The organism is Bacillus sp. ISL-57 (assembly GCF_018613135.1).
Classification (GTDB): Bacteria; Bacillota; Bacilli; order Bacillales; family DSM-1321; genus Peribacillus; species Peribacillus frigoritolerans.
The window spans coordinates 829,954-887,624 of the sequence record NZ_JAGGQV010000002.1; the positions used below are offsets into that span (position 1 = coordinate 829,954).

General features: G+C 40.2%; 59 protein-coding genes and 1 pseudogene (2 of these 60 only partly in view). 23 read left to right on the forward strand and 37 right to left on the reverse strand.

The window, feature by feature from the left end:
• From J7I90_RS07290 to J7I90_RS07335, 10 genes are all read right to left on the reverse strand, one after another.
• Positions 1 to 250, reverse strand: partial view of a PTS sugar transporter subunit IIA gene (locus J7I90_RS07290; RefSeq protein ID WP_214769865.1) — the 5' portion only. It extends 248 nt beyond the left edge of the window; only the first 250 of its 498 coding nucleotides appear in the window; it begins with the start codon at positions 248 to 250; its stop codon lies beyond the left edge, outside the window.
• 220 nt (positions 251 to 470) lie between these two features.
• The gene (locus J7I90_RS07295; RefSeq protein WP_214769868.1) at positions 471 to 1,445 is read right to left on the reverse strand and encodes a carbohydrate kinase family protein; all 975 of its coding nucleotides are present in this window, start codon (positions 1,443 to 1,445) and stop codon (positions 471 to 473) included.
• A gap of 16 nt (positions 1,446 to 1,461) precedes the next feature.
• Positions 1,462 to 2,934 carry a sucrose-6-phosphate hydrolase gene (locus tag J7I90_RS07300; protein ID WP_214769871.1) on the reverse strand — a complete coding sequence of 491 codons (1,473 nt, stop codon included), beginning with the start codon at positions 2,932 to 2,934 and terminating at the stop codon, positions 1,462 to 1,464.
• Positions 2,935 to 3,003: 69 nt separating this feature from the next.
• Complete coding sequence (locus J7I90_RS07305) at positions 3,004 to 4,449, reverse strand: sucrose-specific PTS transporter subunit IIBC (RefSeq protein WP_214769874.1); 1,446 nt, start codon at positions 4,447 to 4,449, stop codon at positions 3,004 to 3,006.
• 192 nt (positions 4,450 to 4,641) lie between these two features.
• Positions 4,642 to 5,637, reverse strand: coding sequence for a LacI family DNA-binding transcriptional regulator (locus tag J7I90_RS07310; protein ID WP_237752163.1), 996 nt, complete (start codon positions 5,635 to 5,637; stop codon positions 4,642 to 4,644).
• A 1,236-nt stretch (positions 5,638 to 6,873) separates the two neighbouring features.
• Complete coding sequence (locus J7I90_RS07315) at positions 6,874 to 7,344, reverse strand: UPF0158 family protein (RefSeq protein WP_214769876.1); 471 nt, start codon at positions 7,342 to 7,344, stop codon at positions 6,874 to 6,876.
• A gap of 358 nt (positions 7,345 to 7,702) precedes the next feature.
• Positions 7,703 to 8,155, reverse strand: coding sequence for a YoqH family protein (locus J7I90_RS07320; protein WP_214769879.1), 453 nt, complete (start codon positions 8,153 to 8,155; stop codon positions 7,703 to 7,705).
• A 233-nt stretch (positions 8,156 to 8,388) separates the two neighbouring features.
• On the reverse strand, positions 8,389 to 8,592 hold the full coding sequence (locus tag J7I90_RS07325) for an alpha/beta-type small acid-soluble spore protein (protein ID WP_034315006.1): 204 nt from the start codon (positions 8,590 to 8,592) through the stop codon (positions 8,389 to 8,391).
• Positions 8,593 to 8,993: 401 nt separating this feature from the next.
• A complete protein-coding gene (locus J7I90_RS07330; protein ID WP_214769882.1) occupies positions 8,994 to 9,254 on the reverse strand; it encodes a hypothetical protein in 261 nt (86 codons plus the stop codon).
• A gap of 135 nt (positions 9,255 to 9,389) precedes the next feature.
• Entirely contained in the window at positions 9,390 to 9,752 is a 363-nt protein-coding gene (locus J7I90_RS07335) for a group I truncated hemoglobin (RefSeq protein WP_098865002.1), read from the reverse strand.
• 375 nt (positions 9,753 to 10,127) lie between these two features.
• Between J7I90_RS07335 and J7I90_RS07340 the strand changes: the two genes are divergently transcribed.
• Both J7I90_RS07340 and J7I90_RS07345 read left to right on the forward strand, forming a co-directional pair.
• Entirely contained in the window at positions 10,128 to 10,874 is a 747-nt protein-coding gene (locus J7I90_RS07340) for an ABC transporter ATP-binding protein (RefSeq protein WP_251138045.1), read from the forward strand.
• Positions 10,871 to 12,835 (forward strand): ABC transporter permease, encoded by a 1,965-nt coding sequence (locus J7I90_RS07345; RefSeq protein WP_214769888.1) that lies wholly within the window; start codon positions 10,871 to 10,873, stop codon positions 12,833 to 12,835. The genes J7I90_RS07340 and J7I90_RS07345 overlap by 4 nt, the downstream gene beginning before the upstream one ends.
• 22 nt (positions 12,836 to 12,857) lie before the next feature.
• On the opposite strand, the gene J7I90_RS28250 is transcribed toward J7I90_RS07345, so the two are convergent.
• Together J7I90_RS28250 and J7I90_RS07355 are read right to left on the reverse strand one after the other, a co-directional pair.
• Complete coding sequence (locus J7I90_RS28250) at positions 12,858 to 13,856, reverse strand: sensor histidine kinase (RefSeq protein WP_214769891.1); 999 nt, start codon at positions 13,854 to 13,856, stop codon at positions 12,858 to 12,860.
• The gene (locus tag J7I90_RS07355) at positions 13,853 to 14,527 is read right to left on the reverse strand and encodes a response regulator transcription factor (RefSeq protein ID WP_214769894.1); all 675 of its coding nucleotides are present in this window, start codon (positions 14,525 to 14,527) and stop codon (positions 13,853 to 13,855) included. The genes J7I90_RS28250 and J7I90_RS07355 overlap by 4 nt, the downstream gene beginning before the upstream one ends.
• A gap of 484 nt (positions 14,528 to 15,011) precedes the next feature.
• Here J7I90_RS07355 and J7I90_RS07360 point away from each other — a divergent pair, with 484 nt between their 5' ends.
• The 4 genes from J7I90_RS07360 to chrA all read left to right on the forward strand — a co-directional run bounded on the left by J7I90_RS07360 (position 15,012) and on the right by chrA (position 18,213).
• Positions 15,012 to 15,221, forward strand: a complete 210-nt coding sequence (locus tag J7I90_RS07360) for a hypothetical protein (RefSeq protein WP_214769897.1) — start codon at positions 15,012 to 15,014, stop codon at positions 15,219 to 15,221.
• Between the two features lie 575 nt (positions 15,222 to 15,796).
• On the forward strand, positions 15,797 to 16,669 hold the full coding sequence (locus J7I90_RS07365) for a DMT family transporter (protein ID WP_214769900.1): 873 nt from the start codon (positions 15,797 to 15,799) through the stop codon (positions 16,667 to 16,669).
• Between the two features lie 405 nt (positions 16,670 to 17,074).
• Positions 17,075 to 17,662, forward strand: a complete 588-nt coding sequence (gene chrB / locus J7I90_RS07370; protein WP_214769903.1) for a chromate efflux transporter ChrB — start codon at positions 17,075 to 17,077, stop codon at positions 17,660 to 17,662.
• A gap of 8 nt (positions 17,663 to 17,670) precedes the next feature.
• Positions 17,671 to 18,213 carry a chromate efflux transporter ChrA gene (gene chrA, locus J7I90_RS07375; RefSeq protein WP_214770194.1) on the forward strand — a complete coding sequence of 181 codons (543 nt, stop codon included), beginning with the start codon at positions 17,671 to 17,673 and terminating at the stop codon, positions 18,211 to 18,213.
• Between the two features lie 33 nt (positions 18,214 to 18,246).
• On the opposite strand, the gene chrS is transcribed toward chrA, so the two are convergent.
• Positions 18,247 to 18,723: a chromate efflux transcriptional regulator ChrS gene (gene chrS, locus J7I90_RS07380; RefSeq protein ID WP_214769905.1), complete on the reverse strand. Its 477-nt coding sequence runs from the start codon at positions 18,721 to 18,723 to the stop codon at positions 18,247 to 18,249.
• 878 nt (positions 18,724 to 19,601) lie between these two features.
• Here chrS and J7I90_RS07385 point away from each other — a divergent pair.
• Genes J7I90_RS07385 through J7I90_RS07395 form a run of 3 tightly spaced genes read left to right on the forward strand, consistent with a single transcriptional unit; the run spans position 19,602 to position 22,138 of the window.
• Positions 19,602 to 20,927, forward strand: a complete 1,326-nt coding sequence (locus tag J7I90_RS07385) for a HAMP domain-containing sensor histidine kinase (protein WP_251025126.1) — start codon at positions 19,602 to 19,604, stop codon at positions 20,925 to 20,927.
• Positions 20,905 to 21,582, forward strand: coding sequence for a response regulator transcription factor (locus tag J7I90_RS07390; RefSeq protein WP_214769906.1), 678 nt, complete (start codon positions 20,905 to 20,907; stop codon positions 21,580 to 21,582). The genes J7I90_RS07385 and J7I90_RS07390 overlap by 23 nt, the downstream gene beginning before the upstream one ends.
• Before the next feature lies 1 nt (position 21,583).
• Entirely contained in the window at positions 21,584 to 22,138 is a 555-nt protein-coding gene (locus J7I90_RS07395) for a TVP38/TMEM64 family protein (protein ID WP_214769908.1), read from the forward strand.
• Between the two features lie 127 nt (positions 22,139 to 22,265).
• Here the strand turns inward: J7I90_RS07395 and J7I90_RS07400 are convergent, their stop codons facing one another.
• The 3 genes from J7I90_RS07400 to J7I90_RS07410 are packed head-to-tail and all read right to left on the reverse strand — an operon-like array spanning position 22,266 to position 22,962.
• Complete coding sequence (locus J7I90_RS07400; protein ID WP_396020053.1) at positions 22,266 to 22,514, reverse strand: HD-GYP domain-containing protein; 249 nt, start codon at positions 22,512 to 22,514, stop codon at positions 22,266 to 22,268.
• Positions 22,511 to 22,774, reverse strand: coding sequence for a hypothetical protein (locus tag J7I90_RS07405; RefSeq protein ID WP_214769910.1), 264 nt, complete (start codon positions 22,772 to 22,774; stop codon positions 22,511 to 22,513). Before J7I90_RS07405 ends, J7I90_RS07400 begins: the two co-directional genes overlap by 4 nt.
• Complete coding sequence (locus tag J7I90_RS07410) at positions 22,756 to 22,962, reverse strand: hypothetical protein (RefSeq protein WP_214769912.1); 207 nt, start codon at positions 22,960 to 22,962, stop codon at positions 22,756 to 22,758. The genes J7I90_RS07405 and J7I90_RS07410 overlap by 19 nt, the downstream gene beginning before the upstream one ends.
• Positions 22,963 to 23,300: 338 nt before the next feature.
• On the opposite strand from J7I90_RS07410, the gene J7I90_RS07415 reads away from it, so the two are divergent.
• A complete protein-coding gene (locus J7I90_RS07415) occupies positions 23,301 to 24,077 on the forward strand; it encodes a SurA N-terminal domain-containing protein (protein ID WP_048689699.1) in 777 nt (258 codons plus the stop codon).
• 83 nt (positions 24,078 to 24,160) lie between these two features.
• Here the strand turns inward: J7I90_RS07415 and arsC are convergent, their stop codons facing one another.
• The 13 genes and pseudogenes from arsC to J7I90_RS07475 form a co-directional block, all read right to left on the reverse strand.
• A complete protein-coding gene (gene arsC / locus J7I90_RS07420; RefSeq protein WP_095391033.1) occupies positions 24,161 to 24,580 on the reverse strand; it encodes an arsenate reductase (thioredoxin) in 420 nt (139 codons plus the stop codon).
• A gap of 33 nt (positions 24,581 to 24,613) precedes the next feature.
• Positions 24,614 to 25,912: an arsenic transporter gene (locus tag J7I90_RS07425; RefSeq protein ID WP_214769914.1), complete on the reverse strand. Its 1,299-nt coding sequence runs from the start codon at positions 25,910 to 25,912 to the stop codon at positions 24,614 to 24,616.
• Positions 25,913 to 25,930: 18 nt separating this feature from the next.
• A complete protein-coding gene (locus tag J7I90_RS07430; RefSeq protein WP_214769915.1) occupies positions 25,931 to 26,272 on the reverse strand; it encodes an ArsR/SmtB family transcription factor in 342 nt (113 codons plus the stop codon).
• A 191-nt stretch (positions 26,273 to 26,463) separates the two neighbouring features.
• Positions 26,464 to 26,701, reverse strand: a pseudogene (locus J7I90_RS27275) (flavoprotein); the annotation flags it as partial.
• A 50-nt stretch (positions 26,702 to 26,751) separates the two neighbouring features.
• On the reverse strand, positions 26,752 to 28,167 hold the full coding sequence (locus J7I90_RS07435) for a SpoVR family protein (protein ID WP_214769918.1): 1,416 nt from the start codon (positions 28,165 to 28,167) through the stop codon (positions 26,752 to 26,754).
• A 164-nt stretch (positions 28,168 to 28,331) separates the two neighbouring features.
• Positions 28,332 to 29,411, reverse strand: a complete 1,080-nt coding sequence (locus J7I90_RS07440) for a YkvI family membrane protein (RefSeq protein ID WP_214769921.1) — start codon at positions 29,409 to 29,411, stop codon at positions 28,332 to 28,334.
• 136 nt (positions 29,412 to 29,547) lie between these two features.
• Entirely contained in the window at positions 29,548 to 30,660 is a 1,113-nt protein-coding gene (gene menC, locus J7I90_RS07445) for an o-succinylbenzoate synthase (protein WP_214769924.1), read from the reverse strand.
• Positions 30,661 to 30,673: 13 nt separating this feature from the next.
• Entirely contained in the window at positions 30,674 to 31,468 is a 795-nt protein-coding gene (locus tag J7I90_RS07450) for a GNAT family N-acetyltransferase (RefSeq protein WP_214769925.1), read from the reverse strand.
• Positions 31,461 to 32,609 (reverse strand): M20 peptidase aminoacylase family protein, encoded by a 1,149-nt coding sequence (locus tag J7I90_RS07455; protein WP_214770200.1) that lies wholly within the window; start codon positions 32,607 to 32,609, stop codon positions 31,461 to 31,463. Before J7I90_RS07455 ends, J7I90_RS07450 begins: the two co-directional genes overlap by 8 nt.
• Before the next feature lie 57 nt (positions 32,610 to 32,666).
• A complete protein-coding gene (locus tag J7I90_RS07460) occupies positions 32,667 to 33,509 on the reverse strand; it encodes a MurR/RpiR family transcriptional regulator (protein WP_214769927.1) in 843 nt (280 codons plus the stop codon).
• A 773-nt stretch (positions 33,510 to 34,282) separates the two neighbouring features.
• Positions 34,283 to 35,164 (reverse strand): radical SAM/SPASM domain-containing protein, encoded by an 882-nt coding sequence (locus J7I90_RS07465; protein WP_034315057.1) that lies wholly within the window; start codon positions 35,162 to 35,164, stop codon positions 34,283 to 34,285.
• Positions 35,165 to 35,403: 239 nt separating this feature from the next.
• Positions 35,404 to 35,724: a DUF3889 domain-containing protein gene (locus J7I90_RS07470; RefSeq protein ID WP_214769928.1), complete on the reverse strand. Its 321-nt coding sequence runs from the start codon at positions 35,722 to 35,724 to the stop codon at positions 35,404 to 35,406.
• A 49-nt stretch (positions 35,725 to 35,773) separates the two neighbouring features.
• The gene (locus J7I90_RS07475; RefSeq protein WP_214769930.1) at positions 35,774 to 36,742 is read right to left on the reverse strand and encodes a M14 family zinc carboxypeptidase; all 969 of its coding nucleotides are present in this window, start codon (positions 36,740 to 36,742) and stop codon (positions 35,774 to 35,776) included.
• Between the two features lie 132 nt (positions 36,743 to 36,874).
• Between J7I90_RS07475 and J7I90_RS07480 the strand changes: the two genes are divergently transcribed.
• Positions 36,875 to 37,117 (forward strand): YhdB family protein, encoded by a 243-nt coding sequence (locus J7I90_RS07480; RefSeq protein WP_048689737.1) that lies wholly within the window; start codon positions 36,875 to 36,877, stop codon positions 37,115 to 37,117.
• A gap of 130 nt (positions 37,118 to 37,247) precedes the next feature.
• Here the strand turns inward: J7I90_RS07480 and J7I90_RS07485 are convergent, their stop codons facing one another.
• From J7I90_RS07485 to J7I90_RS07495, 3 genes are all read right to left on the reverse strand, one after another.
• Entirely contained in the window at positions 37,248 to 37,775 is a 528-nt protein-coding gene (locus tag J7I90_RS07485; protein WP_053533937.1) for an NADPH-dependent FMN reductase, read from the reverse strand.
• 157 nt (positions 37,776 to 37,932) lie between these two features.
• Positions 37,933 to 39,663 carry a phospho-sugar mutase gene (locus J7I90_RS07490; protein ID WP_214769932.1) on the reverse strand — a complete coding sequence of 577 codons (1,731 nt, stop codon included), beginning with the start codon at positions 39,661 to 39,663 and terminating at the stop codon, positions 37,933 to 37,935.
• Between the two features lie 156 nt (positions 39,664 to 39,819).
• Positions 39,820 to 41,367 (reverse strand): bifunctional GNAT family N-acetyltransferase/carbon-nitrogen hydrolase family protein, encoded by a 1,548-nt coding sequence (locus J7I90_RS07495; protein ID WP_214769934.1) that lies wholly within the window; start codon positions 41,365 to 41,367, stop codon positions 39,820 to 39,822.
• A 190-nt stretch (positions 41,368 to 41,557) separates the two neighbouring features.
• On the opposite strand from J7I90_RS07495, the gene J7I90_RS07500 reads away from it, so the two are divergent.
• Both J7I90_RS07500 and J7I90_RS07505 read left to right on the forward strand, forming a co-directional pair.
• On the forward strand, positions 41,558 to 41,857 hold the full coding sequence (locus J7I90_RS07500) for a disulfide oxidoreductase (RefSeq protein WP_251025129.1): 300 nt from the start codon (positions 41,558 to 41,560) through the stop codon (positions 41,855 to 41,857).
• Between the two features lie 124 nt (positions 41,858 to 41,981).
• On the forward strand, positions 41,982 to 42,452 hold the full coding sequence (locus J7I90_RS07505; protein WP_214769937.1) for a thioredoxin family protein: 471 nt from the start codon (positions 41,982 to 41,984) through the stop codon (positions 42,450 to 42,452).
• Between the two features lie 66 nt (positions 42,453 to 42,518).
• On the opposite strand, the gene J7I90_RS07510 is transcribed toward J7I90_RS07505, so the two are convergent.
• A complete protein-coding gene (locus tag J7I90_RS07510) occupies positions 42,519 to 42,926 on the reverse strand; it encodes a DUF5365 family protein (RefSeq protein WP_214769939.1) in 408 nt (135 codons plus the stop codon).
• Between the two features lie 232 nt (positions 42,927 to 43,158).
• Between J7I90_RS07510 and J7I90_RS07515 the strand changes: the two genes are divergently transcribed.
• Positions 43,159 to 44,070: an RluA family pseudouridine synthase gene (locus J7I90_RS07515; protein ID WP_251025130.1), complete on the forward strand. Its 912-nt coding sequence runs from the start codon at positions 43,159 to 43,161 to the stop codon at positions 44,068 to 44,070.
• A 53-nt stretch (positions 44,071 to 44,123) separates the two neighbouring features.
• Positions 44,124 to 44,279 (forward strand): hypothetical protein, encoded by a 156-nt coding sequence (locus tag J7I90_RS07520; RefSeq protein WP_214769942.1) that lies wholly within the window; start codon positions 44,124 to 44,126, stop codon positions 44,277 to 44,279.
• Between the two features lie 241 nt (positions 44,280 to 44,520).
• On the opposite strand, the gene J7I90_RS07525 is transcribed toward J7I90_RS07520, so the two are convergent.
• A complete protein-coding gene (locus tag J7I90_RS07525) occupies positions 44,521 to 44,775 on the reverse strand; it encodes a GlsB/YeaQ/YmgE family stress response membrane protein (protein ID WP_170946860.1) in 255 nt (84 codons plus the stop codon).
• Between the two features lie 472 nt (positions 44,776 to 45,247).
• Positions 45,248 to 46,078, reverse strand: coding sequence for an aldo/keto reductase (locus tag J7I90_RS07530; protein ID WP_214769945.1), 831 nt, complete (start codon positions 46,076 to 46,078; stop codon positions 45,248 to 45,250).
• Between the two features lie 393 nt (positions 46,079 to 46,471).
• On the opposite strand from J7I90_RS07530, the gene J7I90_RS07535 reads away from it, so the two are divergent.
• From J7I90_RS07535 to ald, 6 genes are all read left to right on the forward strand, one after another.
• Entirely contained in the window at positions 46,472 to 47,470 is a 999-nt protein-coding gene (locus J7I90_RS07535) for an inorganic phosphate transporter (protein WP_214769947.1), read from the forward strand.
• Positions 47,471 to 47,706: 236 nt separating this feature from the next.
• Positions 47,707 to 48,327: a DUF47 domain-containing protein gene (locus J7I90_RS07540; RefSeq protein ID WP_034315087.1), complete on the forward strand. Its 621-nt coding sequence runs from the start codon at positions 47,707 to 47,709 to the stop codon at positions 48,325 to 48,327.
• Between the two features lie 15 nt (positions 48,328 to 48,342).
• The gene (locus J7I90_RS07545; RefSeq protein WP_214769949.1) at positions 48,343 to 49,341 is read left to right on the forward strand and encodes an inorganic phosphate transporter; all 999 of its coding nucleotides are present in this window, start codon (positions 48,343 to 48,345) and stop codon (positions 49,339 to 49,341) included.
• A gap of 128 nt (positions 49,342 to 49,469) precedes the next feature.
• Positions 49,470 to 50,726 (forward strand): PucR family transcriptional regulator, encoded by a 1,257-nt coding sequence (locus J7I90_RS07550; RefSeq protein ID WP_214769951.1) that lies wholly within the window; start codon positions 49,470 to 49,472, stop codon positions 50,724 to 50,726.
• Positions 50,727 to 50,778: 52 nt separating this feature from the next.
• The gene (locus tag J7I90_RS07555) at positions 50,779 to 51,600 is read left to right on the forward strand and encodes an EcsC family protein (RefSeq protein WP_214769953.1); all 822 of its coding nucleotides are present in this window, start codon (positions 50,779 to 50,781) and stop codon (positions 51,598 to 51,600) included.
• A gap of 171 nt (positions 51,601 to 51,771) precedes the next feature.
• Positions 51,772 to 52,905, forward strand: coding sequence for an alanine dehydrogenase (ald, locus tag J7I90_RS07560; protein ID WP_053533925.1), 1,134 nt, complete (start codon positions 51,772 to 51,774; stop codon positions 52,903 to 52,905).
• A gap of 257 nt (positions 52,906 to 53,162) precedes the next feature.
• Here ald and J7I90_RS07565 read toward each other — a convergent pair whose 3' ends face one another.
• Together J7I90_RS07565 and proC are read right to left on the reverse strand one after the other, a co-directional pair.
• Positions 53,163 to 54,530, reverse strand: a complete 1,368-nt coding sequence (locus J7I90_RS07565) for an FAD-binding oxidoreductase (RefSeq protein WP_214769956.1) — start codon at positions 54,528 to 54,530, stop codon at positions 53,163 to 53,165.
• An 83-nt stretch (positions 54,531 to 54,613) separates the two neighbouring features.
• Positions 54,614 to 55,420 (reverse strand): pyrroline-5-carboxylate reductase, encoded by an 807-nt coding sequence (proC, locus tag J7I90_RS07570; RefSeq protein ID WP_214769959.1) that lies wholly within the window; start codon positions 55,418 to 55,420, stop codon positions 54,614 to 54,616.
• 285 nt (positions 55,421 to 55,705) lie between these two features.
• Here proC and J7I90_RS07575 point away from each other — a divergent pair, with 285 nt between their 5' ends.
• On the forward strand, positions 55,706 to 57,271 hold the full coding sequence (locus J7I90_RS07575) for an MDR family MFS transporter (RefSeq protein WP_214769962.1): 1,566 nt from the start codon (positions 55,706 to 55,708) through the stop codon (positions 57,269 to 57,271).
• A 115-nt stretch (positions 57,272 to 57,386) separates the two neighbouring features.
• Positions 57,387 to 57,671: the beginning of a DNA-3-methyladenine glycosylase gene (locus tag J7I90_RS07580; protein ID WP_214769965.1), read on the forward strand. Its footprint extends 339 nt past the window's final position; the window shows 285 of its 624 coding nt (coding positions 1-285); the start codon lies at positions 57,387 to 57,389; its stop codon lies off the right edge, out of view.

Below are 57,671 nucleotides of genomic sequence, written 5' to 3' on the forward strand. Positions count from 1 at the left end.
TCAATATTTCCAGCCCTTCTGCCGTTTCCAATGCAATGGCATGCTTCGTCGGGAAGACATTGATGACTTTTGCATCAGCCGGCGCCACTACCTTCCCTTCAGTAGGAAAGAAAGCAATACCATCTCCCATCATTTTCTGTGAAAAAACTGGATCCGGTACATCTTCAAGCTTTAAAATTTCTCCTTCAATTGGCGATACTAATTTTATTTCCGAAATTTTTGTCTTTTTTCCAAATAAGTTTTTTAACAAGGTAATACCTCCAATTATTTTTAATATTCTGGCTGAACAGCAAATTTCTTAAGCAATCACTTTTTTGATTTATTCTTTTAGCTAGTCTGATTTCGGTCTAAAAATTGCCTAGATGTTATTTCCTACCTCCAAAACGCCTGCATCTCCAAGGCCTTTTAATAGGTCCTTATCAACTTAGCAAGCCAATCGGTCGGTACTTTTCCGTTTAGGGCAGGCGCCATTATTGATCGATTTGCTGCAGTTGATAAATCGCTTCTTTGGCCGGAATGGAAGAGATTGCTCCTTTTCCAGTCGTAGTAAGAGCGCCACTAGCGTTTGCAAAGCTTAGGATTTCTTGGTGATGAAGTTCAAGAACTTCTTCCAGATTTCCTTGCCGAACGTCTTTTTCTAACAACTGATACAGCAAGCCTCCGATAAATGCATCCCCAGCCCCTGTTGTATCCTGTACGCCTACGCGATACCCGGTTGATTCGTATTTTTTACCTCTTACATATAATTCGGCACCTTGAGCTCCTTTTGTATAAATTACTGCTTTAACAGCACCAGTAAATAACGAAGAAATTGCTTTTTCTTTGTCAGTAATCCCGGTAATAAACTCAAGCTCTTCATCAGAAATTTTCACAATATGAACCATTGGAACAAACTCTAAAATCGTTTTTCGGCATTCTTCAGGATCAGTCCAAAGCGGAAGGCGGACATTTGGGTCAAAGCTGATGATTCCGCCTTTTGCTTTTACGGAAGTAATGGCTTTCACATGAGCATGCTTCATAGGACTTTCCACTAAATCGACTGAACAGAAGTTGAGGAGGTCTCCGTTTGCAAACCAGCTATCGTTAATTTCAGTCTCATGAAGCAGCAAATCTGCAGAAGGATTGCGGTAGAAAGAGAAATCACGTTCACCATTTTCAAGCAAAGATACAAAAGCAAGGCCTGTGTTGGCTTCATTCGTTCTCGTAATTTTATCTATTTTCACGCCGGCTTGCTGCAATTGTTCTAAAAGAAAGTCCCCAAATGAATCCATTCCGAGCTTAGTAATTATCGATGCATTGCCGCCATTTCTGGCAACTGATACAGCAACATTCGCTGGAGCGCCTCCTGGAGCACGCTCGAATTCCATTACATCTTTTAGTGCGATTCCTTTTTGAAGGGGGATAAAATCAATTAATACTTCACCGATTGCATATAAATTTTTCATACCTTACCTCTCGCTTTCATACATAACTCCATTTTTTTGCTTGAAAAGTGGTGCTTCCAGATAATGCAAAGAAACGAATTTCATTTCTGTTTTCACGAGGAAAGATCCGGCTCGTGAATACTTCTTCACCGTCATTGATGAAAATCTCAACAGAAGAGGTATCTACAAATAAATGAAACTTAATTTTTTTGGTATTCACAAAGCATTTTCGGATTGTTCCATAAGCTTCTCCAACGGTCTCACCTGAAGAAGAACGGTCAAGAATGACTTTTTTCTCTACAGTATCATATTTAATGACCGTTTTTTCATTATCACCGGCCCTGAATTCAATACCAAATTCAACGGCATCGTTGTTTTCAAATTCACATACCATTTCATAGGATACTCCTTTGAATTCTTCATATATGTTCTTGGTGTTCTTCAAAACACCTTTTACTTCAGTTTCCTGCCTGCGTAGCGCTTGAAGTTCCTGCACTGGCCGCTGAATCAGCTTGCCGTTTCGAACAGATAATTCTCTTGGCAGTGTTAAACAATGCGCCCAGCCATTTTTGTCTGTGGGTAGGTCGATTTCAGGCAATCCCATCCATCCGACAAGGATACGCCTTCCGTCAGGATTAACCATTGTTTGCGGCGCATAAAAATCAAAGCCTCTGTCAAGCTCCTGAAAAGAGCCATGTGATAGTGAGTGGGTTATTGTATCTAGCTTGCTGCCAATAACATAACCGGATTGATAAATATTGTGGTAAAGGTCTCCCTTGGGCTCCAAACCTTGTGGAGAAAACATCAGTACACCATAGTTTTGCAGTTCAAAATAATCCGGACATTCCCACATATATCCAAAAGTTCCAAGGTCAGTTTGTAACTCTCCTTCAAAGGTCCAGTTTACTAGATTGGAGGAACGATAAAGGACGACACATCCTGTTTTGTCTTTCCGCTGTGCACCGATTACTGCATAAAAGGTATCATTTTCTCTCCAAACTTTCGGGTCGCGGAAATGATTAGTATATCCTTCTGGTACGTCCCGAATGAATGGATGGGTCAATTTTTCAATTTGTCCCGTTTTCTCCATGATGGCGATACATTGATAGGGATGTCTTTGCCAATTCTCATCACGGGTGTTGCCGGTATAAAATAAATATAGTTTTCCTTCATATTCAATAGCACTTCCCGAATAGGCTCCATGGCTGTCATAATAATCATCCGGTGCGATCCCGATGCCGGCATTTTCCCAAGAAACAAGATCTTTTGATTTCGTATGATACCAATACTTCAACCCATGTACAGGACCAAGTGGAAACCATTGGTAGAATAAATGGTACTCTCCATGATAAAAAGAGAAGCCATTAGGGTCATTAAGTAGGCCGGATAAAGGCTGTATATGAAAGGTTTGTCGCCATGTGCATTCATTTACTCTTGTTTGCAAATTTTGTAGCTCTACCTGATTAACATCTTCAACGCGTCGATAACGCTGTTCTTTTGTCCATCCCATGTGATCAGACTCCTTTAAAAAATCAGAGGGCTGTTCCTTGTTTCGGACAGCCCTTTTCATATTAATAAATTAGGCTGCTTTTCGAGAAAGTGCAGCAACTTTTTTATCTGTCCGTTTTGCTAAACTGAATGTTGCGATAAAGGCAACAGCAAATGAAATGGCCATACCAATTATATAAAAGATAATTGTATCTGTTTTGATTGAAATAATCCCTGGTAAACCTGCAGCGCCAAGTGCAATCGCCTTTACTTTGAAGAAGGTGACGAAAGCAGAAGCCACTCCTGAACCTATAATTGCTCCAATAAATGGATACTTCAGTTTTAAGTTAACACCGAACATTGCAGGTTCTGAAATCCCTAAAAGAGCCGAAATACCCGCTGCAGATGCCGTACCTTTTGTTTTTTTATCTTTCGTAATGAAAGTAACTGCAAGGGTTGCTGCACCTTGAGCAATATTGGACATTGCTGCAATTGCGAAAATAAAAGAGCCCCCAGTTTTTGAAATATCAGAAAGTAATTGTGTTTCTACAGCAATAAAGCTATGATGCATACCTGTGATAACGATTGGTGCGTAAAGAAGTCCAAATATAGCTCCTCCGATAAAACCAGTTCCATCATATAAGAAAATGAGACCGTCTGTTAATAAGTTCCCTGTAGCACGAGTAATCGGTCCTACTACTGTGAACGTTAAGATACCAGTAATAAAAATTGTCAATAATGGTGTTAGAATATTGTCTAGTGCGGAAGGAATTACTTTTCGCAAATACGTTTCTATTTTTGCTAAAATAAAGGAAGCAACAAGTACCGGCAACACAGTGCCTTGATATCCGATTTTTTCAATTTGAAATCCGAGAATATTCCAGACCTGAATCTCACCGCTTACTAAGGCTCCTCCGTATCCCCAACCATTCAATAAGTCAGGGTGAACCATTAGCATTCCAAGTGTAGCACCCAGATAAGGATTTCCGCCAAACCGCTGTGTGGCAGAGAAACCGATTAAGATGGGAAGGAATACAAATGCTGCGTTGGCAAATGTATTAATCAGAGCTGCTAAATCTGCGAATCCCGGGTTAGCTTCGACAATGGATTGCCCTGCGATAAATAAGTCAGGTGCTGTGAGCAAGTTGTTAATCCCCATCAATAGACCGCCGGCAACAATTGCAGGAATAATAGGAACAAAAATATCAGAAAGCATTTTTACAAAGCGCTGAAGCGGATTCATTTTCTTCGAACCAGCATCTTTTACATCTTTCGTCGACATTTCAGTAAGTCCAGTTAGCTTTGAAAACTCTTTGTATACTTCATTAACAGTTCCCGCACCGATAATAATCTGGTATTGTCCTCCAGTTGAATATGTTCCCTTTACTGCATCCATCTCATCTAGTTTTGCTTGATCGACTTTATCTTCATCATGTAAAGCTAAGCGGAGCCGAGTCGCACAGTGTGCTGCAGCTGCCACATTTTCTTTCCCGCCGATTGCCTCCAATATTTCCTGGGATACTTCTTTATAATTCATAATGATCCTCCTTTTAAACGTTTATAAACGCTGGCTTGGAACCGGTTCCGTTTGAATCCAAAAAAACATATGAATATATCAAGCAGTGGAACCGGTTCCAACGTAAACCAAAAAAATATAATATCAACAAGTTGATTCACAGAAACCGGTTACATTTTAGAGAGAAATATTTGGTAACCGATTTCATTTTGATTATAATCGGTGTAGTAAACGATTGTCAACGCTTTCTCTTTCAATAATTTTATATTTTGATAGAGATAATTTTGGTAATTCTTCCCCGTTAACAAGCTTTACGATACTTTTAGCTGCCATTTGTCCTGCTTCTTTGTAGTAAAATTTCGCTGTAGTTATGCCTGGGTGTATCATCTCTGTTACTTCATAACCTCCAAATCCAGTGATCGACAAGTCTTCTGGAACTTTTAAACCTCTTAAATAAGCTGCTTTCAAAGCACCAATCGCTATATTATCAGTTGCACATACGATAATAGAGGGAGTGAATTCCTCAATAATAGAGGGGACATTGATTAATGCATCTGTTATGCTGAAGCTTGTTTCATAATACCTTACTTCACAGTCTGATTTTTCATCTATCGCCCGCTGAAATCCTTTTTTTCGCATGACTCCTACAGCAATATCTTTTCCTGTTACGCCCAAATAAGCAATCTTACGGTGACCTTTTTCCAGCACATGTTTTCCGAGATCATATGCTGCTTCATAATCATTGTGTATGATGCTGTGAATAGTTTCATGCTGCTGACCAACCAGTAAAACGGGCAAGTGCAGCTCTTTGAAGGCCTCTAAATGGGCGTCTGTAACTTGGGATGGAAGCAAAATCATTCCCGCAACCTTTTGCTTAGCCAGTGTGTAAATATTTTCAATTTCCCGATCTAAATCCTGACCGGTATTTGAGATCAGCATTTGATAATTTAGTTCTCTTAATTGTTCATCAATGCCAATTAACGTATGAGAAGAAGCATACGAATCAAGTCTCGGTACGATGGTACCGATTATATTAGTTTTCTTTGCTTTTAAACTTTGAGCGAAGGCATTAGGAGCATAGCTGGTTTCATTTATCACACGTTCGATTTTATTTTTCGTTGCCTCACTAACAGAACCATTATTTAGATAACGTGAAACTGTACTCTTAGCAACTCCGGCAAGCTTCGCGATATCAGTAATTGTAACCAAAGCATTCATCTCCGTCTTTATATGGATTTATTTATTATACACCAATATGTTCAGTAAATTAAGCGGTGAATATAGTTGAATTTAAACAGGAAATTTTACAACGTTATCATTGCAAATTTAAATGTAAACACATTCACCTCCAAGCAGGATGTGTAAAATATGGAAATTAGTAAAGAGGGTACATTTATATAATGATAAATAGAACTAACCATTAAGAGAGAAAAAACCCTTTCTTTTCTATTTAGCTCTCTTCCTAAATGGGTATAGCACTCCATCAACCCAATTGAATCATTTCGTATACTTCCTGATTCGTTTTAACATTACCAAGGAATACACCCATAAGTTCATTATAATATTATTCTTTATCACTAAATAACGCTTGAAACTCCTTATCATCTGCGAAATCATTAAAAAACAAGTCCATTGAACTGTCTTTTCTTACCCAAGCAATTGCTTCTATTTATGGAGTGAACTCATATTTCCATTTATCTACATGAAGGTGATTACCAGTATAGTTTTCATCATTAAAATAATCATGATTATTCATTGACTTACCCCCGAAAACTCACTATTAGCAGAATTATACCATAGGACTTATTGTTCTAATTTGCTCCGATAGTTTTAATAAAATCAAGTAGGAGGAGGAGCCTAGCTATTTGTGCCTTTATCTGCTCCGCCCTTTTGAAGTTCCCCGTGTATTCACCACTTCTTCCTTCAAATAAGTTCCGTTAGGGATTGCTTGCTTCTTCGCAGATAACGAACGCCTAGTATTCATCCTCTTTAATCTGTTCGGTCCTTCCTTATCTTCTCGAGTAGACAAGTCCTATGACCTCTGCTGACTTCTGATGATTCAGCTGTCCATCACTGGACAGGTTACCAAGTGTACTTGGCTGTCATCAGACCTCCCCGGGTAAGAGAGGAATCTTTCCCTCCATCTATCTGCTTCATTTACTCTGTACAACCTTCGGCAGTAAGGACTTTGTTTTGTTTCGCAAACTCTTCCAATGATACCTAGCCTTATATGAAGTTCGTGTTCCTCAGACCGGAGGTTTGCCGCTTGCTTCCTTCAGATTCCACGTCACCGAGGACACCCTTGCATTAAGCTAACCACTACTACTGCCTTCATGGTTCGGGACTTTCACCCTATAGATTGCACCCATGCCGGGCGCACGAAAAAGCTGCCTTAAAGACAGCTCTTTGTTCAGCCATATGTCTCGTGCCATACATTTTTAAATGCTAATTATCAATAAAGTTTATGTTATTGTCTAGACACCATTTAATCGCAATTTGTTTATATCGTTCGTCACGATAAGAATACCATTGGTCCTCCATTTCAAAGTCAATAATTTTGTCCTTAAACCTTCTAAAGGCACCCTTCCCCTTAATTGAACTTAATAATTTATCTTGCTTTCTTTCATCACTAACAGTAAAGCAAAAGTCTTCTATAATCTCATATTCATTTACTTCATATTTTGTTGGGAGTTCCTTGTAATTCTCAAAGTTTTCAAATACATCACGAGCAACTTTTCTATCTTCTTGTTCCCACTCAGGTAAATGCCCAAATTCTTCTTCATCTTCAGCTGCTCTCAAGTCATCCAAAGTTACTGAAATGATTTCACCAGTTTTTACATTTAAAAATGTCCGAGACTCATCAAACTGCATTTCCAATTCTTCAATAATGGCCTGAATCTTTACTGGATTTCTCAATTATTGATCACCCTTCAATTTTTTATTAATGCATCCGTTAGCTTAACAAACGATTTAATTATCTGAATTATTTTTCCCAAGCGAAAACCTAGTAGCTAATAAGGATACCATCTAAACCAAATCCAATAATCATATAATAATTAAAAATATCTTAGTGCCATACCGGCTGCAATAGAAGCAGTAGATAAGCATAACAATGAAACAGTATTTTTATTCATCATAATTCTCGCCATCCCTTTATAGATATTACCAAAAAATCAAATGAATTATTGAACTAACCTGCCCCTTAGTTCCATAAAGAAAAAGCTGCCTTAAAGACAGCTCCGATCTTCAGCTAACGCACCCGTTAGTTCTATAGCTACTTACAGTATTTTATATTGCTTCTTAATATACTGGGTCCCAATTTTTCAGTCTTTAAATTAGAAAGACGCACCTGCACTTCTACATTTTCCATTTTTGCTGTAATTTCATCAAATTTCCCAGCCCAAGTTGGACTATCTTTTTCTGGAGAAGGATAAAGCCTGAAACGCCAACTAATTTCGTCTGGTATAAAAGCAAAACCTTCATAGCTATCATAATTCCCATAAGAAGATGGTTCTGGCAGGTGTACCCCCAGAATACTTACATTAGTTCGTACAAAACTTTGCGGGCGTAACTGCACTTTATAAACCAAGGCTGTTCCCTTTGCATTTGTAAGCTTTTTATCAATTGGTTCCAATACCATACTACAAGGCATAGTTGTTGCACTTGTTTGTAAAGGAGAAATAACAAAAGTTGAGATAATAAATATACCCAAAACAAATCGTTTCATATAACACCTCTTTTACCCTCATTATGTTCTAAATATAGATAGTCCTTCTACAACCAACTGCCCCTTTAGTTCTACAAGCTAATGAAAATGATTAAGCTTTTGTTTCCACGTAGTTTATTCGTACTGCGACATAGCAAAATAACAGCAACTGATGTTTCTGTTCCTTTTTTGATTTGGAGAATTATAAATAGGGATAGTACAATCACTATCCCTAACAATACATATGATTTCGATTAACGAGTTCTTCCGCCTAATTGTTGTTCAGCCATTTGCACTAAACGTTTTGTAATTTCTCCACCAACAGATCCGTTTGCACGAGATGTTGTATCAGCGCCTAGTGTAACACCGAATTCACTAGCGATTTCGTATTTCATTTGTTCTAGAGCTTGCTCTGCACCATTAACTACTAATTGATTATTGTTGTTATTTCTAGCCATGTTGTCAGCTCCTATGAATGTAATGTGTTGCTAGTCATAGGTTTTGATATTGTTAAGAGTTATATACATAGATTCCAAAATAAATTAAGGCAATGATTAAGTGAAATTAAAACTCATCGTGGCCCTAGAAGGGAGAGCATAGGAAAACATTGAAGCCACCGGTTCGCAAGGAAGGGTTTCAGAAAGAAAGGCAAATAATCTGAGGGAGAGACTTTCTCCTCCTTATATATAAAGAATTGCTACACCATATTTTTTCAATCTAAAGTCACCTCAAAAATATTATTCTCCCTAAAGCTAATTGTTTCCTTCCCTATCCTGCCCCGAAATTGCCATAAGAAAAAGGCTGCCTCAGCAACCTTCCTTATTGAAGTAAAGCACCCATTAGTTCGATTCATTTATTTCTAGTATATTCTGGGGTGATCTTCTTGATATTTCTTTTCCTTTGCTAGGATAAAGTAAACCCCAAGAATAAAAGTAATTATTAAAATGACACAAATTTCCCAATACATCAAAGGATATTGATATAGTACTGTTGTTGTTGTAACTACTGAATTCATATCTGTTGTTGTTATTTTATTCTTAACAGGATCATAAAGCATGTCGACAATTAAGAATGTTAGTAAAGATGAAAGGGTAAGAAATATTCCTATCGCACGTTTCATCTTTTTCACCTCCTAAATCCGTTAACTGTATAAAATTTAACGTAAAAACGAAATCCTTGTTGAACTCCCTATACATACAATAAGAAAAGGAGCTGCCAGAGCAACTCCTGGTAATGCATCTGTTAACTCATTATATCATTTATACAAAATATCATCTTTTAATGAACCAACTTTAGTTAAAGCTGTATCTATGTCAGCTTCATTCACTCCAAAATGAGCAAGTGCATCGTTAAGATGCTTTACAATGGCATTAAAGTGGGCAGGTTGCAGATTCAATCCTTGGTGCGCTTTTGCCATGGATTGTCCAGAATATTGTTTTGGGCCGCCTAATGCAAAGCTAATAAATTTTGTCTGATGACTTCGTTGCTTTTCCATATCCGTTTTTTCAAAAAAATGATTAACTGTCTCATCTTTAAGAACCAATTCGGAGTAAAAATAGTCCACCACTTTTGCTATCGCTTCTTCTCCGCCGACTTTTTCATAAAGTGTTTGTTCCATATCCACACTCCTAATTTTTAATTAATAGAAGTATTCTTTGTGGAAAATTTGATTTTATTCCTTATCTTTCAATAGTATCTCCTTCTGCTCTAGCACCCTTGCAACTAACCTGTCCCCTTAAATTCCGAAAGTGAAGTAAAGAACCGGTTAGTTCATTAGAAAATGATCGATATCCATTTAAACCCCATTATTTCAACTTGTTGCCACTAAGTTGTTGAAAATGCATAATTGATATAGGTAATTTCATTTTATGTTCAAGCTGTTATTTTCATTTTCAAATTGTAATGTGACAAAATTGTAATCTTACTTCCTGTTACATCTATGGTGGGGAAAGGGATGAATTTTATAGTATGTAACATGAGGAGGAGATTTACGTTGAAAAAAGTATTACAAACTAAAAACTTATCTAAATCCTATGGAAAGTCACAGGTTTTAAAAAATATTGACCTGACCATAACATCGGGTGAATTTACAGCTATTATGGGGCCTTCCGGTTCTGGAAAAACAACACTGATGAATGTGTTATCGACAATTGATAAATTTTCTGGCGGGGAAGTCTGGCTTGAAGAGCAGGCCCTGTTGGATTTAAACAAAAAAGCATTGCGCACATTTCGCCAAGAACGAATGGGGTTCATCTTTCAAGATTACAACTTGCTTGATACTTTAACGATTAAGGAGAACATTCTTCTGCCCCTTTCATTAAGGAAATTCTCTTCGGATGAGATGGAAAGACGGCTGAAACCAGTCATTCAGGCATTGAATATTGAAGGAATTCAAGATAAATACCCTACAGAAGTTTCTGGCGGCCAGAAACAACGGGCCTCATCGGCACGCGCCATTATTACAAACCCTGCGATAGTTTTTGCAGATGAACCTACAGGCGCTCTTGATTCGAGATCAGCCACACAATTATTGGAACAGTTATCAGGCTTGAATGAAACATTTCAAACGACGATCCTTATGATTACACATGATTCCTATGCAGCAAGCTTCTGTAAACGAGTCATCTTCCTGCGTGATGGGGGAATCGTAAACGAGCTTTATAAAGGTGACCAAAGTCAAAGTGATTTCTTTGATCGGATCCTTCACATCCAGAGTGCCATGGGAGGGAATCAAAGGTGAGCTTACTGAATATGACGTTCCGGAACGTTCAGCGGAATTTCCGTGTTTATACGATTTATCTGTTTGCCATGATTACAGGTGTTATGGTCCATTTCACCTTCTCATCACTGATGTATAACGAGGATATATTGGATGTACTCAATAATAAGGAGAGTTTTCAAACGGGGGTGTCGATTGCCTCGGTGGTCATCTTCCTCTTTATCATTTTCTTTATTCTTTATGCTAACTCTTTCTTTATGAAGCAAAGAAAAAAGGAATTTGAACTCTATTTGCTGCTAGGTATGAATGAAAGCCAGATCACTCGAATGGTTTTCGTTGAAAATCTGCTCATTGGATCATTTTCACTTGTAATTGGAATACTCCTTGGCGGTCTGCTGTCCAAGTTTTTCGGTATGGCATTAATGAACTTAATGCAATACGACAATGTCATTACGCTGAATTTTCCTTATCAAGCGATCGGGTCGACAATCATCTTGTTTCTCTTGTTAGCCATCATTGCAAGTATCCAAAGTTTCTTCATGATCAATCGCGTACAACTCGTGGAGTTGTTTCATGCAAATGAAAAAATGGAAAAACCGATACCTTCTTCGTTCATTATGGCAGCTTTATCGTTAATGTTATTAGCAATGGAATTCTTTCTGATAAGCCGGGGCAAAGAATCAAGCATATGGCAAGAACACTTAACTTTTGCCATGATGGCCGTCACAGTCGGCATGATTGGCGGCACGTATTTGTTCTTCCGTCAGTTCTCCGGCTGGCTGCTGCAAAAGATCCGCCAGAAACATAACTTCCATGAAGGCAATCGGGTATTGTGGATCTCGTCATTACGCTTCCAAATAAGGTCGAATACGTTAAACCTTACCTTCATCTCTTTGTTCAGTGCCACCATCATTTTCTTGATTGGATTCGTTTCGATCAATTATGCTGTCCAGTTTGAAGCTGTCGGCAGGAATCTACCGAATGATATAGCGTTCCAGTCATTGGATAAGGAAACCAACGAGAAAATTGATGCTAAGATAAAAAATTCCGACCACTCAATTGAATATCATAAAACTTTGGAAGCCTTAGTAGGAAAGCCTAATACAAACATGAACCTTGCTTTTGAGAACCCTGAGTATTTTTCAAAGGACGTTTTTCTTTTTCCAGAAAAAGCATATAACGAAATCATCTCATTGCGTGGAAATCAGGAGGAAATCCATTTAGAAGATATGGAAGCTGTAACTCTGTCACAAGGAACAGATTTCCCAAAATCCTTCCCCTCCGATCAGCTGCCACGTTTTAAGGTGAATGTAAATGAAGATATCACTCTAAAACTAATAGAGAAGAAAGATTACGCATTATTAGGCTGGGCCAGCGACCCTGTTCGATCCATGATATTGAAGCCCGCAGTCCTGATTATTTCAGATGAGGCTTATCAAAACTTAAAAAGCAAAGCCAAAACGGTCCCTTTTGAAATTTATGAAATCGAAAATGAGAAGCAGGCTGAATCCTTATCAGCTGATATACATGCCATTGTTACGAAGAAGCCCGACACTTACTATTCTTCATTTGCTGATGTGTATTCAAAGCAAATAGAAGGTTCAGCTTTAATGTTATTTGCTGCTGCTTTCCTGGCTGTCATTGCCTTGTTTGCATTGGCCAGCGTCATTTACTTTAAACAATTGCGGGAAGCAACGGAAGAACAGAGACAGTATTCCATTCTGCGGAAGATAGGTACCGCAGACCGTGAATTGAAAAGCGTGATCCGTAAACAACTTCTCTTTGTTTTCTTCCCTCCGCTAGTTTTAGGCATTTTACACAGCTGGCTCATTTTAAAATACTATATCCTGGATTCTGTACAAGATTTCCCGCAGCTTACCTCCATGCTCTGGTTCATCTTTGCTATATACTTTGTGATCTATGTAATGTTTTATCTGTCTTCCGCGAATCTCTACTACAAAATCGTAAATCAGAAATATTAATAAAAAAACGCAATGGCCTTCATCAAGGTCTCATTGCGTTTTTTTGCATATTGAAATAGGGATCGACATTTTTGGGAAAGTGCATGACAAACTCGGTATACAAACCCGTTTCAGAGGTACAAGTGATATAGTGACCAAGTTTATTGGATAACTGCTGTGCTAAATATAACCCCATCCCTGTGGATTTTGTGTAGGTACGCCCGTTGGATCCTGTAAAACCCCTATTAAATATCCGAGGTAAATCAGTCTTTTCTATACCAATTCCATTATCTCTGATAATCAGCTGCTTTTCTTTTAAATCAGAACCTGTCTCAATCTTTATTTCCCCTTCTTCTTGCGTATACTTCAAGCAATTTGAAATTAACTGATTCAGGATGAATTGCAGCCACTTGGGGTCACTTTGGATGGTGATTGGTTCAATCTGTAGCCGAAGGCGGATTTTCTTGGAAATAAATGTTTTGGAATGAGTTTTTATAACCTCTTTCACCAATTGGTCCAAATCACAATTCTTGATGTCATAATCCTGATTGAAGTTATCCAACTTTGCGTAATAAAGTGCCTGATCCACATAATGCTCTATCCTTGATACCTCATCATGAAAAATCTTGGCATCGATTTCTGTTTGCTGCATCAATCGCAGCACTGAGATGGGTGTTTTAATTTCATGAAACCACGATACAATAAAATCATAATATTCGTTCTGCTTCTCATGAATCTGATTGAGAGACCTAATATGCTCCCTTTCCTTCTCTTCAAATAAATGCTGTAAAGAGGCTGCCTCTAAAGAAAGGTTCTCATGATCTTCGTCACCCCTTGCCCGGATTACACGTAAACTTTGCTGATACCGATACAAAAAGAAAATAATCAATACGAATAGGGTCAATGCCCCCGCATATAGAAAAGTGTTCCAGCTCCATGTCATATTGGGGTCCGTGTAAAACACGGCAGAAACCATGCAAAAGATAAAAACGAATAAAACGATATAAGGCTTCTCGTATTTTAAAAATTGGATAAACCTCATTCGATCAGATACCCCATTCCTTTACGTGTCACAATAAAGTCTTCTAATCCAATTCCAGTAATCTTACGCCTTACCCGATTTACATTAACAGTCAGTGTATTATCGTCGACAAACTGTTCATCATTCCAAAGAGCTTGCATCAAGTCCTCTCTGGGTACAATTTCCCCTATTCTGCGCATCATCAACTGCAAAATGATGAACTCATTACGTGAAAGCTCAATGGATTGTTCCTCAAATTGGATAGTTGAGTTTGTTACATGCAAAGACAAGTCCCGGTGCGTTAGTTTTAGGTTATGTCCATTTTGATAGGTATAATTCCTGCGCAGCAATGCACTGATTTTTGCTACAAGAACATCTAAATCAAATGGCTTCTGGATAAAATCATCCCCTCCCATATTAATGGCCATGATGATGTCCATGTTTTGATTTCTAGAGGAAAGGAACAGTATGGGCACACTTGAGATTGCACGGATCTGCTGACACCAATAAAAGCCATCAAAGGTTGGCAAGTTTATATCCAATAGTACCAAATCAGGCTGGAATTTCTCAAAATCATCTAAAATGTGGTCAAATTCCATTATCCCCACAACGTCGTATTTCCACTTTGTTAGCGTATCAGCCACAATCTTTCTAATTTTTTCATCATCTTCAACTATCATAATTTTAAACATAATAATCTCCTATTCATGAACTGAATCGCTAAATGTTTACATGTTCTTTACTATCATTATGCTAATTATTCCAAACTCCTGTCATTTGTACAAATACAACACTCAAGAATATGGCTCAATTAAAGTAACTGTAGAGAAGAAGTGAGATAGTGACACCCTGCCCCCTTTTAGGGATTGTACAATTTGAACGTTGCCTTCATGCACTCGTTTTCCGCGGGCGGTCCGCCATCCGTTCCAATCCACTTTTTTAACTTTTAGATAGAGCCCCTTTGTCTAAACACTGAGCGAAGCGTTTTTTTCAGCAATTAAATAACCGCTAATGGGTAATGAGTTCTCCTATTTTTCGTGTTTGCACTCAAACAGAAGGATACCCAAAAAAACTGAAGACATTAATTTTTTAGATAAAAAAGTTACCAGCTTGGCCAAAAAGTAAGTATAAGAATGTAATAGATTGGATAAACTAATAAAAAAGGAGTGGGAGATTATGGAGATTAAACTTAAAGAAGGAACGAAAGAAATGTGGAGCGAAATTAATGAATGTATAACTCGGAAAATCAATGAAAAACATGATTTATCTTTTCAAAAGAAGAGCAATGATAATTATATGAATCTATATATTCAAACAGCCGTCTTACACACGTTATTTGAACTATCAGATGAGTTCAGGAAAATCGAAAGAAAATATAACGGATAGTGATGCTTCCGGAAAGGACATGCACTGAATTCACTTTAACGGTGGATTAGGATTAAACTCTTTAAGGGAGGCTATTAATCCTAATCCACCTTTTGTTTCCAGCATTATACATTACGCTACCGGCAATTTGACGAGCATTATTACTGTACCATCTGTTTCCCTTCCCTATAAATCCCTCTTTCTATTCCAACTAGAATCCACCAAATAGAAACCCCACCAGTTTTTAAGGTTTGGGTTTTTCCTGTGTTTTAAGTTTTAGTATAATGCGAATAATCTTAATGGTACGCTAGGTTAAATACTATAATTTGTTGTTTTATTAATCTAAAATCTTGTATATTTAAATGAGTATGTTAATAACTTACTGACGTTTGAAACGATAATCAGTAGCAACTCCGAATAGCCTTTTAATTAGCTAACATCATTGAAAACAAATATTTTGGGAAGTGAGCTGAAAGCTGATGTTGTGGTCACCACTATTCGAAAATGATGTACCTGCAGTTTTTCTTCCTTAACGGCAGAAAAATTGCATCTCCGTTAAGGACTGGAAATGTTTGGTTAAAACGGAGGGTATAAAAATGAAAAACACTATATTAGGCTCTTTATATTTATCACTCGCTGCCAGCATTTGGGGCGGGATGTATGTTGTGGTAAAAGTTGTGGTAGAGGTTGTTCCGCCGCTTGAATTAGTATTTTTACGATATGTAATTGCGATTTTAGCTTTGCTGACAATTGGTTTAATAACAAAACAATCTTGGCGGATTGACAAACGGGACTGGCTTCTGGTTTTCATTATAGGACTTGTTGGGAACACCATTTCCATCGTAACCCAGGAAGTCGGTACGCTGCTATCCACCGCACAAATGGGGGCCATCATCACTTCAACAACACCTGCATTCATGGTGATATTTGCACGTATCGTTTTAAAAGAAAAGATCACTTTAAAAAAATCCATTTCTGTTATTTTAGCGACACTCGGTGTCGGTATCATTGTCGGAAATGCCCATATCGGCTCATCTCACCAACTTGGGGGCGTATCACTGCTTATTGCTGCGTTAACTTGGGCCCTTATGTCCGTTCTAATCAAACGGGTACCACGGCAATATTCACAAATTGTTATAACGACCTATGCCGTGCTTGTGGCAATTGTCTTTTTAACCCCTGTTACGATTAGTCGATTGGATGAGCTTGACTTTCAAGCCATCATGCATCCATCCATATGGGGCGGCCTTCTATACTTGGGCGTTATTTCAACAGCATGTGCCTTTTTACTTTGGAATCGTGGACTGCAAATGCTTACCGCTTCAAGTGGCGGACTATTTTTCTTTTTACAGCCTATAGTCGGTACTTTTTTAGGTTGGTTAATACTAGGTGAACAAATCGGCTTGTCCTTTTGGATCGGTACAATCTTAATTTTTATCGGTGTGCTATTAGTCATTCGGGAAGAATAACTCACATTAAAAAGTATTGGAGTTATATATTAAAAAGTACCCTATAGAGCAGTCACTTAAAAAAAGGCTGCCTATAGGGTACTTTTTGGTTTAGAAAAGGGAATTGGAGAAAAGTTGTTTTTTGTTTTTAATTTCTCTTTCTTATCGACCTTTAATAAGGCGGAATCCAATAAGGGAATAGCAGTTTACTTGCTTGTTTGTCTAATGTAATCCAAACTTCCTTCCTCAAGGCAAAAAGATACTTTCTTTTGTTTATTTCAACCCATTATATCAAAAATCCCCAGAAATACATTCATTACGTAATTATTATCATAATTTCATCTACATTTTGAAAGAATTTTTGTTATCATTAATTCATAATCTTGGAAATGAATGCTGAATTTTATAACAAAGGAGGAATCGTTTTTGAAAAATCCATATACGGAATTGACGATTGGAATGATGAGAACGGGGATATTAGGATTCGGCGGCGGGCCATCTGTCATCCCGCTCATCCGCCATGAAGCAGTATCCCGCTATCACTGGCTCGACGATGATGAATTCGGGGACACTTTGGCGATTGCCAATACACTCCCAGGACCGATTGCCACAAAGATGGCCGCATATCTGGGTTATAAATTAAAAGGCTGGCCGGGAGCCACCGTAAGTGTGGCCGCTCACGTGTTACCTTCATGCATTGCGATGGTTTTCTTGATCGCGTTCATTAATGTTCTAAGTAATTCGGCAATGATCAGTAATATGATCGCTGCTGTCATGCCGGTTGTCGCTGTCATGCTTGGTCAAATGGCTTATGAGTTTGGCGAAAAGGCGGTAAAAGGGTTAGGAAAGGTGCTCGGAATCACCTTTTTTGCGATTTCCTTTTTGCTCCTGCAGGTCATTTCCCTGCATCCGGGTATCGTCATTATGATGTTTCTTTTATATGGTGCGTTTCATTATAAATTAAAGGATAGACTGAAAAATAAAAAGACTGATAGGAAGGAGGAATCCGCTTAATGGGTATTATGATCCCAATGGGAGTTGCTGTTTTTCTAGCGTTCTTCATTGCCAATATTCTTGGTTATGGCGGAGGTCCAGCTTCGATTCCGGTTATGTATGACCAAATCGTCACCCGTTATGGCTGGCTAGATAATATCGAGTTCTCACAAATGCTTGCGTTAGGAAATTCACTCCCTGGACCCATCGCCACGAAAATAGCCGCATATGTCGGATATGATGTATATGGCTGGCCAGGATTTCTAGCTGCATTGGCAGGCACGATCATCCCTTCAGCCGTGGCTTTGATATATCTATTAAAAATCCTGCGAAAATACAAGCAATCGCCAATCGTAAAAGGCATGTCACTACTTGTACAGCCCGTGATCGCGATCATGATGTTATTGCTCACCTGGAATATGGCCGCGGACGCGGTCGGGTCCATCGGCTACATCCATTCAATCTTCATCGCTGGATTGGCCTTCTTGGCTTTAGGAAAATTCAAGATCCACCCTGCATTCGTAATCCTTCTTGCCTTTTTGTATGGCGGATTTATCATCCCGCTCACATAAATAAAAAATCCGCCTATTTAGGGGGATTTTTTATTAAAGCTTCATGCCCATTCGGCTTTTATAACGTTTAATGAGAATTTGGCAATCAACGCTGACAACACCGACGACCGCATACAGTTTCTCATTGAGAAAGCGTTCCATCTCTTGATTATCAGTAAAGATTCCGTGCATATGGAGTTTACTCGGACCGGTCATATGATATAAACTCGTAACAGCCGGTTCACTTTCTAATTGCTGCGCGACCGATTCCAGATATTTTGGCTCAACCTCAACGTTAAAGAATGCCGAAACATGGATGCCGACCTTAGCTGGATTTATGACTGCAGTGAACCTCTCGATCACACCGTTTTCAACAAGATGATTAATTCTCGCCTGAACCGCAACTCTGGAAAGCTCCACTTTCTTCGCTAAGTCGGTATACGAAATTCGTGCATCTTCATGTAAAACCGATATGATTTTCTTATCGATCTCATCAACTTTCAAGCTGGGAATGTTAAAGTCCTCTGCCATCCTACGTAACTCCTTTTCAATTTCTTTACTCCATTATCGCAGAGAACATCATCGGATCACAACAATCTTCCTTTTCACTTCTCATAACGCAAGAAATTTTTTTGGTATCCCTTTCAATGAACTCCCTCCTACTTGCCTAGAAATGTCCATCGTTTATGTAGTTTTGGTGCTTCATTTCATCCAGCGGAATGCAGCCGCCAAAAACATCGCCAACACTTCCTTTATTTCCCGATAGTCTGCAGTCCCCCTCCTCTTCTAAAATTAAGGCGGGGGTTTTACAGACCGTTTACTGCAGGATAAGAGTTTATGAAAATCCAAGGGACACTTCCTCAATCCTTTGATTGAAAGGTCTTTGCGATATTTTTGTATTCTTCATCATTGAGAATGCCCATTTTTTTGAATAATGCGGAATATGCCATAATTTTTTTCTGCGTACGGTTTGTACAATTCATATGGATCAGCTCCTTTTTTACATAGTATTCATTCAAGACAAAATGTTTCCTTAATACAAAATATTTTGTGTAAACTAAATAAAAAAACTGCCCATTTTCCCGGCAATTTCAATATAATAGTGTTCTTTTCATGTTATATATTTGGAGGAAATATCAAAAAACAACCTGATTCCCCCCACATGCCCTACACAGGAATAAAAAAAATGACAGGTTGGGCCCATTAAACATATTGTCTCTCTTGCAACAAGTCGTCATTCAGATTATCGTTGTTTAAAAGATGCGAATAAATTGAAAAAAACTGCATAGTTTCTTCATACTTTTTCGCTAAACTGATTTTATCCTATAAGAAGGTGAATACTCCTGAAAATCTCCTTTAAACTCGGACTATCTATATTTATTTGCATTTTTTTGATGGAAACCGTCTCCATGATTTACTTGCATAATAAAGTGATCCATTCCCGTATCAATCAAGAATTGGAATCACTGAAGGCCCGTGGCAATAGTCATCGTGATGTGTTGGAAATCACGTATTCCGACTCTACCCTTCAGCATATCGGCCTGATGGAATACCATACCGATACAGATGTCGTGATTACGAATACAAGAGGAGATATTCTGATATCTTCCTCAAAGGTAAATGGGGGAATGAACAAAATCTTGGCAAAAAACATCCCCCAAGTACCCCGAAAAGGCATTGTCCTCCAATCGAGTTGGAAGGATGAAAGATATATAGCCACCGTTACGCCATTTATCAGCGATAAAGAAAAAAAAGGCTATGTTTATATGTTCAAAGATACTAGAGATGTTGAGGATTTAATCGCACAATTGAATAGGCATTTCCTTTTTGCGACTGCATTGCTCCTTTTATTCATGCTTATCACCATTTATTTTCTATCAAAAGCTTTGACTAGACCGCTTATTTCGATGAAGGAAGCGACAACCAAACTCAGCAAAGGGAACTTTTCAGTGGCTGTGCCTGTACGATCAAATGATGAACTCGGGGAGCTTGCCCAATCCATTCAAAGCTTGGCTAATGAATTGAACTATTTAAAGAAGGAACGCAATGAATTTTTGGCAAGTATCTCCCATGAACTGCGCACGCCGCTAACTTATATCAAGGGATATGCTGATATAACCCTCCGGAAAGATTTGGATGCATCCGAACGAACAAGATACTTAGAGATCATCCATGATGAATCCGAACGATTAAACAGATTATTGGACGAACTATTCAATATGGCTAGAATGGATGTAAATACATTCACCATATCAAAAGAAACCATCCAGCTCTCTTCATTCCTGCAAAACATTCATGAAAAAGTGTTACCGGCTTTTGCAAATGAAAGAATTCAATTGAATCTGGAATGCAAGGATGAATTATTTATAGATATAGATCCCTCACGGTTTGAGCAAGTCATTCTTAACCTGTTGGATAATGCGCTGAAGTACTCGAACGAATATACAGTCACCACCATCAAAGCCATTGAATGCAATGGCTGGATTTCCATCTCCATAATCGATCAAGGAGTTGGCATTCCACCTGAAGATGTCCCCCATATCTTTGATCGTTTATATCGTGTCGAGAAATCACGCGCCAGAGTTACCGGCGGATTCGGATTGGGGCTCTCCATCGTCAAGCAATTAGTGGAGATACAAGGCGGAACCATTTCGGTTAAAAGCAACTTGGAACAAGGAACGTGCTTCACTATCACAATTAAGGAGATAACAAATGAAGACAGTAATTCTGGTTGATGATGAACAGAGAATGCTTGATCTATTAGAGCTATACATTAAACCTCACGGATATACATGCCTGAAGATGAAATCTGGACTTGAAGCCTTACAGTTCTTAGCGCGTGAACATGCGGACATAGTTCTTCTTGATGTAATGATGCCTGAGATGGATGGGTGGGAAACGTGCGAAAGGATCCGTGCGTTTTCCAGTATTCCCATAATCATGCTCACCGCCCGGGATGCTGCACAAGAAATGGTGAAAGGGTTGAAAAAGGGTGCAGATGATTATATTACGAAACCCTTTCATGAAGATGTTTTACTTGCCAGAATCGAAGCAGTGACGCGGCGGGTGCACAATCAGAATGATTTTTTGACCTTTAGGGGGCTAAAATTAAATGAATCCGCTTATGAAGCACATTATGATACCAAAACAATCCCGCTAACACCGAAAGAGTTCTCACTGCTGTGCCTGTTTTTAAAATCCCCAGATCAAGTGTATTCCAGAGACCACCTGCTTTCGACCATATGGGGATTTAAAACGGATACCGAAGATAGGACAATCGATTCCCATATTCGAAATATTAGAGAGAAATTGCGTCATGCCGGTTTTCCAGCAGATCAACATTTGAAAACGGTCTGGGGCATCGGGTATAAATGGAGTTCTGTGGATTGATATGAATTTCATTTCTGAGGCATTACTATCCAGCGGCCCTTTCTCCATTGCTGTAAGTTTAGTATTCAATATATTGATCAGCGTGCTTGGTTTTATTCCAAGTGTATTCATCACGGCCGCCAATATCAGCGTATTTGGATTTGAAAAGGGATTGATCCTTTCTTACATGGGGGAAATTGCCGGTGCAGCGGTCAGCTTTTGGTTATATCGAAAGGGCTTTCAAACATTCAAACCCAAGTTCATGAAGAACCGGTGGGTCAAGAAACTGCAAAAGTCACAAGGGTTCCATGCATTTTGGATGATCCTGATGCTTAGGCTCCTTCCCTTTATACCATCCGGTGTGATCAACCTTACAGCAGCATTAAGCAGGACGGGAATGATGATTTTCTTCCTCGCGACATCCATCGGAAAACTGCCTGCCCTCCTTGTCGAGGCCTATTCGGTAACACAGGTTTTGAAGGCATCGGACGATATAAGGATTGTTTTGATACTGTTGATTCTCGTAATCTCAGTCGTTTATTATTTTAATAGAAATACGAAAAAAGGAAGGGAGTAAAAATCTTCACTATTTTTTTTGTAAATTGAAACGATCCATTTACCATTTTACAAACTCCTTATTTTTTTCAAGAATCGTTAACCCTTTATCTCCAAGGGTTAACGACCAGATCCAGAAGGCGACGTGTTCACATTTTACTATATCCTTGTGCTGCGAAGCGTATCGCAGCTTTTTTCTGCGCCGCCTTTTCATCAAAACAGCAAAAGAAAGACATCACGCTGGCTGGGTCGAAATGCTTTCCTTTTTGTTCGTTTATGAAAGATAATGCCTGCTCCACTGACCAGGAATCTTTATACGGCCTTCTGCTGGTCAATGCATCAAACACATCCACAATGGCTACGATTCGATCTTCCAATGGGATTTCCTCCCCTTTCAAACGGTGGGGATATCCCGTTCCATCCCAATTTTCATGATGATGGAGGTGATGTGATCAGCCACTTCCAGGCTGCTGATCACATCATTGTTTATTTCCCTTGAAATCTTATTCAAAATATCGGATCCCATTAACGGATGCATCTCGATGATTTTTCGTTCATATGGGGATAACGGTTCAGGTTTGTATAAAATCCACTCAGGAATCTCCGCTTTCCCGATATCATGCACAACATATGATTCATTTATAGTTCCAGCTGGCATCTTCGATTATGAACGATAACAAGCTGCTCGGTCAGGTTTTGAACCCTCAATAAATGCGCTTCATTTTGAACCCAATGATGCTGTCCCTGGAATACCCTGCCAATTCGCATGACAGCCTTGATTTCCCTTTCAAAATCTTCTCCATAATCTGCTGGATTTCCAATTCTGTCTTTTGACATTTTTCTCATTGTCACAGCTCACTCTATTCATGATTTAAAAGATAGGCTAAATGGACTATATCCGGATGACGTTACAAGTTTTATATACAATAGTTACTAAGCATCGTTTTAGTGATAAAGAGATTGATTACAAGTTTCTGATTGCACCAGTTCCTTTTAAGCATATTGCATGACGAAGGGTAAATGGGTTCATTTCCGCGAATGTTACACTTATATAATGAGATGATGCCTATACTATCTTCCTGTTTTCTGGAAAAAAGAATGAATTTATTGTGTTTTAATGGGAAATTCCTTTATAATGCGCATTAGATGATTTTTTAGCATTGAATACGAGAGGAGACGGAAATATGAAGAAACTATTGTACCCAATCATCATTGGATTATTGGCGGTTGTTCTAACGGCTTGTGGTTCGAACGATGAAGCTGATAAGAAAAATGACGAGAAAGAGACTAAAACAACTGAGAAAGAAACGGCTAAAGCAACTGAGGAACAGCAAAAACAGATGGAAGAAATGCAAAAGAAACTAGACAAGCAGAAGGTGGATGAAAAGAAAACGGTAGCCATCGTCAATGACGAAAAAATTTCAGGTGCGGAATATAATACCGTGTTGTCCACCACACAAATGCAGATGCAGCAATTCGGACAAGACCCAACATCCAAGGAGGGCGCCAAACAAATTAAAGAGCAAACGCTCAACTCTTTAGTGGGGCAAACATTGCTGCTTCAAGCAGCTGATAAAAAGGGCTACACCGCTTCCAAGGCTGAAATTGAAAAGCAACTTGCCGAAATCAAGAAGCAATATGAGAGTGAAGAGAAATTCAAGGCGGCATTGAAACAAGCAGGTCTGAATTCGGAAATGCTGAATGCCCAGATCGCAGAGAACATCCCATATACGAAATACGTTGAAAAAGAGATTAAAGTGGAAGAAGCAACTGATGAAGAAATCCAAAAGTATTACGACCAGGTTGCGGAGCAAGCTAAAACAAGCGGACAGAAGGTACAGAAACTCGAAGAAATGAAGCCGCAGATCAAGGAACAACTAGAGCAGCAAAAGAAACAAGAAAAGCTTGTGAAGCATGTCGAAGAACTTCAGAAAAATGCTAAGGTCGATATTAAGATTTAATGATGAAAAGAGCTGCCGAATTTGGCAGCTCTTTCTTCATGGTCTTTGGTCCGCCTGCTAACACCCATGGCTTTCAATTTCATTTATTCACCGGTTTTAGAGAAACGTGCAATTCTTTCACCTATTTCATCACGAACGCGTTGGAAAGTTGCCCATTTCTCTTCATCTGTTCCTACCGCTTTTGCCGGGTCATCAAAGCCCCAATGTTCACGTTTAACATGCGGTGGCGTCATTGGACATTTGTCAGCCGCATCGCCACATAATGTAACGACAAAATCGGCATTATTCAATATATCAGGGTCAATGATATCCGATGTTTGATTGGAGATGTCCAATCCAACTTCATTCATTGCTTTTACAGCTTTGGGATTTAACCCATGTGCTTCGATTCCTGCGCTAAGTACTTGCCATTCATTTCCTAAATATTTCTTCCCCCATGCCTCTGCCATTTGGCTTCTGCAAGAATTACCAGTACATAAAAAGTATAGCGTTTTCTTAGCCATGCGGTTTCTCTCCTTTGTTTGTAAAGTAAGTGTTTAATGAATAATTTGCAGCCATATATATAAGCCGGCCAATGTGATGAACAATGTTGGGATGGTTAAGATGATTCCCGTTTTAAGGTAAGTTCCCCATGAGATTTTCACGCCTTTTAATGATAGGACATGCAGCCACAATAACGTAGCCAAAGAACCGATCGGTGTTATTTTTGGGCCCAAGTCCGAACCGATGACATTTGCATAAATAAGTGCCTCCCTGATTGCTCCAGTCGTATGGGTGTCGGAAATGGCAAGAGCGTCTATCATAACGGTTGGCAGATTATTCATAAGTGAAGACAGAATGGCGGCGATGAAGCCCATCCCAATCGTTGCGGCAAATAATCCTTGATCGGCGGTAACTTGGATTAAATCCGTTAATACATTCGTCAATCCAACATTTCGCAGGCTGTAAACCACTACATACATCCCGATCGAGAAAAAGACGATTGCCCATGGTGCTCCTTTGATAACGGTTTTCGTGTTGACCGCTGGGCTCCTTCTAGCCATCATGAGGAATAAGATGGCCACAATGCCTGCAATGATCGATACAGGAATCCCGATGAATTCACTCGCAAAATAACCAACCAGCAATATTCCTAATACGATCCAGGACAGCCTAAACACCCTTTGGTCTTTAATGGCTTCCGTTGGTTTTTTAAGCTGTGATACATCGTAATTTTTCGGTATGCTTTTTCGGAAAAATAAATATAAAACCAAGATGCTTGCTCCAAGTGCAAAGATGTCAGGTACGATCATTCTTGAAGCAAACTCGGCAAAACTGATATTGAAAAAGTCTGCGGATACAATGTTTACAAGATTACTTACCACTAATGGAAGTGAGGTTGTATCAGCAATGAACCCACTTGCGATGATAAACGGGAAAATCATTTTATCACTAAAATTCAAGGCTCGAACCATTGCTAATACAATTGGTGTAAGGATAAGAGCCGCTCCGTCATTCGCAAAAAAAGCTGCCACTAGAGCCCCAAGGATACTTACATAGACAAACATCCTTACTCCATTTCCCTTGGCGGCTCTCGCCATATGCAGTGCTGCCCATTCAAAAAAACCTATCTCATCCAAAATAAGCGAGATGATGATGATGGCGACGAAGGCGAGTGTCGCGTTCCAGACTATCGCTGTCACGTCCATGACATCAGTAAAGTCCACCACTCCAACAAGTAAGGCCAAAACCGCACCGCCACAGGCTGACCATCCGATCGACAATCCCTTTGGCTGCCAGATTACGAGAATGAGTGTTAATAAAAAGATGATAACTGCCAAAATAACTGATCCCACTGAAGTAGTCCCTCCTAGTTAGTCACAACAAATCCGTTTTCCTTGTGCTGTTAAGTTTTCTAATTTAAAGTTTTGACTTGGCAAATCCTTGATGACCGTCTGAATAAATGTGTAATGGGAAGAAGACGGATTTAACGAGTAAATAACCCATTGTCCCCTCCTCGCTTCATTAACGATCCCGCCATCTTTCAACTTTCGTAAATGCTGGCTGATAGCTGGCTGGCTCATCTCGAATAGATCCACAAATTCACAGACACAGCACTCATGCTCAGCCATGATCTTAATCATGGTCAAACGGGTTTTATCACCTAGTAACTTAAGAATGTTTGCCGTGGTTTCCAAATCCAACACCTCATTCATAGCTTTTCATCCCTCCTAGCACAAAGTAAATAAGTATATGCTTATGTGATTATTGAACATCATTGTATAAGCATATTCTTATTTAATCAAGCATTAAATATTCCGCATAATATTTCCTTACTTTAATATTCTTAATGGCGCTTCAAAGAAATTATAATAGACCAGCCTGGTTTCAGACTGGTCTTTCTATTTCATTCACAACAGGAATTATTTTTTATTTCCAACCTCACTGGAACAGGACTGCCACAGCAAGAACCATCCTTTGATTTAGTTGCTGGAGCATCAGAATCGCGGCAACTGGATGCGGGATTCACACTGCAAACTCCTGTTTCAGGGAGTTGCAAGCGCACTTCTTTTGCCACCTCGACATCCCCTGTCAGATAAGCCACCACGGAACGGAACGAATGAAGGAGCCCTTCCGTAAATCTTCATGAGACAAAAACAAGAAAACTGCCGAGTGACCGGCAGTTTTTTCAGCTTTATAGATATTTCCGGTGAAGGCCTTTTCCATCATAGGAAAACAGGACTTCTTTTCCTTCTATGACTGATTCCATATGCACGGAGCGGCCCCAAAGCTGATGGATATATGGCATGACTTTTTCTAGATATTTCAGATCCAGTTCAATATCTTCATACCAATGTTTTAGATAAAGTTCCCCATTACGCATGAAGTCCCCATCATTAACTGTGATATAAGGGAAACCTCCGTTAACCCTCATGCTCACGAGTTGATCACGAACATGTTCCCATGCCTTATCGACGATTTTATAATCCTTGCCCTGCTTTTGGAATAAGTACATATCCTCCCGCATGACCAGATCCTTCGTCAAATAATTTCGGAGAAAGGAAATATCCGATTCGATTTCCCTGACTTCGAACATCTTTTCCCGGCCAGATCCTGGCTTGACGCCCAGCCTGATCATTTCTTCGGTCGGATTATCATAGCGTTCTTCAATATCTTCAAGCACTTTCAATCCAAGATAATAAGGATTGATGCTGGTCCGTGATGGCTGCACGACACCTGCGTTCAGTTTCGCGAATTCAATGGCTTCCCCTGAGGATAGATCCAATTCACGGATAATGCGCTGATGCCAGTAGGATGCCCAGCCTTCGTTCATGATTTTCGTTTCCAGCTGCGGCCAGAAATAAAGCATCTCTTCCCTGATCATCGTCATGATATCCCGTTGCCAATCAGTTAAATCCCTGCTGTACTGTTCTATGAAAAGCATAATATCCTTTTCTGGTCTTGGCGGGAATTTTTTTCTTTTTTTAATGTTGGATTTCTGCGGTTTATCCTTATTATCAAGATTCCACAAATCATCGTATTGTGTGGCTGCCGGTTTTATTTCCTCTTCTTCTTCCTCATCTTCCATCGTCCAGGCAAGCTTCGGCCTCATCAGCGACGGATCGATATGTTCTTCAATGGCTAAAAGTGCATCCAGGAAGGTTTCCACTTCCTTTTTGCCATGCAGGATTTCATATTCACGGATTCTTTCTGCCGTTGCCGACATACTTTCTACCATATCCCTCTTGGTATTATTGAAACGTATATTATTCTTAAAGAAGTCACAATGCGCCAAAACGTGGGCAACAATCAATTTATTTTGTACAAGTGAATTGGAGTCCAGCAGAAAAGCGTAACAAGGATCAGAGTTAATGACCAGTTCATAGATTTTACTTAATCCAAAGTCGTACTGCAGCTTCATTTTATGAAATTGCTTTCCAAAGCTCCAATGAGAAAAACGGGTCGGCATCCCATAGGCTCCAAATGTATAAATGATTTCTGAAGGGCAAATTTCATATCGCATCGGGTAAAAATCCAACCCAAACCCCGTTGCTATTTCTGTAATTTCACTAATGGCATATTCCAGAGCCTTTTGCTCCGCTTCATTCATCCGATATCCCCCTTGTCTTCCGCCTTTAAACTAATGTATGAAAAAAAGGAGGAAAAATGCCGTGATCATGAGTAAAGGTCCTCGATAACAGAAAAAAAAACACCTCCATGAAGAAGATGTCAGGTCAAATGTTTCATGCAGTTATGCACTAAATCCCTTTGATATTAATATTTTGCTAATTCCGGATTCACAGCCTCTTTTTTCATTTTTGAACGGATCCAGGAAATGATGAGCGCTGCAATGATGACAAAACCTAAGTATCCTGTGATTGGGTATACCGTCCCAACCAATTTAATAAAGCCAACGAAACTTGCAAGGAATGCGAGAATCCCGACTATAATCACGGTTAATTTAAATCGTTTCGTTTCCGCAGGCACCAGCCTGGCGGTGAATGCATACAGCATCCCGACAGCTGTATTATAAATCATTCCTAAAAGGATGATTGATAGGATATAACCCAACCACGGAGAAATCTGATTCGCTAAATGAAGGGTAGGCATACCAGAGCCTTCTATGCCCTTCAAGTCGGACATCATCCCCAAATTGATCAAAAATAACAGGATCCCCAATCCGATCCCCCCAAGGATTCCTCCCATTCCAGCCTGTTTCTTATTCTTGAAGGTCCCGCCCATTACGGCCAGCATGGCAATTCCGGCAGTCATATTATATGAAACATATAGTAATGAACCCATCAACCAATTTCCAGTAGCAGCCGCTCCTTTACTTGAAGATGAAATGATTTGATTGAAACTTAGATCGGATGTAAAAAATGAATAACCTGAAATAATGATCATGACAACGAATAAGAACGGTGTGACGGCACTAATGATGGACATTATTTTATTAACATTAAGTAAAAGCGTACCAATCGTGAGCACCGTCATGACGATTGCACCGACCATGCTTGGAATCCCGAATTGTTCCTCAAAAATCGTTCCGGAGCCGGCAATCATGATGCCTGTAACCCCAAACAAGAAAAATGTGATGATAATATCGACCACCCTGCCTATAAAGCGGCCGCAAATATGATCGATGATGCTTTTATGGGAACGTGTCTGGAGGGTGCTTCCCAACTGGGTAACTTGCATGCCCAAAAACGCGAATAAAACTGTCGCCACCACAATTCCCAATACACTGTAGATTCCAAAACTCGTGAAGAACTGTAACACTTCTTGTCCAGAAGCGAAACCTGCTCCAATGATGATTCCAATATAGGCTCCTGCAAGATTTATACTGTTTTTCATATCAAAAACCACCCTAATTATATGATTATTCTGACAATTTAAAGTAAAAGAATATCTTTCCTTTCATCATTATCCTCCCAGCTTCAAGTTAACGGGCAATTGCCCATGAAGCCGGGAGGTCCTTTAATTCCAGCACTTATTTATTTGTATATCTTTTACTATAGGAGGTGAATTCATCGACCGCAGTGTAATCTACTTCATAGCCAATGCCTGCCGCTTTTGGAACGGTTATGACCCCATCATTCACTGTAACCTCTGGTTGGATGATGTCTTTATGCCAATAATTCGCGGATGCTGCCGTATCACCAGGCATCGTGAAGTTATCAAGTGTTGTCAATGCGATATTATGGGCACGCCCCACACCAGATTCCAACATTCCTCCGCACCAAACCGGTACATTCCTTTCTTTACATAATTCATGTATTTTCATTGCTTCCGTTAAACCGCCAACCCTGCCAATCTTAATATTAATGATTTTACAGCTTCCCAATTCAAGGGCTTTTCTAGCATCTTCGACGGAATGTATACTTTCATCCAAGCAAATCGGTGTTTTGATTTCCGCTTGTAGTGTGGCATGATCGACAATATCATCCGATGACAAAGGTTGCTCGATCATCATTAAATCAAATTGATCAAGTTGTTTGAGCAATTCAATGTCTTTCAGCCGGTAAGCGGAGTTTGCATCTGCCATGATCGGGATATCGGGATATCGATTGCGCACTTCCCTGATTACGTCTACATCCCAACCTGGTTGAATTTTCATTTTGATTCTTTTATACCCATCCTTCAATCCAGCTTCTATCTTTGCCAGTAATTCAGGTACCGTTTTTTGGATGCCGATACTGATCCCAACATCAATCTTTTCTTGCTCCCCGCCTAAAGCCATACTTAAAGGGATATTCTTTTCTTTTGCGTATAAATCCCAGATGGCTCCCTCGATTGCCGATTTTGCCATATTATTTTTACGAATATGCGAGAACATATCCGATACATCACGAGGATGCTCTATTTCTTTATCCAATACAAGCGGAATCAGGAAATCCTCCAGCATGGTCCAATTGGTTTTTATCGTTTCTTCGTTATACCAAGGTGCTGAAAATGCCACAGATTCAGCCCAGCCTGAAAGTCCCTCTCCATTTTTCACCTCCACAAGAATGAACTCCTTATCCACAAACGTTCCAAAGCTTGTTGTAAAGGGAGCTACCAAATCCATATTTAAATGACGTAAGCGCACTGCCGTTATTTTCATCCCGATTCCCCTCTTATTCTTGTTTTTTTAATAAATAGTTTTGAATGTTTTCACCTTGTTCCCGTTCGATCCCGGCTGCAACATATCCTTTGGCAAAAAGAACTTTGAATAATTCACCGGTTTTAAACCGCCAATCAATCGCAAGGCGAAGATCAGATTTTTTGATTTGTTGAATATCCGTCGGTATGGGGATGGCGATCACCTCGGCATTGGTTTCGAAATGATAATCCTTGATGTAAGGAAAGCCTTGGTCATTCATTCCTGTCGTTACGATGTGTATGGCCTTATCAGGAAGCGGAGTCTCGTCCTTTGCTTCCTGCCGTATATTCCATTCCACCATGAATCGATCAGTCGAAAGTCCTTCATTGAGGGTATCCTTCATATTCCCATAACAATCTTCCATATATGTAGAACATACAGCTTTTAGCTTACCGATATTCAAGTTTGCATTCACACTTTCCAATGGATCATATGTCCATGTGATCAAGTCGTAGCCCTTTTTGAGTGCTTCCTCTTTTTGTGCAAGTTTAAGTAATCTGCCGTAGCCCTTCTTTTGATGGGCCGGATGGATGGCTAACATATGTGAACAAAGATATCCCCTTCCGTCCTTGAATCCCGGGAAACTGTATTGAAACCCGACTAACTGGCCATTGATATAGCCGCCTAATACAAGCCCGCCGTTTTTGACCGCCGTAATCGTCTGATGGATGGGAACGCAATCCATGCCCCATACAAGGGCTTCCAACCGCTGCACTTCTTGTAAATCCTCTAGTGCGTTTAGGGATTTAATGATGAATTCATCAGTCATGTAAGTGACCCTCCCCTCCATACTTCTCGAAAGTGAGTATGATGGCTTTGGCCAGGATTTCAATTCCCGATAACAAAGCTTCTTTGTTGAATGTCATGTTCGGATGATGGAGCCCTGGTGCCAAATCACAGCCTAATCCAAGCATCGTCGCTTTGAGTTCAGGTCTTTTCAACGTATAAAAATGAAAATCCTCTCCTCCTGTTGTAATGACAGGCGCTACCAAATTTTCTTCCCCAAGCGTATCGGCTATCGCTTCAGACATTATTTCCTGGGCTTGATCGTTCACGGTTGCTGCAGCAACACAGGTTCCCGGTTCGAGTTTCACTTCGACTCCATGGACAATGGCCAAAGATTCTGCAACCTTTTCCACCTTTTTGGTGAGCTCTTTCATCACTGCATTATCCTGTGCCCGTAGATCCAATGAAAAAGTGGCTCTCCCCGGGATGATATTGGAACTTTCGCCGCCAGCAAAAAACTGCGTCATTTTCACGGAATAAGGGATGGACGGATTGAGATGGATTCCATTTAACAAAGTGATGAATGCCGCTCCTATCTCGATGGCATTCTGCCCTTGATGCGGTCTGGCTCCATGCGCATCAGTTCCCACTATTTCACCTTTAATGAACTGAGCCGCTCCATGCACAATGGCTGGCGCCGCTTGCCCATCCTTCACTTCCTCAACCGGTCTTAAGTGCACTCCATAAAGGAAATCGACATTATCCAATACTTTTTCTTCAATCATCTTCAAGGCGCCCGTACCTTTTTCTTCAGCAGGTTGGAAAATGAATTTCAGCTTGCCTCTTGGACGAAAGCCCATTTCCTTCAATACAAGGAATACTCCAAGTGCCAAGGTCATGTGACCATCGTGACCACAGGAATGATTGGCTTGAAACGTCCCTTGCACCTCCTGCCAAAGCGCATCGATATCCGATCGTAATCCGACCGTGAAATCCCCATCCCCGATTTCGCCAACCACACCTGTACAGTCCTCGAATGTTTTCACCGTACACTGATTCCCCATTAAAATATTCGAAATGAAAGCTGTCGTATTCACCTCATTCCAACTCGTTTCTGGATTTGCGTGTAAATGGTCAAAAATATCGAGTATACGCGGCCTTAATTTTTCGATCGTCTGTGTGATATCCATTTCTGTCTCCCCCTTTTTTCCCGGTTTAATCGGCTTCTATGGAAGTTTATCTCAAAAGAAATAATCGTCTTGATTGAACGCATCATATATAGCTTTTCTTTCTTTGAATCCTTGTTCATCCTTAATCGATACACCAGCTACTAAACTATTCAATAATGAGAATAACACTGGTGCCGTATCGATCGTGGAAGTCCTTGGTGTTGAAATGGGCAATAAAATGTCCGTGTATTCCGCAATCGGAGCCAGTTCTGAATCCGTAATCCCAATTACAAGTGCACCCGCTTTTTTGGCCATTTCAGTTATTTTCACAGTCTCTTTAACATAGCGGTGAAATGAAATGGCGACAAAAACGGAATTTTCAGTCATTTTATTCAACATTAAAAATATATCATCAGTATCAGGCCGATATAAATGAACCTCTTCCCTAACAAGCCTAAGCGTAAAGGTTAACCAATGTGCTGCCGAAAATGATAAACGGTGTCCGGAAATCAAAACATTGTCAGCTGCCGCCAATTTATCGACTGTTTTGGCGAAATCTTCATTTGATAAATTTTTCATGGTCTTTTCGATGCTGATGATATCCTGCCCCATCACTTGAGCCATGAAGTTTGGCTGATTCGCGGCTTCAAGTTTTGAAGAATGATATTCATTCAAACTGCTGCTCTCGTATATCAACTGATTTCGAATAAGGTTTTGAAGCTCTGCATATCCGCTTAACCCCAATGAATAGCAAAAGCGGATGATGGTCGTTTCACTCACCCCAATGTCTTTTCCGAGCTTTTGAGCTGAAGTGACTGCAAATGTATGTGAATGGACCAACAAGTATTTTGCTACCTTTTTTTGACCAGTAGATAAACCAGGGAATACTTCTTTAACTTTTTGCTGTAAATCCATAAAACATCCCCTCTGAAGCAAGATATGAATCCAATACTTTTTATATGACAATATGAAGTTTTAACTTCATTAATGATAGTGAGTATTTTATCACGGCCCTTTAAATAAAACAATAATATTCTGAATTTTTAATAAAAAGGAGGAAATGCTTCAAGCACAAAAAAACCAGAGATCGACTCCATGGTTTCAGTTCGGCGAAATAAGATGGGGTTCGGAGTACGAGGGTGGTTTTCAGTAGGCTAAAAGGGAGCGGATTTCTGAAAGAGGGTATGTGTAATGATTTCCACTCCAGGCACTCGCTTTCCGCGGGCGGTCCTTGCGACTGTGGGGTCTCCCTCGACACGCTTTCCCACAGGAGTCTCTTACCTTCCGTTCCAATCAACTGTAACTTTTTTAAAAGAAATATTGTAGGGAAACTGGCTCTTCTCCAACTCGTCTACAGTCTGGGGGTTCCATCAATTTTTCGACAAAAGGAGTTTCGGATTGTCTCGCCCTGATTCAAGATTTTTAAAAATAAACTTGATTATCTTTCATGTTTTATTACTGCCTAATCTCGTTGGATTGAAGAAATTTGCGACGCTCCTGCCGAATTTACCGGCTAGCCGAGACCCCACAGACGCTTGATTTGATGCGGCTTGGCAAACAATCGGCGGAAAGGGAGCGGATTTCTGCAAACACCTGAATTTTTCTAATAAAAAAACTGCAGACAAACTGATTCATCGAGTTTGTCTGCAGTCTGAAACCAAGAAATGAACTCCGTAGTTTTCCTTCATTTACTTTTTATGACGCTTTGCGTAGCCACATCTTTTACATAATTCTTCCACTGCACATCTTCTTGAGAAACCATCATACATATTTTTAGCGCGTTCACCATTTAAAATGTCTTCAAGTGATGTTTCGAATATATTTCCAAGCGGTATTTTCCCTTCACTATCCAAACAACAAGGTACGACTGTACCATCCACCAAGATACCTAACTGATCTCTAAGAGCATAGCAGAAAATATTTTCATCGATAATGTCACGGTCCAATTCCGGCCACTCGAATTTTTCGGCCATGTTTATATAAACCCGGTCCCTTAACTTAATATTATTCTTTTGCTGAAGAGCTTCACTTAAGCGAATGTCCAATGAAAGCTTCTCCTCCAGCATGCTCAGAATATCATCGTTCAGGCCATTACTCGCTTTTAATTCAGCCGTATCCATATTCCATAAACGAATGGCACAAATCACTTCACTTTTTTCATTTGCTTCATTTATGAAATCGGCAATATTACTGACATAAGAGTCAAGACTATTGGTCGTATCGTTTGCCTCAAAGCTATGAAGTGATATATTCACCTGCCGGAGGGCTTTTTTGGAGAGCAACTTGTCTTTGACCTTTTGAATCAAAGTACCGTTCGTTGTAATATTAACCTTCAGGTCATTTTCAGCACTGATGTCCAGGAATGTACCCAAATTTTTATTTAAAAACGGTTCACCCATCAGATGAAAATAAATATGATCGGTGTGTGGTTTAATTTTCTTGATAACATCCGTAAACCCTTCGGGATCCATGAATTTCAGGGTCCTTTGCAAGCTGGAACTTGGGCAAAAATTACACTTCAAATTACATATATTCGTAATTTCCACATAAACTTTCTTAAACTTTCTCATTTTCTACTACCCCTACAATCAAGCTTATTGTTTCAATCTGATACTAACTATACTGGTTAGCTGCTCATAAATGCAATGAAAACTTCATGGCAGCTGATGGTATTGAAATCACTTTCCTTTAACAACGAATCCGATAACCCCTTTTCCGGACAACTTTTAAAAGAAATCAGAAAAAAACATCTTCTCGAGGTGAAGATGTTCGGTAAGATGCCTACCTGGAATTCCGGTTTGTCATGATCTCACTTTCCTTTTTGCTCCGTGACCTTCAAACTAAGCAATTTTTCATTTTTCAAATCATGTTGTACGGTCACGATGACATTGAACTCCCGACCTTTATCCTCGACCAAAAATCTGAAAGCGTCTTCGACGAGATTTTTCGCTACAGTTTTTCTGCCCTTATATTCGTAGTCGGTAATCTCAACTTCAGGATAATCTGCCTGCACTACCGTAATCGCAATCTTTCCGTATTTCTCATAATCAGGTTTTTGGGCCTGTGCTGAAATGGATCCTGCTTGTATGATCAAAAAAATCCCCATTAGCATTACGATGACTTTTTTCAAAATCTTTTCCTCCTCATACTTTCCGCTTAGTCTTATTATGTAAAAATGTTCAGTTGTTATGCAGATGCTTCGCTTCTTTTACAAGCATGATTCCAACTAATCGATTCCTCTTCCATTCCTCAGGAAACACAGTCAACGGCGGATTGGTTTCATTCACTAAATAACTAAGTTCGATCGTCATTCCCGGGCGGCTGAATTCTGTTATGAACCAATCAGTAAATCCGCTTCCTACCGCTTCTTTCTCCGGAAAGGTCAATTCATACCCCGTCATTTCGGCAGTCCTTTTGGCAATCCCATAATCTCTCGCCATATTTTTCCGTTTATTTTTGTAATGCCAAAAGATTTCCCTTCCTGAGGTATGATAGGAAACAGCAATAAGGGGATCGATCTCCTTCGTGAAATCCGTAAGTGCTTTTACTTCGGCTGCTTCCAGCGGTTGTCCGCCTTTATAAAATTGATACGTCGGTTTTGTTTCATGACTCATGACTTCTTTCCATCCAGCCGGATATTGCCTATTCAAATCAATGCCTTTAGCATTGGCTTTCCACCGGGACCAATTCGTGCTATATTGGTTCATTTTCCATACTGCAGCCTTTTCAAGAACATTTAAATTGGATAAATCTCCTTGCTGGATGCTCACGCCATCTGGGTTCAGCATCGGGATGAACCAGATGCTCACTTCATCCAAAGATTCCGACGGAAATTCTCCAACAGGTTTGCCCGCTCGATAAGCGGCTGCATACTCTTCAAGCATGCGCATTAAAAGTATGGAACTGAGCCATTCCCGTCCATGATGTGATCCCACCAGCAAAATCGTTTTTTTTCCTTTCCCTAACCTGACTGCCTTTATATTTTTCCCCTTTTCAGTTTGTCCGATTATTTGAACGTCCAATTCATACTGCTTTTGGATTCTTTGCAAATCCATTTCCATCTGTTCAGGGGAATACACTTCTGCCGCCAGCGATGGTTCAGGGAAAAAAAGAAGCACCAATATTCCGATTACCATTATTTTTCTCATGTACTCACCTTTTATTTTTATTCAGGTAAAAAGCAACAACCGCGGTCCAAATACATCGCCACTTATTGTAAGGAAATGTTCTGTCAGATCTGAACAAAATACAAATAGCTCCTTATTAAGGGGGAGAAGAACATGAGGATTGCGGATTATGATCAAGCATTGTTTCACACACACCGTTCTGATTGGGACAGCTTGTTAGTATTGATGGTTCGAACGAAAGATCACTTTCTTTCGAAAAAAATAGAACATTTTTTGCACGCTTATAGGTTTGAGCATGATTATCAAATCGTTCAATCCCAGCTGTATGCACTGCTTCGTTATCTGGATCATGCGGCAGAAAAAACAAGTGATTATTTAAGTGAACTTCCAAGCTAAAATCAACTATAGTTTTTGCAAATCGGGAAAATTTATACAAGAGGATTAATTATCGGGGATATAACTTTGGCTGGTGAAACCCTATAAAAACAAGGAAGGGTCAGGTATTCAATACCTGACCCTCATTTCATCATTTTTTCATTGTAGCATATGCAGTTGCATACATTTTAAGCTCTTCGATCATACCTTCAACAAGTACCGCAGACTCTTCAAATAAACCATCATTTTCGTAATCGAAGCAATGCGGATCAAGAACCAATTGTTTTGCGATCACATTTGCATAAAGGCTTCGACCCACTGTCCTCATTGAATTCAAGGCATTGATTCCGCCTTTTCCTCCGCCGGAGACAGCCAATAGAGCGACAGGTTTATGCGTGAATTGTTCACTGCTTAAAAAATCCAAGGCATTTTTCAAGGCTCCGCTCATGGAACCATGATATTCCGGAGTGGTCAGAATTACGCCATCAGCTTCCTCGATGCTTTTCCGGAGACCTTGAATCACTTCCAATTGATATTGCTCACCTTCACCTGAATATAAAGGGATTTCGCTATTGCTTAAATCAATTAGTTCCGCTCCGTATTTCTTGGATATGTAGCGTGAGGCAATCCCCGTACGCCCTTGTTTACGTGGTGAACCATTAATGATTACTAATTTCATGAATTAAACCTCCATTATTCCCGTGTTTTCCGAGATCAGTCGCCAATACAGTATACCAAAACCGAAACGGAAATTCCTAGAATTTTGATTTTTCATTCTACAAAAATCATAAAAAAAACGAAAGACCGAAGAAGTCTTTCGTTTAGCTTTCATACATTTAAACCAATGCTTCAATCTTGCTCATGAAATCTTCCATGACTCCCGATAATTTGGACTCAGCTTCTTGCATTGATTTACCTTGGACACCAAAATAGAATTTAATTTTCGGTTCGGTGCCTGAAGGACGCAGGCAAACCCATGTACCATCCTCAAGGAAATATTTCAATACATTTGATTTCGGAAGCTCGATCAATTCTTCATGATTTGAAAGTAATGTACGCTTCTTGCCGCTTTGGTAATCTTCTTCAATGACTACCGGAATGCCAGCTATTCGGGAAGGAGGATTTTGACGGAATTGATTCAATATGCCTTGAATCTGTTTCGCTCCCTCAATGCCCTTTAAAGTCAATGAACGCAAACCTTCCAAGTAAAAGCCGTACTTTTCAAACACATTCAGCAACCCTTCATATAGTGTCAATCCCTGCTTTTTATAATGGGCACAGACCTCGACAGCAAGCACTGCAGCTTGAATGGCATCCTTATCACGTGCAAAGTCTTTAATCAGATAACCGTAGCTTTCTTCATATCCGAACAAGAAGCTACTTTCCCCGCTTTCATGATACTGATTTATTTTCTCGGCGATGAATTTAAAACCGGTAAGTACATCAACCGTCTTCAAGCCATATGACTCGGCAATCGTCCGCCCGATTTCCGAAGTGACGATGGTTTTTAAGACGACTCCATTTTGGGGAATCTTACCTTTCTCTTTTTTCTGGGACAGTAAATAGTCCAGGAAAAGTGCACCTGTTTGATTTCCAGTCAGGACAACATATTGACCCATCTCGTTTTTAACGGCAATTCCAAGCCGATCGGCATCTGGGTCCGTCGCTATCAATAAGTCCGCCTCCACCTTGTTTCCAAGCTCGATGGCCATTTCAAATGCAGCTGGTTCCTCTGGATTTGGAGACTGAACTGTCGAAAAATCCGGATCCGGCAATTCCTGCTCCTTAACGATATGCAAATTTTGATACCCTAAGCTTCGTAGTGCCCGCCTGACGGATTTATTTGCCGTTCCATGAAGCGGCGTAAAGACGATTGACACATCTATTTCCTCGGCAAGCTGCGGATTCTCAGGAACCGTCAGCAGCTCACGATTATAGGCAGTGTCCAATTCCTCCCCAATCATTTCGATGAGGCCCTGCCCTTTAAGGACTTCAGCTTCTTCAACCTGAATTTCAAGCTCACTTTCAATGGCATTCACATAGCCGATCACCTGATCCGCTGCTTCCGGCGGCAATTGTGCTCCATCTGACCCATAAACCTTGTAACCATTATATTCAGGCGGATTGTGGCTCGCCGTGATGACGATTCCAGCAAAAGCATTCAGCTCGCGAACCGCAAATGACAATTCTGGAGTTGGACGCAATTCATCGAATAAATAAGCCTTCACCCCAAATGTAGCTAGTGTCTTAGCTGCTTCGAGTGCAAATTCCGGGGACTTATGTCTTGAATCATAAGCGATTACAGCCCCTCTTCCTTTTGCTTCTTCCCCAAACGAAGAGACATATTGAGCCAACCCAACCGTTGCCTTCCTTACAGTATAAAGATTCATCCGGTTCGTTCCCGCTCCGATTTCCCCACGCATTCCGCCTGTTCCAAACTCTAAATTTTTATAAAAGGCATCTTCGAGTTGTGCTTCATCCCGCTGCATTTCCTCAAGGAGGACACGTAATTCCCCATTTAAATTCTGGTACCCTGCCCAAGTAGTGTATAAAGATTTCCAATCCATCTCCAACATCTCCTCCCAAACGCCTTATTTGTAATTATTATGTATCTGCCTTACATATACAAAATTATCATATTTATTCCAATAAATGAAGTAAAGGCTCGTAATGAAAAGAACCTAATCCAGTGTTCTTCACATCACGAGCTGTTTTCTTCCTATTTATTTCTCGCCATCTTTGTAATGCAGATGGTAAATATCATGACGGCGATCTTTCAATTGCTTTACAGTACCGGACTGACGCTCCCGCCTTAAGATCTCTAAGTCGACATCGCCAATCAGGACCATCTCAAGGTTCGGGCTGGTTTCCCCGACTATGCCGTCACGTGCAAATTCGAAATCCGAAGGAGAAAAGATTCCCGATTGGGCATATTGGATATCCATATTTTCCGTTTGTGGGAGATTCCCGACCGTTCCGGAAATGACGGTATAAATTTGGTTTTCCACGGCACGGGCCTGGGCACAATAGCGAACTCGCAGGTAGCCTTGCCTGTCTTCTGTACAAAATGGAGTGAATATGATTTTGGCACCCATGTCGGTCGCAATCCGGGCGAGTTCCGGGAACTCAATATCATAACAAATTTGTATGGCGATCTTTCCACAATCCGTATCAAAGACACGAACGCGGTCACCTGCATTAATCCCCCACCATTTTCTTTCATTCGGGGTAATATGAATTTTATATTGCTTTTCAATCGTTCCATCGCGACGGAATAAATAAGCGATATTATAGATATTATCATCATCTTCTTTAACGAAATGCGAACCTCCGATTATATTGACGTTATACCTTACAGCTAAAGTGGTAAACAATTCAATGTACTGCTCCGTGAAATCCGACAGTTTCCTGACAGCCAAGCTTGGTGATCTTTCATTCAAGAAAGACATAAGCTGGGTTGTGAACAATTCCGGGAACACGGCGAAATCCGCATTGGCATCCGAAGCAACGTCGGTGAAATATTCGACTTGGTTAGCGAAGTCATCGAATGAATCGATTTTACGCAGCATGTATTGCACGACGCAAATCCTTACCGGTTCCGATGTTTTATAATAACGTTTTGTTTTCGGCTGATAGTCAACGTTATTCCACTCCATGAGAGTAGCATACTTATTGGATTGCAGATCGTCCGGCAAATAATTCGGATTGATCCTCATAAGCGTGAACCCATTTAAAAGCTGGAACGAAAGAACCGGATCATATATTTTGTGCAATTGAACTTCTTTTACATAATCCCTTGGTAACAGTTCCTCCGCATGTTTATGGTAATTGGGGATCCTGCCCCCGATAATGATGCTTTTTAAATTTAATTGGGCAACAAGTTCTTTCCTTGAATCATATAGTCTTTGACCAATTTTCATCCTGCGGAACTCAGGATGGACCATGACCTCGATTCCATATAAATTATAACCGTCCGGATTATGATTCGTGATGTATCCATTATCTGTTACATCATCCCATGTATGACGATCATCATATTCGTCAAAATTAATAATGAGGCTGGAACATGAGCCAATCACTTTTCCATCATATTCAGCCACAAACTGCCCTTCTGGAAAAATTGCCAGATGGCTCTCAAGCTGTTCTCGCTTCCAGGGAACCATTCCCGGAAAGCAACTCGACTGCAAAGCAATTATTTCATCTATGTCTTCTAGCCTCATATTACGTATTTCCATTATTTTTTCATATTTATGCAGGTCCAAATTCGGCATTTTCCTCAGACTCCTTTAATCTCTTCCATAAGAATTATACCCCTTATTCAAAAATTAAAACAACCGAACCTACCCATTGATTTCAAATAATAACATTCTGAATGTCCGTTAAAAGAATATATATTTTACAGACGCGGTCCTTACATACTATACTTTTCATGAGAGTAAAAAGAGATGGGGAAGAGGAACCATGAACAATACAAAACGCAGTGTGGAAAACTTATTAATTGCAGCCGGGGCTGCGTCCATCATTGCGATGTTTGGAAGCTTATATTTTTCTGAAATTAAGCAATACGAACCTTGTGCACTCTGTTGGTATCAGCGGATCATCATGTATCCTTTTACGATCATATCAGGAATTGCAATCATTCGAAAAGATTATTGGATCAGTTCTTATACCATGATATTATCCGCTATCGGTGCATTCATTTCCACGTACCATTACTTGATACAAAAGGATTCATTCTTTCCCGACCACACCCTTGCATGAGAAGGGTTCCAGGTACAGGACAATATATAAACGTATTGGTTTCATCACCATCACGTTCTAGCCTTGACTGCATTCGTCATTATTTTTACATCGTATGGACAAGATCCAAGGAGGTTGCAGCTTAATGAAGAAAATGGCTATATTTTTAGTGATAATCGTCGCCCTTTTTGTCCTGCTGGGCGTTTTTACAAACTTGAAAAAAGAAGAAAAATCAAAAGGAAATCCATACGGCAAGGATAAGCTTAAACCCGCTACTGTCGATCAGCTGGATGACCCCAATTATCAAAATTTGATTCTTCCTGTAGAGTTGGAGCAGGACCTCCAAGATAGTAAAGACGTGACCGTTTATTTCTATAGTCCTACGAACTCAATCAGTCAAAAAACCACACCAGTCGTGGCACCTTTGGCAGAGAAATTGGGTATTGATCTTGTTCAATTCAATCTTTTGGAGTTTGAACAAGGATGGAGCGACTATGGCATCAAAAAGACCCCGACCATCGTCCACTATAAAAATGGGGAAGAACAAGAACGAATCGTCGGATTTAAAGATGAAGTAACGTTCGAGAAATGGTTCGAGGACCACGATATTAATTAAGGATGAAAAAATAGCCGGCCCTAACGGAAATGCTTCTCCCGTTATAGCCGGCTCATTTTTTTTACCTTATACTAAATATTGATTCGCCACCTGGATGTCCATCATCTGCATATCATTATTCGCTTCGAGGTTTATACTTGAAAAATGGTCATAATAAAAGGGGAAGAATATTCCGCATTCATTCAATAGAGTGATGTTATGTTGGAACAATTCTTCAGACTTAGGTTCCATCACCCTCTTTTGGTTGTCTAATATCGACATAAGGACTTGAAGACATGTCATCACTTGAAATGCGTCTCTTAATGTTGCCAAGTAAGTAACAGAACTTTGATTGGGCTCTAAAACGCCAATCTCACGAAAATGAAGGATTTCACTTTCCGTAAAGTACTTTGGAAATACAGATTCGTAGAAACGAGACACGAGACTCGCTATTTCTTGCTCTTGTTCTTCCGTTGAAGAAAAGACCGTCTTCACTAAAAAAACCACCTTTTTTCAGATCCGTTAGACCTATCTATTATATGTATATTCTAGGACAAGGGATTTCTTTCCCCATAGAATAACATAAATATTGTAAAAAATATGTGGTAATTTCCACCACTGAAAATCTTAGCAATAGGCCCAAGGTTAGTTTTTTACACCTTATCCGTAATTATTATAGATTTTTTTCATTTATGCACAACCAAACGAGTCGAAAGTAGGAGTTAAATTGGAAAATTTCAAAATAACTAACCAACATTTAATAATTGATGTTCTTCAAAGTTGGAATGGATTAACATTGGAAAAGCTTTTCAGGGAGCGTTGGCAGGCCCCGAAAAAATTAGTGCATGAATGGAGGATGAGTAAAGAAGTGACAATGAACGGGAATTACGTCACCTGGTCAACTATCCTCAATGAAGGAGATACGATCAGCATCCCCTTATTGGATCACGCTGAAAATGAAACAGTTCAAGCCGCAGACTTAGGAATTACCATCTTATATGAAGATGATGTGTTGTTGATAGCCAATAAGCCGGCTGGAATGGAAACCCACCCTTCTCAACCGGGTGATGCACACTCCCTCCTCAATGGGGTAGCGCACCATCTTCAAAAAAACCGCCAGAACTGTATGATCAAGCATATTCATAGGCTTGATAAAGATACCACCGGTGCGGTCCTTTTTGCCAAAAACCGCCTCATTGGGTCCATGCTGGATAGAATGTTGGAAGAAAGGGAAATCAAACGGACGTACCTAGCATTAGTCGAAGGAAACATTAAAAAGGATAAAGGCGAAATCAAAGAAAAAATTGGACGTGACCGCCACCATGCCACTAGACGAAGGGTTTCCCCAACTGGCCAGACGGCAGTCACCCATTATCGGGTGATCAACCGTGATTCCAAGAAAAACTTGACCCTCGTCAGCTGCACCCTGGAAAGCGGCCGAACCCACCAGATCAGGGTGCATTTCAGTCATTTGAACCATCCCTTGGCCGGAGACACGTTGTATGGCGGAAAAAAGACATTTCCACGTCAAGCCCTGCATGCAAGGAAAATCGAATTCACCCATCCCATTTCAGAAGAAAAAATGATCGTTGAAGCTCCTTTCATTGATAGACCTGAAATATTCGACCTCAACATTTAAACAGAAATAAAAAACACCGTGCCATTTCGGAAGGTGTTCCTGTGTGTAGACAAATGGGGCTCTATCTAAAAGATAAAACAAAGTTGATTGGAACGGACGGTACGAGACTCCTGCGGGAATACGTGTCCAGGGGAGACACCGCAGGCGCAAAGCGCCGAGGAGGCTTCCCGGACCGCCCGCGGAAAGCGAGTGGCTGGAGAGGAAATTAACATTTCTTTTGCAAAATCAATTAATTCGAATTCAGTCTGAAACACCATTCCGTTTCGGACGGTGTTCTAATTTCCTCATTAATATTAATCCGAAATTGTCGCTTTTATTTTTTTCAGCGTACGGATTTTCTGCATGTTGGTCGGATATTTCACCTCAATGGATTGATTATTCGCAATTCAGGACGAAATCCATTTTGGCATAAAAAATAGCTGGCCACTTGGGCCAGCTTTATTTTTGTTTTTATGAAGCTTTTCTCATGCCTTTTAAGATAAGGCTTAAGATGAAGACAAATACGATTGCACCAATCAACGCTGGAATTATAGCAAAATCTGCCACTGAAGGTCCCCAGTTCCCAAGAATTAATGAACCTAACCATGCACCAACAAAACCAGCGATAATGTTACCGATAATTCCAAATGGTACGTCACGTCCAACAATCATACCTGCTAACCAACCGATGATACCTCCGATAATTAATGACCATAAAAATCCCATAATTTATTTCCTCCTTCAAATTAGTTATTTTTCATTTTCTACAGCAGACTCCAAGAAATTAAATCACTTCCATATTGCCATGCTTTTTTCAGTACTTTTAACCTTTACATTCAAATGGTATGATGCCGATTCGCACAATATCTAATGAATGTGAATGTTTTAGTTATTGGGTAGTGTTAGCTAGCTATAGCCCTTGAGTAACTGATTGAACAATCCTCATGTTAGTGAATTTTTTCTTTTTGTTTGCTGCTGTACTCATTATTTTCCCCGTTTAATTAATCTAAAACCTAATTTTCATTAAAAATATTTGGCAACAAAAACAGGATTATCGGACATTTTAAACGGGTATAACATAGGCTTAACTTTGTCACATAGTTAGTATAAGCAGCATTCGTCTCAATTATGTTCATAAAACAAAAGAAAAAGGGTGCCCCATTATCGGGACACCCTCCTTTCATTTGCTGTATTCTTTTTAGAACATAAGTTCATCGGGATTGCTGCCGAAACGTTCATTTTTGTTCAAGGCATCTATTTGATTCATTTCATTTAAACTCAATGAAAAATCAAATACCTGTGCATTTTCTTTGATACGGGACGGCGTAATCGATTTAGGTATTACAACTAGATCATGTTGCAAATGCCATCTAATCAACACTTGTGCGGGACTTTTCCCGTGCTTCTTTGCTATATGATTAATTGTCGGCTCTTCCAAAAGGTTCCCTCTGCCTAGCGGGCTCCAAGATTCTACCTTTATTTCATGTTTTGCACAGTAATCACGAATTTCGACTTGAGTCAAAAGTGGATGCAATTCAATTTGATTGACGACCGGCTTCACTTCACTGTTTGCAAGTAAATTTTCCAAATGATGAACATGGAAATTACTTACACCGATTGATTTCACCTTTCCATCCTTATAAAGCTTCTCCAAGGCCCTCCAGGTTTCCAGATATTTATCTTTTCCCGGCCAGTGGATCAGGTATAAATCCAAATATTCCAATCCAAGTCGATTTAAACTATCTTCAAATGCCTTGAGCGTCGTATCATATCCTTGCTCGGTATTCCACACTTTGGAGGTTATGAACAATTCTTCACGTGGCACTCCGCATTCCCGAATCGCTTGGCCTACACCTTCTTCATTTTCATAAATGGCCGCTGTATCAATCGCACGATAACCGACTTCGACCGCTTTTTTGACGGACTCAACCGTTTCATTGCCGTTTTTCACTTTAAATACACCGAAACCCAACTGTGGCATTTTAACTCCATTATGTAAGGTGATCGTTTCCCCAATATTCGAAATCATTCCATCATTCCCCCTTACTTTTATTTACCAATTATACATCCCTCCACCTTCTATTTCTAACCATAAGCATCGGGATTTATAAAGTCCCTTGAACGAAAACAACACTCAAATACCATTTATATGTATTAAAGGATACATTTTTCTTTTTAATCATTCATTAAGTTAAATATTTTGTAAAAAAATGACGAAATATCTATCCTAATAGGTATGTAATTCGTTACAATAGTATAGTTCGACTTTAAACCATGTAAAAAAGAAGGTGCCATCTTTTAAGAATAATCAAAACTAAAACTCCCATGCTATATAATGAGGAGTGCAAGCTGTCTTGTGCCCATTCATCGGCCAAAATCTATATACACTTTACATACTTGAAATCAAGGGAGTCCTCCATGTATGAATAGCATTCTCATCTTAACCGCGCTAATTATTATTTTTGCTTTGGTCTTTGACTTTATCAATGGTTTCCATGATACGGCTAACGCCATCGCTACAGCCGTATCAACCAAGGCACTTAAACCACGTCATGCAATCATCATGGCTGCGGTCATGAATTTATTGGGAGCACTGACCTTTACAGGTGTAGCGCATACCATTACAAAGGATATCGTCGATCCTTTCACATTGAATAATGGTTCTTATGTTATTCTTGCTGCACTAATTTCGGCAATAATATGGAATTTAATCACTTGGTATTTTGGCATTCCAAGCAGTTCCTCCCATGCGATCATTGGTTCAATAGCTGGAGCGGCCATCGTGGCCAGTGGATTCGATGCTATTAAATGGAGTGGATTCACTAAAATTGTACAAGCATTGATCCTATCTCCCATCCTTGCCTTTACGCTTGGATTCATTGTTTATAGTATCTTCAAGGTAGTATTCAAAAATAATAATTTAGGAAAAACCAATACACGATTCAGGAGAATACAAATTGTCACGGCGGCCATCCAGTCTTATACACATGGAACGAATGATGCTCAAAAATCCATGGGTATCATCACGATGGCTTTGATCGCTAACGGATATGCCTCTACCTCTGAAGTTCCTTTCTGGGTACAATTATCTTGCGCAATAGCCATGGCGCTTGGTACATCGATCGGAGGTTGGAAGATCATCAAAACCGTTGGCGGTAAAATAATGAAAATCCGCCCGGTTAATGGTGTGGCTGCCGATATGACTGGAGCAGCGATCATTTTCGGTGCAACCTTCATGCATATGCCGGTCAGCACGACTCATGTCATTTCTTCTTCAATACTTGGGGTCGGTTCTGCGCACCGCATTAAAGGGGTAAAATGGGGAACGGCAAAAAACATGTTGGTCACTTGGTTCATTACATTGCCAATTTCCGCTTCCTTAGCTGGTGTCATTTACTATTTGATTGCTTTATTTTTATAGAACCTTTTGCCTTTCCATATCGGAAAGGCTTTTTTTTACAAATACCCCCTTATAAATGCAGGTTTTTCCCTTTTTTTAATTTTCCTTGTTTTTTTATGTAAAGTTTTATTAAGATTTTGTAAATTTTCGTCGAAAAACCTTCCCGGATACTACATGAATTCGTTACAATCAATTTGTTAATACTAAGCGTACGACTAAAGTGCGTAAATTTGCATGACTAATTGGGAGGCTTTAACATGGCTTTTAAATCAAAAAAAGACAAATTCGCTGTAATGCTTTTTAACATCGCTCAAAACCTTAAAGAAGGTGCTGACTATTTCGCGGATTATAAACTCAAGAACATCTCCGATCTAAAAGTATTTTCAGATACGATGAAAGACTATGAGCATAAAGGCGATTCAATGGTTCATAATGTGATCAAAGAGCTGAACAATGCTTTCATCACTCCTATCGAACGGGAGGATATCCTTGAATTAACCATGAGAATGGATGATGTCATAGACGGTTTGGAACACTGTGCGGCATTATTCGAAATGTACTCAATTGTCAATGCAGATGAGTATATGCTTAAGTTTGTGGATGCAATCAAACAGTGTACGTATGAGATTGAAAATGCCGTCGATACACTATCCACTAAAAAATTGCCATTGATACGTGAACATGCAATCAAAATTAAAGATCTTGAATCAGTTTGTGACGGAATCCAACGTCAATCAATCAAAAACTTGTTTACAGTTGAAAAAGACCCAATCAGGATCATTCAATATAAAGAAATTTACGAAAGCCTTGAAGAGATTGCCGATCACTGTCAAGCGGTGGCCAATACACTTGAAACAATCATAATGAAAAACGCCTAAGGAGTACCCCAATAAATGGATACTTTATTAATTATAACAATATTAATCGTTTTCTTTGCTTTAGCATTTGACTTCATCAATGGTTTTCATGATACAGCCAATGCAATAGCGACTGCCGTTTCAACAAAGGCCTTGAAGCCTAGGCATGCCATCATCATGGCAGCGGTCATGAATTTCGTCGGTGCCATGACTTTTACTGGAGTGGCGAAGACCATAACGAAGGATATCGTGGATCCGTTCACGCTTCCGAATGGTTCATATGTAATTATGGCTGCTCTACTTGCCGCTATCATATGGAACCTTCTAACCTGGTATTACGGAATACCAAGCAGTTCCTCCCATGCATTGATCGGTTCGATTGCTGGTGCAGCCATTGCTGCAGCGGGATTCGATGGAATTAAATGGGAAGGGTTCATGAAAATTCTTCAAGCTTTGATCTTCTCCCCGTTAATTGCTTTTGTAATCGGGTTTATCGTATACAGCATCTTTAAAGTTGTCTTTAAAAACAATAACCTGACAAAAACAAACCAAAAATTCCGGACTATACAGATTGCTACTGCTGCACTTCAATCGTATACCCACGGAACGAACGACGCACAAAAAGCGATGGGTATCATCACGATGGCCCTTATTGCAAATGGTTATGCATCAAGTACCGATATCGCCTTCTGGGTTCAGTTCTCCTGTGCGCTTGCAATGGGACTTGGAACTTCCGTCGGCGGATGGAAAATCATTAAGACAGTTGGCGGCAAAATCATGAAAATCCGCCCGGTCAATGGTGTTGCAGCCGATTTAACCGGAGCCTTTATCATTTTCGGCGCGACTGTAATACACATGCCAGTCAGTACAACCCATGTTATTTCGTCTTCAATCCTTGGTGTTGGATCTGCGCATCGTGTTAAAGGCGTAAAATGGGGAACGGCAAAAAGAATGATCATCACTTGGTTCATTACCATTCCCATCTCGGCAACATTAGCTGGTTTGCTTTATCTTTTAATTAACTTCTTATTCTAAAATAAAATCCCTTCCGGTTTCCATCGGTAGGGATTTTCTGTTTTATAAAGGATTTATCTATGCTTATCAATAGGAAATCGTTTAAAATTCAAGGAGAAGGAATTTTTTTAGCGAGGGGCAAAATAAGAATGAAGGAATTCGAAAAAAATAGAGATATTTTTAAAGACCTTTATGGAGATATGATGGAGTTTGCCGATAGAATCAGTTCTGTTTTAGGTTGCCCCATTACAATCGAGGATGGTAACCACCGCTTACTTGCTTATAGCACTCACGATGATACTACGGATCAGGCCCGTATCATGACCATAATCGGAAGACGTGTCCCTGAAAAGGTCATTAACAGTTTATGGAAAGATGGCTTCATCCCTGCGTTATTGAAAGAAGATGTCCCCATTAAAATCGGGGCCATCAATGATGTCGGTCTGGGTAACAGGGTTGCGGTTTCCATCCGGAAAAATAATGAAGTACTTGGATTCATTTGGGCCTTGGAAGTAAATGACCCTTTCACCGAAGAAGATATGAAATTTCTGCAATTCGCTGCCAAGGAGGCAAAGAACCAGTTACAGCAATTGCAATTGAAAAAGAAAAGGAAAGAAGCAGGTCACCAAGAGTTCCTTTGGCGCATGTTGACCGGGCACTACCAAGAAGAATCGGAAATAATTGAAAATTACAAGAAATTCTCAATCCATGTTCCAGTGGTTTTTTCCATATTGGTATTCGAATTTCCTAAAGAGATCAATCGCGAAGTGGAGCGCTACATTTCATACATGTTAACGACCACTCAAAAGATAAACAGTTCCTTATTTGCCATTGACCATAACAAGCTCATTCTTTTCGCGGGAGCCAACCAGGAAAACAGCCCTTCTTTCACTTCATCGATTTATGAGTTCATTCCTTTTTTCATTCTGGAGATGAAACGGCGTTTCGGTGTTGAGCACATCCTTGGAACGGCTGGCAATATGTATAAGAACTTAATGGATGTTAAATCAAGTTACGAAGAAGCTCTATACACCCTAAAAATGAAGAATATATTCCCTGATGACATGGCACTCATTTTACATTATGAAGAACTTGGCATGTTTCAAATGATTGAATCACTCGCGAGCAACAAACAGCGCCGTGTTCATCCTTCCATCCTTAAACTTAAAGCATACGATATGAAGAACCAGACGGAATTGCTGCAAACACTCACCGTCTATCTAGAGAAAGACTGCAACCCAAATGAAGCTTCAAAAAATCTTCATATCCATGTAAATACATTGAATTACCGATTAAAAAGAATCTCTGAAGTGGGAAATATTCGATTAAAAGACCCAATTCAAAAAATGTCCCTCTTTCTTAACATTAAACTTAATCAATATGATGAATTTTCCAAAAAAAATTAATGATATATTCCCAGATATGGAATACTAAAAGAAGTGTGGAAAGGTTGATCATATGAAATTAGAAACAAAAGAAGAACTTGAAAAAGAATTAACAATCATTGAAAAATGGGAGAAAGATCAGAAAGGACTATGGTTTTGGGAACGGATTGGGCGCATCCCCTTCAAGCTATTGGATAAGTTGACACCGGACTTCATTCAAAAAAAATTGGGTGTCATGATTGATGAAATCGGCAGCTATATTCAGAATGGCGGAAAATATTTAACGAAAGAAGCCCATATTCTAAGTCAGCTGCAAGCCAAGGTTCCCGAGTTGAATATTAATGATTTGGAAGATGTTTCAAGCATTCCCCTCCAAATCATGGATAGCGTGAGTCAGGATATTAAAACTTCAGGCAGCAAATTGGCAACGGTTCAAGGTGCCACTACCGGGATTGGCGGAATCTTCACCTTGGCCATCGACATCCCGCTTCTTCTCGGGATGTCCATCAAAACCCTTCAGGATATTGCCATTACATATGGCTTCAATCCCAGGGACCGCCAAGAACGTATATTCATCGTCAAATGTCTGCAATTTACAACATCGGATGTTGTCGGCAAAAAGGCTCTATTAAATGAATTGTCGAAAATGAACCAGACTGATTCCCAATCAAAAAGGGAAATAGCATCCGAACTCCAGGGATGGAAAGAAGTCGTTTATACATACCGCGATCAGTTTGGCTGGAAAAAGCTTTTGCAAATGGTTCCTGTTGCCGGAATAATATTTGGCGCCATTACAAATCGTTCGATGATTGCCGATATCGCCGATACGGGAATCATGCTTTACAAGAAAAGAAGGATTTTAGAGCGCATTCAAGAACCTATTGCAAAGAATTGATTTCAGCTATACAAAGGTCTTGATCCTCGCAAGTCCATGGTTTTTGAAACTGCGTTTGTGGAATTCCACAAATACACCTTTTTCATTTTTCTGATTTCCACATACTAACTGTTTCTTTTTCCAACTATACTTGTGATACAAATAGTAAAACATATTATTGGAGGGATTAAGATGAGAATAGGCATTCCAAAAGAGATTAAAAACAATGAAAATCGTGTAGCTATCACTCCAGCTGGGGTCGTGGCATTAGTCAATGCAGGACATGAAGTATTAATCGAAATGAACGCAGGTCTAGGAAGCAGTTTCACAAATGAAGCATATCAAGAAGCTGGTGCTGTTATAGTCGAGGACGCTGCTAGCGTTTGGGCAAGTACAGAAATGATCATGAAAGTAAAAGAACCTATCTCATCTGAATATAAATATTTCAGAAAAGATTTAATCCTTTTCACATATTTACATCTTGCGGCAGAACCGGCACTAGCTCAGGCACTAAAAGAAAGCGGTGTCTTGGCCATTGCTTATGAAACGGTTGCAGTAAACCGCACACTTCCATTATTGACACCAATGAGTGAAGTTGCAGGCCGCATGGCTGCACAAATCGGTGCTCAGTTCCTTGAAAAAAATAACGGCGGTAAAGGAATACTCTTAAGCGGAGTTCCTGGAGTTAAACGCGGTAAAGTCGCGGTAATCGGCGGAGGAATGGTTGGAACGAATGCTGCTAAAATCGCTATTGGTTTAGGCGCAGATGTTACCATTCTTGACTTAAGTCCTGACCGCCTGCGTCAGCTTGATGATATTTTCGGAAATGAACTGACTACACTCATTTCCAACCCTTATAATATTGCAGAAGCAGTCAAAGATGCCGATTTAGTAATCGGTGCCGTATTGATACCAGGTGCTAAAGCTCCTAAGCTCGTTACTGAAGAAATGGTTAAATCGATGTCTCCAGGTTCAGTCATTGTCGATGTTGCAATCGACCAAGGCGGTATCTTTGAAACGGTCGACCACATAACAACACATGATAACCCTACTTATGTTAAACATGGAGTAGTTCATTATGCAGTGGCGAATATGCCAGGGGCAGTGCCTCAAACTTCTACAGTAGCTTTAACTAACGTAACAGTCCCATTTGCACTTCAAATTGCAAATAAAGGTGCCATCAAAGCGATCCTTGAAAATGACGCTCTTGCAAAAGGCGTCAATGTGGCGAACGGTGAAATCACGTTCGAAGCAGTTGCCACAGACCTTGGCTACAATTACGTAAGTGTTGAAAACGCCTTAAACCCGAATAACATTAACGCTTAATATAAATAAGACTCCAGTATCTTGTCTGGAGTCTTATTTTTTTGGACGAGGGCCTCAATGAAGCTGAGCTTCTTCGTACGTTATCTGGATCAGGCCGGGATATTCCGCACAAGGGTCGAATTATCCTCATATGGGTTGGATTATCTGCTCGGATGGGCGGTTTCTCCAGGATAGTTAAAAAATATTCCACTTCTTGATCAAGTCTGCCCTTTCCCGGTTGATGTTCTTACTAATCATACAAAAATAGTATATTCCTCTTAATCTACGAAAATCTTTCCAGGATTCATTATTCCTTTCGGATCCAAAGCCTGTTTGATCGTTTTCATCACTTCGTAAGCAGCTCCGTGCTCCCTTCGCTGATACTTCGATTTTCCAAGTCCTACCCCATGTTCACCCGTACATGTACCGCCTTTTGTTAATGCATATTCGACGATTTCTTCATTTAACCTCTTCGCTTCTTTAACTTCTTCAGGATTTTTTAAATCAATCATGAACAATACGTGATAATTCCCGTCACCTACATGTCCTACAATCGCCCCCTCCACATTGGATTGTTCGACTTTCTTCCTTGTATCCAGTATGGCATTCGATAATTCATGTAGAGGCACACTTACGTCGGTCACCATCAGCTTTTTTCCAGGTGCACTGTGAATGAATGCGTACGCGAGATTATGGCGCGCTTCCCATAAGGCGTTCCGTGCTTTTGAATCGGTTTCAAACTGGATATCTCCACAGCCAAAATCACTCACGATTTCCTTGGCAAATTTGACATCCTGTTCCAGTCCGGCAAAATTCCCATGAAACTCGAGGAATAGAGTTGGTTGGACATCATAGGATTTGTCCATGAATTGATTAACTTTTTTTATGGACTCGGCATCCACCAATTCAATTCGTGCAATCGGGATTCCAGCAAGCATGATCCCATTAACCGCAGATACTGCCTGTTCGACGGTTGGAAATGAGGCTCTTCCGGCCATTGTGACTTCAGGGATGCCATATACCTTCAATGTCAGTTCAGTAAATACACCCAGCGTACCTTCAGAGCCGACAAACAAGCCATTCAAATGAATGCCTGAAGATGATTTTGTCGCTAGGCTTCCGGTATGAATCACTTCACCGTTTGCTAAAACCACTTCCAGATCCCTGACTTGATCGCGCATTATCCCATATTTGACCGAGGTCGTCCCACTTGCATTCGTAGCTGCCATCCCACCCAATGTAGCATCGGCGCCAGGATCGACGGAAAAGAACAAACCGTATTTTTTTAATTCTTTATTGAGTTGCGTCCTTGTCACACCCGGCTGGACCTTAACAAGGAAATCATTTTCCCTGATTTCCAATAGTTGATTCATCAAGGACAAATCCAGGGAAATACCACCTTTGACTGGAACGACATGCCCCTCCAAACTTGATCCTAACCCAAAAGGAATGACTGGTATTTCATGCTCATTCGCATAACGCATGACTGCACTTACTTCTGCTGTATCCCTTGGATATATGATCATATCGGGTAAATGCGGGGTGTGATATGATTCATCATGGCTGTGCTGTTCCAATAAAGTTTCATTCACCGTTACTTGTTCTTCCGAAAGTATCTTCCTTAATTCTTCTATATAACCTTTCATTATTACAGCCCCCCCCCCTTTTCTCCAAACATTCCGAAAATATTCCACGAATGAGATTGCCCTAATAGGCAATCCACCTTTCTTCATTTACTGAAACCTTTCGTTTTATCCGTGCAGGCCTTCATTGCTTGCAGAATGCTGGATCTTAGCTGATTCTCTTCTAAAGCCGCAACCGCAGATATCGTTGACCCGCCTGGGGTGCAGACATCATCCTTTAAAGCAGCAGGATGTCTTTCCGTTTCCAGTACCATTTTAGCAGCTCCCATTACAGCTTGTGCTGCCATTCGGTATGCTTGTTTTCGTGGAATGCCATCACGGACCCCTCCATCAGCCAGCGCCTCGATGAACATATAAACATAAGCAGGTGACGAACCGCTGATGGCCGGTACTGCGTCCATCAAATCTTCATGCAGGATTTCCGTTTTACCGAAACTATTCAGCAGTGCAGTCACATTCTCAATATCAGCTTCGGTAATTTCATCATTGATGCACATGGCAGTCATGCCCTCGCCGACAAGCGAAGGAGTGTTTGGCATCGTCCGGACAACCTTCACTCTTTTTTCGAAGCTGTTCTCAACTAGAGATACAGTGATTCCAGCTGCCATAGTAATGATAACGGCGTCTTCTTTAACGTGATTCTTCACTTCTTCAAGCACTAGCTTATGCATGGCAGGTTGGATTCCTAGAAAAAGAAAATCGGCAAAACCGGCAACCTCTTTATTATCCAAAGTACCTTTAACGTTATATTTCGTGGTGATTTTAGTTTTGGTCTCCGCACTCGCGGTACTGACCATGATTCCTTCAGGTGAGATGACCTCTGCAAGCAGCATGCCCTCAAGCATTGCCTCACCCATTTTGCCGCATCCAATAAACCCGATTTTTTTATTCAAATCTTACACTTCCAATCATAAGTTCATCTATGTTCCACTTTATTATATCGGATATGATAAATGGAAACACGTTGGAGATATTAATCAGGAAGGATTTGGTGGTTTCTGGTCGAATTACTTAAAGTGATATGGATGAATCTTTATATTCACCTTTACCCACTATAGTCAAGTAATTGAATTCTTTTGCAAAAAAAAACGTTGACTAATTGGTCATTAGAGATTTATAATTTTGACCTATTAGTCATAAACGATTAAGAAATACAGTTATAGAAATGGAGAAATGCTATGCAAATGGAAAAAAAAGCGGTCAATACCAAGCTTGTCTTAACAGGATTGATCATAGGAATGTTTTTCAGTTCATTGGAACAGACGATCGTCGGTACGGCCATGCCGACAATTATCGGGGCATTGAATGGTTTCACCATCTTTGCATGGGTAACGACTGCCTATTTAATAGCCTCAACGACTGTTGTACCCATTGTTGGAAAGCTATCTGATTTATATGGCAGGCGTTCCCTTTATCTGCTTGGCACAATCATATTTACGATCGGTTCGTTTTTATGTGCCACAGCCACTTCGATGGAGCAATTGATCATCTACAGAGGTCTGCAGGGAATTGGCGGCGGAATGATCATGCCTTTATCCCAAACGATCATCGGCGATATATTCTCTGCGGAACAAAGAGCCAAATGGCAGGGTGTATTCGGAGCCCTTTTTGGATTAAGTTCTGTCATCGGCCCTTTTCTGGGCGGCCTGATCGTTGACCATATCAGCTGGCATTGGATCTTTTTGATCAATGTACCGACGGGCTTACTATCGGCCATATTGATTTATGCAGGATTGAAACATGAAGCGATTAGGAAAACTGTGAAAGTGAATATTGATTATCTAGGGATCTTCACTTTGATTCCTGGTATTGTCCTGTTATTGCTTGGTTTGACTTTCGGTGGTGATAAATTCGAATGGTTATCACTGGAATCTATCTTGATTTTCGGCAGCACCATTGTCTTCATTGTCCTATTCATCATTTTTGAAAGAAGAGCGGTCGAACCGATCCTTGATTTATCCCTTTTTAAAAATAGAGTTTTTTCCACCACGAATATTTTAGGGTTCCTGCTTGGCCTTGGCATGTTTGGGGCAATCATGTTCGTCCCGCTGTTCATGCAAGGCGTTTTGGGAGTTTCACCAACAAAAGCGGGATCGACCATGACTCCGATGATGATCGGTATGATTCTTTCCAGCATCATTGGCGGGCGGTTACTTTTGAAATTCCGTTTTCGTACCGTGCTTACCTTTGGAATGGCCTTTGCGACGCTTGGCTTTTTCCTAATGAGTATGATGGACGGCAGTACGACTATAATCACTGCGTACTCATTCATGGCCATCCTTGGGATAGGTATGGGGCTTGTCATGCCGACATTGATGATTGCCGTTCAAAACGAATTTCCAAAATCGCAGCTAGGGTCGGTTACAGCGGCTTCAACCTTCTTCCGCTCAATAGGTGGAACGATGGGCATCACGATTTTGAATGCTGTCATGAATCATAATCTCCAGCAAAATATGGATGATGCGGTCGTAAGTCAAAAGGACCCTATATTGCATGAGGCACTGAAAGCATTAGCCGATAAAACGGATACGTTATTCAACATCATGCTTTATCCCGAAAACCTAAAAATGCCCGCAGAAGTCAGCAATGTCCTTGTTAAAACGATAGAAAATGCTTGGATCGATGCATTCTCCAGTGTTTTCATCACCGGTATCTTTTTCGTTTCCGCAGGGATATTAGTGGCACTTTCCGTGGGTTCGGGCCGAATCAAAAGAGATCAAGAAACCGAAAAAGAATTAGGCTAAAACAAGCTCGGGACCGGCTGATATAATCAGCCGGCCTTTTTCATCCCTTCAATCCTATGTTTCTTTTTCTTTGATAAGGGCATTTTACCTATATGAGACTAAATGGGGTGATACTATGGACAAGATAAACGATTCAATTTTGCCTGCAGATTTTTATCAGCAGCCCACGCTTGAACTGGCGAAATCCCTTCTTGGCTGCCTGATCGTAAAAGAAACAGCGGAAGGAACCGCTTCTGGATTCATTGTTGAAACAGAGGCCTACATGGGACCTGGGGACAGGGCCGCACATAGTTTTGGAAATAGACGGACAAAACGGACGGAAGTGATGTTCGGAAATTCCGGTTTGATCTATACATACGTCATGCACACACATACACTGGTCAATGTCGTAAGCGGCGGA

Excerpts from the sequence above, each read along its gene's own strand:
- J7I90_RS07390 (WP_214769906.1), top strand. The coding sequence starts at position 20,905 with ATGAAGACAGTAATTCTGGTTGATGATGAACAGAGAATGCTTGATCTA.
- J7I90_RS07405 (WP_214769910.1), bottom strand. The coding sequence starts at position 22,774 with ATGCCAGCTGGAACTATAAATGAATCATATGTTGTGCATGATATCGGG.
- arsC (WP_095391033.1), bottom strand. The coding sequence starts at position 24,580 with ATGGCTAAGAAAACGCTATACTTTTTATGTACTGGTAATTCTTGCAGA.
- J7I90_RS07475 (WP_214769930.1), bottom strand. The coding sequence starts at position 36,742 with ATGAGAAAAATAATGGTAATCGGAATATTGGTGCTTCTTTTTTTCCCT.
- ald (WP_053533925.1), top strand. The coding sequence starts at position 51,772 with ATGAGAATAGGCATTCCAAAAGAGATTAAAAACAATGAAAATCGTGTA.
- J7I90_RS07355 (WP_214769894.1), bottom strand. The coding sequence starts at position 14,527 with ATGTTTAAAATTATGATAGTTGAAGATGATGAAAAAATTAGAAAGATT.
- J7I90_RS07485 (WP_053533937.1), bottom strand. The coding sequence starts at position 37,775 with ATGAAATTAGTAATCATTAATGGTTCACCACGTAAACAAGGGCGTACG.
- J7I90_RS07550 (WP_214769951.1), top strand. The coding sequence starts at position 49,470 with ATGAAGGAATTCGAAAAAAATAGAGATATTTTTAAAGACCTTTATGGA.
- J7I90_RS07410 (WP_214769912.1), bottom strand. The coding sequence starts at position 22,962 with ATGAGAAAAATGTCAAAAGACAGAATTGGAAATCCAGCAGATTATGGA.
- J7I90_RS07500 (WP_251025129.1), top strand. The coding sequence starts at position 41,558 with ATGAACAATACAAAACGCAGTGTGGAAAACTTATTAATTGCAGCCGGG.
- J7I90_RS07540 (WP_034315087.1), top strand. The coding sequence starts at position 47,707 with ATGGCTTTTAAATCAAAAAAAGACAAATTCGCTGTAATGCTTTTTAAC.
- J7I90_RS07300 (WP_214769871.1), bottom strand. The coding sequence starts at position 2,934 with ATGGGATGGACAAAAGAACAGCGTTATCGACGCGTTGAAGATGTTAAT.
- J7I90_RS07395 (WP_214769908.1), top strand. The coding sequence starts at position 21,584 with ATGAATTTCATTTCTGAGGCATTACTATCCAGCGGCCCTTTCTCCATT.
- J7I90_RS07305 (WP_214769874.1), bottom strand. The coding sequence starts at position 4,449 with ATGAATTATAAAGAAGTATCCCAGGAAATATTGGAGGCAATCGGCGGG.
- J7I90_RS07465 (WP_034315057.1), bottom strand. The coding sequence starts at position 35,164 with ATGAGAAAGTTTAAGAAAGTTTATGTGGAAATTACGAATATATGTAAT.
- J7I90_RS07555 (WP_214769953.1), top strand. The coding sequence starts at position 50,779 with ATGAAATTAGAAACAAAAGAAGAACTTGAAAAAGAATTAACAATCATT.
- J7I90_RS07575 (WP_214769962.1), top strand. The coding sequence starts at position 55,706 with ATGCAAATGGAAAAAAAAGCGGTCAATACCAAGCTTGTCTTAACAGGA.
- J7I90_RS07525 (WP_170946860.1), bottom strand. The coding sequence starts at position 44,775 with ATGGGATTTTTATGGTCATTAATTATCGGAGGTATCATCGGTTGGTTA.
- J7I90_RS07450 (WP_214769925.1), bottom strand. The coding sequence starts at position 31,468 with ATGACTGATGAATTCATCATTAAATCCCTAAACGCACTAGAGGATTTA.
- J7I90_RS07520 (WP_214769942.1), top strand. The coding sequence starts at position 44,124 with ATGGGGCTCTATCTAAAAGATAAAACAAAGTTGATTGGAACGGACGGT.
- J7I90_RS07295 (WP_214769868.1), bottom strand. The coding sequence starts at position 1,445 with ATGAAAAATTTATATGCAATCGGTGAAGTATTAATTGATTTTATCCCC.
- J7I90_RS07535 (WP_214769947.1), top strand. The coding sequence starts at position 46,472 with ATGAATAGCATTCTCATCTTAACCGCGCTAATTATTATTTTTGCTTTG.
- J7I90_RS07325 (WP_034315006.1), bottom strand. The coding sequence starts at position 8,592 with ATGGCTAGAAATAACAACAATAATCAATTAGTAGTTAATGGTGCAGAG.
- J7I90_RS07565 (WP_214769956.1), bottom strand. The coding sequence starts at position 54,530 with ATGAAAGGTTATATAGAAGAATTAAGGAAGATACTTTCGGAAGAACAA.
- chrA (WP_214770194.1), top strand. The coding sequence starts at position 17,671 with ATGATCCCAATGGGAGTTGCTGTTTTTCTAGCGTTCTTCATTGCCAAT.
- J7I90_RS07435 (WP_214769918.1), bottom strand. The coding sequence starts at position 28,167 with ATGAATGAAGCGGAGCAAAAGGCTCTGGAATATGCCATTAGTGAAATT.
- J7I90_RS07385 (WP_251025126.1), top strand. The coding sequence starts at position 19,602 with ATGATTTACTTGCATAATAAAGTGATCCATTCCCGTATCAATCAAGAA.
- menC (WP_214769924.1), bottom strand. The coding sequence starts at position 30,660 with ATGAAAATAACGGCAGTGCGCTTACGTCATTTAAATATGGATTTGGTA.
- J7I90_RS07320 (WP_214769879.1), bottom strand. The coding sequence starts at position 8,155 with ATGAAACGATTTGTTTTGGGTATATTTATTATCTCAACTTTTGTTATT.
- J7I90_RS07530 (WP_214769945.1), bottom strand. The coding sequence starts at position 46,078 with ATGATTTCGAATATTGGGGAAACGATCACCTTACATAATGGAGTTAAA.
- J7I90_RS07330 (WP_214769882.1), bottom strand. The coding sequence starts at position 9,254 with ATGAAACGTGCGATAGGAATATTTCTTACCCTTTCATCTTTACTAACA.
- J7I90_RS07430 (WP_214769915.1), bottom strand. The coding sequence starts at position 26,272 with ATGAATGAGGTGTTGGATTTGGAAACCACGGCAAACATTCTTAAGTTA.
- J7I90_RS07440 (WP_214769921.1), bottom strand. The coding sequence starts at position 29,411 with ATGAAAAACAGTATAAATCTTGCAGGAGCCTATATTGGAATCATCATT.
- J7I90_RS07490 (WP_214769932.1), bottom strand. The coding sequence starts at position 39,663 with ATGGATTGGAAATCTTTATACACTACTTGGGCAGGGTACCAGAATTTA.
- J7I90_RS07480 (WP_048689737.1), top strand. The coding sequence starts at position 36,875 with ATGAGGATTGCGGATTATGATCAAGCATTGTTTCACACACACCGTTCT.
- J7I90_RS07545 (WP_214769949.1), top strand. The coding sequence starts at position 48,343 with ATGGATACTTTATTAATTATAACAATATTAATCGTTTTCTTTGCTTTA.
- J7I90_RS28250 (WP_214769891.1), bottom strand. The coding sequence starts at position 13,856 with ATGAGGTTTATCCAATTTTTAAAATACGAGAAGCCTTATATCGTTTTA.
- J7I90_RS07335 (WP_098865002.1), bottom strand. The coding sequence starts at position 9,752 with ATGGAACAAACACTTTATGAAAAAGTCGGCGGAGAAGAAGCGATAGCA.
- J7I90_RS07495 (WP_214769934.1), bottom strand. The coding sequence starts at position 41,367 with ATGCCGAATTTGGACCTGCATAAATATGAAAAAATAATGGAAATACGT.
- J7I90_RS07505 (WP_214769937.1), top strand. The coding sequence starts at position 41,982 with ATGAAGAAAATGGCTATATTTTTAGTGATAATCGTCGCCCTTTTTGTC.
- J7I90_RS07460 (WP_214769927.1), bottom strand. The coding sequence starts at position 33,509 with ATGGATTTACAGCAAAAAGTTAAAGAAGTATTCCCTGGTTTATCTACT.
- J7I90_RS07365 (WP_214769900.1), top strand. The coding sequence starts at position 15,797 with ATGAAAAACACTATATTAGGCTCTTTATATTTATCACTCGCTGCCAGC.
- J7I90_RS07360 (WP_214769897.1), top strand. The coding sequence starts at position 15,012 with ATGGAGATTAAACTTAAAGAAGGAACGAAAGAAATGTGGAGCGAAATT.
- chrS (WP_214769905.1), bottom strand. The coding sequence starts at position 18,723 with ATGGCAGAGGACTTTAACATTCCCAGCTTGAAAGTTGATGAGATCGAT.
- J7I90_RS07415 (WP_048689699.1), top strand. The coding sequence starts at position 23,301 with ATGAAGAAACTATTGTACCCAATCATCATTGGATTATTGGCGGTTGTT.